The sequence below is a fragment of the Erwinia sorbitola genome (assembly GCF_009738185.1).
Taxonomy (GTDB): domain Bacteria; phylum Pseudomonadota; class Gammaproteobacteria; order Enterobacterales; family Enterobacteriaceae; genus Erwinia; species Erwinia sorbitola.
Map to the genome: position 1 here is coordinate 3,145,006 of NZ_CP046509.1, position 57,671 is coordinate 3,202,676.

General features: G+C 55.3%; 50 protein-coding genes, 1 pseudogene and 1 riboswitch (2 of these 52 only partly in view). Of the genes and pseudogenes, 22 read left to right on the plus strand and 29 right to left on the minus strand.

What is annotated here, in order from left to right:
- The 5 genes from idi to bglX all read right to left on the minus strand — a co-directional run.
- Positions 1 to 432, minus strand: the 5' portion of a protein-coding gene (idi, locus tag GN242_RS14130) for an isopentenyl-diphosphate Delta-isomerase (protein WP_154752031.1). Its footprint begins 102 nt before the window's first position; the window shows 432 of its 534 coding nt (coding positions 1-432); its start codon is at positions 430 to 432; its stop codon lies off the left edge, out of view.
- Between the two features lie 130 nt (positions 433 to 562).
- A complete protein-coding gene (locus GN242_RS14135; protein ID WP_154752032.1) occupies positions 563 to 2,461 on the minus strand; it encodes a methyl-accepting chemotaxis protein in 1,899 nt (632 codons plus the stop codon).
- Positions 2,462 to 2,564: 103 nt separating this feature from the next.
- A complete protein-coding gene (locus GN242_RS14140; RefSeq protein ID WP_156287696.1) occupies positions 2,565 to 3,674 on the minus strand; it encodes a suppressor of fused domain protein in 1,110 nt (369 codons plus the stop codon).
- A gap of 113 nt (positions 3,675 to 3,787) precedes the next feature.
- Entirely contained in the window at positions 3,788 to 4,654 is an 867-nt protein-coding gene (locus GN242_RS14145; protein ID WP_156287697.1) for an oxygenase MpaB family protein, read from the minus strand.
- A gap of 46 nt (positions 4,655 to 4,700) precedes the next feature.
- A complete protein-coding gene (bglX, locus tag GN242_RS14150; protein ID WP_154752035.1) occupies positions 4,701 to 6,998 on the minus strand; it encodes a beta-glucosidase BglX in 2,298 nt (765 codons plus the stop codon).
- A 188-nt stretch (positions 6,999 to 7,186) separates the two neighbouring features.
- On the opposite strand from bglX, the gene dld reads away from it, so the two are divergent.
- A complete protein-coding gene (dld, locus tag GN242_RS14155; RefSeq protein WP_156287698.1) occupies positions 7,187 to 8,911 on the plus strand; it encodes a D-lactate dehydrogenase in 1,725 nt (574 codons plus the stop codon).
- A 60-nt stretch (positions 8,912 to 8,971) separates the two neighbouring features.
- On the opposite strand, the gene GN242_RS14160 is transcribed toward dld, so the two are convergent.
- A complete protein-coding gene (locus GN242_RS14160; protein WP_156287699.1) occupies positions 8,972 to 11,404 on the minus strand; it encodes a DUF3772 domain-containing protein in 2,433 nt (810 codons plus the stop codon).
- Positions 11,405 to 11,593: 189 nt separating this feature from the next.
- On the opposite strand from GN242_RS14160, the gene GN242_RS14165 reads away from it, so the two are divergent.
- Positions 11,594 to 12,109 (plus strand): GNAT family N-acetyltransferase, encoded by a 516-nt coding sequence (locus GN242_RS14165; RefSeq protein WP_156287700.1) that lies wholly within the window; start codon positions 11,594 to 11,596, stop codon positions 12,107 to 12,109.
- Between the two features lie 49 nt (positions 12,110 to 12,158).
- On the opposite strand, the gene pbpG is transcribed toward GN242_RS14165, so the two are convergent.
- Positions 12,159 to 13,112 carry a D-alanyl-D-alanine endopeptidase gene (pbpG, locus tag GN242_RS14170; RefSeq protein ID WP_156287701.1) on the minus strand — a complete coding sequence of 318 codons (954 nt, stop codon included), beginning with the start codon at positions 13,110 to 13,112 and terminating at the stop codon, positions 12,159 to 12,161.
- Between the two features lie 169 nt (positions 13,113 to 13,281).
- The gene (locus GN242_RS14175; protein WP_154752040.1) at positions 13,282 to 13,869 is read right to left on the minus strand and encodes a Yip1 family protein; all 588 of its coding nucleotides are present in this window, start codon (positions 13,867 to 13,869) and stop codon (positions 13,282 to 13,284) included.
- 217 nt (positions 13,870 to 14,086) lie between these two features.
- Here GN242_RS14175 and GN242_RS14180 point away from each other — a divergent pair, with 217 nt between their 5' ends.
- A complete protein-coding gene (locus tag GN242_RS14180; protein WP_154752041.1) occupies positions 14,087 to 14,659 on the plus strand; it encodes a DedA family protein in 573 nt (190 codons plus the stop codon).
- Positions 14,660 to 14,738: 79 nt separating this feature from the next.
- Here GN242_RS14180 and GN242_RS14185 read toward each other — a convergent pair whose 3' ends face one another.
- Positions 14,739 to 15,380, minus strand: a complete 642-nt coding sequence (locus GN242_RS14185; RefSeq protein WP_154752042.1) for a DUF1028 domain-containing protein — start codon at positions 15,378 to 15,380, stop codon at positions 14,739 to 14,741.
- A 148-nt stretch (positions 15,381 to 15,528) separates the two neighbouring features.
- On the opposite strand from GN242_RS14185, the gene GN242_RS14190 reads away from it, so the two are divergent.
- From GN242_RS14190 to GN242_RS14220, 7 genes are all read left to right on the plus strand, one after another.
- Positions 15,529 to 17,100: an ABC transporter substrate-binding protein gene (locus tag GN242_RS14190; protein ID WP_156287702.1), complete on the plus strand. Its 1,572-nt coding sequence runs from the start codon at positions 15,529 to 15,531 to the stop codon at positions 17,098 to 17,100.
- Between the two features lie 15 nt (positions 17,101 to 17,115).
- Complete coding sequence (locus tag GN242_RS14195) at positions 17,116 to 18,063, plus strand: ABC transporter permease (protein ID WP_154752044.1); 948 nt, start codon at positions 17,116 to 17,118, stop codon at positions 18,061 to 18,063.
- On the plus strand, positions 18,060 to 19,829 hold the full coding sequence (locus tag GN242_RS14200) for a dipeptide/oligopeptide/nickel ABC transporter permease/ATP-binding protein (protein WP_156287703.1): 1,770 nt from the start codon (positions 18,060 to 18,062) through the stop codon (positions 19,827 to 19,829). Before GN242_RS14195 ends, GN242_RS14200 begins: the two co-directional genes overlap by 4 nt.
- Positions 19,826 to 20,641, plus strand: coding sequence for an ATP-binding cassette domain-containing protein (locus GN242_RS14205; protein ID WP_156287704.1), 816 nt, complete (start codon positions 19,826 to 19,828; stop codon positions 20,639 to 20,641). Before GN242_RS14200 ends, GN242_RS14205 begins: the two co-directional genes overlap by 4 nt.
- Before the next feature lie 13 nt (positions 20,642 to 20,654).
- Positions 20,655 to 21,422 (plus strand): FadR/GntR family transcriptional regulator, encoded by a 768-nt coding sequence (locus tag GN242_RS14210; RefSeq protein WP_154752047.1) that lies wholly within the window; start codon positions 20,655 to 20,657, stop codon positions 21,420 to 21,422.
- A 124-nt stretch (positions 21,423 to 21,546) separates the two neighbouring features.
- Positions 21,547 to 23,361 carry a glycoside hydrolase family 15 protein gene (locus GN242_RS14215; protein WP_154752048.1) on the plus strand — a complete coding sequence of 605 codons (1,815 nt, stop codon included), beginning with the start codon at positions 21,547 to 21,549 and terminating at the stop codon, positions 23,359 to 23,361.
- Between the two features lie 182 nt (positions 23,362 to 23,543).
- Positions 23,544 to 24,710 carry a L,D-transpeptidase family protein gene (locus GN242_RS14220; protein ID WP_154752049.1) on the plus strand — a complete coding sequence of 389 codons (1,167 nt, stop codon included), beginning with the start codon at positions 23,544 to 23,546 and terminating at the stop codon, positions 24,708 to 24,710.
- A gap of 484 nt (positions 24,711 to 25,194) precedes the next feature.
- Here the strand turns inward: GN242_RS14220 and GN242_RS14225 are convergent, their stop codons facing one another.
- From GN242_RS14225 to rhlE, 3 genes are all read right to left on the minus strand, one after another.
- Complete coding sequence (locus GN242_RS14225; protein WP_156287705.1) at positions 25,195 to 26,376, minus strand: MFS transporter; 1,182 nt, start codon at positions 26,374 to 26,376, stop codon at positions 25,195 to 25,197.
- 240 nt (positions 26,377 to 26,616) lie between these two features.
- On the minus strand, positions 26,617 to 27,561 hold the full coding sequence (gene dusC, locus GN242_RS14230; RefSeq protein WP_154752051.1) for a tRNA dihydrouridine(16) synthase DusC: 945 nt from the start codon (positions 27,559 to 27,561) through the stop codon (positions 26,617 to 26,619).
- Positions 27,562 to 27,619: 58 nt separating this feature from the next.
- Positions 27,620 to 29,056 (minus strand): ATP-dependent RNA helicase RhlE, encoded by a 1,437-nt coding sequence (rhlE, locus tag GN242_RS14235; RefSeq protein WP_154752052.1) that lies wholly within the window; start codon positions 29,054 to 29,056, stop codon positions 27,620 to 27,622.
- 271 nt (positions 29,057 to 29,327) lie between these two features.
- Here rhlE and GN242_RS14240 point away from each other — a divergent pair, with 271 nt between their 5' ends.
- Complete coding sequence (locus tag GN242_RS14240; RefSeq protein WP_154752053.1) at positions 29,328 to 30,470, plus strand: MFS transporter; 1,143 nt, start codon at positions 29,328 to 29,330, stop codon at positions 30,468 to 30,470.
- A gap of 32 nt (positions 30,471 to 30,502) precedes the next feature.
- Here the strand turns inward: GN242_RS14240 and GN242_RS14245 are convergent, their stop codons facing one another.
- On the minus strand, positions 30,503 to 30,892 hold the full coding sequence (locus GN242_RS14245; protein ID WP_156287706.1) for a YbhQ family protein: 390 nt from the start codon (positions 30,890 to 30,892) through the stop codon (positions 30,503 to 30,505).
- Between the two features lie 182 nt (positions 30,893 to 31,074).
- On the opposite strand from GN242_RS14245, the gene GN242_RS14250 reads away from it, so the two are divergent.
- The 3 genes from GN242_RS14250 to GN242_RS14260 are packed head-to-tail and all read left to right on the plus strand — an operon-like array spanning position 31,075 to position 34,027.
- On the plus strand, positions 31,075 to 31,836 hold the full coding sequence (locus GN242_RS14250; RefSeq protein ID WP_154752055.1) for an endonuclease/exonuclease/phosphatase family protein: 762 nt from the start codon (positions 31,075 to 31,077) through the stop codon (positions 31,834 to 31,836).
- Complete coding sequence (gene clsB, locus GN242_RS14255) at positions 31,833 to 33,077, plus strand: cardiolipin synthase ClsB (protein ID WP_156287707.1); 1,245 nt, start codon at positions 31,833 to 31,835, stop codon at positions 33,075 to 33,077. The genes GN242_RS14250 and clsB overlap by 4 nt, the downstream gene beginning before the upstream one ends.
- Positions 33,077 to 34,027: a lysylphosphatidylglycerol synthase domain-containing protein gene (locus tag GN242_RS14260; protein WP_154752057.1), complete on the plus strand. Its 951-nt coding sequence runs from the start codon at positions 33,077 to 33,079 to the stop codon at positions 34,025 to 34,027. Before clsB ends, GN242_RS14260 begins: the two co-directional genes overlap by 1 nt.
- 98 nt (positions 34,028 to 34,125) lie before the next feature.
- Here GN242_RS14260 and GN242_RS14265 read toward each other — a convergent pair whose 3' ends face one another.
- On the minus strand, positions 34,126 to 34,518 hold the full coding sequence (locus GN242_RS14265; protein ID WP_156287708.1) for a hypothetical protein: 393 nt from the start codon (positions 34,516 to 34,518) through the stop codon (positions 34,126 to 34,128).
- Between the two features lie 41 nt (positions 34,519 to 34,559).
- Positions 34,560 to 35,270, minus strand: a complete 711-nt coding sequence (locus GN242_RS14270; RefSeq protein ID WP_154752059.1) for a Bax inhibitor-1/YccA family protein — start codon at positions 35,268 to 35,270, stop codon at positions 34,560 to 34,562.
- A gap of 227 nt (positions 35,271 to 35,497) precedes the next feature.
- Here GN242_RS14270 and GN242_RS14275 point away from each other — a divergent pair, with 227 nt between their 5' ends.
- Positions 35,498 to 37,444, plus strand: coding sequence for a methyl-accepting chemotaxis protein (locus tag GN242_RS14275; RefSeq protein ID WP_154752060.1), 1,947 nt, complete (start codon positions 35,498 to 35,500; stop codon positions 37,442 to 37,444).
- Positions 37,445 to 37,573: 129 nt separating this feature from the next.
- On the opposite strand, the gene GN242_RS14280 is transcribed toward GN242_RS14275, so the two are convergent.
- The 6 genes from GN242_RS14280 to moaA form a co-directional block, all read right to left on the minus strand.
- Entirely contained in the window at positions 37,574 to 38,665 is a 1,092-nt protein-coding gene (locus tag GN242_RS14280) for a DUF1615 domain-containing protein (RefSeq protein ID WP_156287709.1), read from the minus strand.
- Positions 38,666 to 38,701: 36 nt separating this feature from the next.
- Positions 38,702 to 39,154, minus strand: a complete 453-nt coding sequence (gene moaE / locus GN242_RS14285) for a molybdopterin synthase catalytic subunit MoaE (RefSeq protein WP_154752062.1) — start codon at positions 39,152 to 39,154, stop codon at positions 38,702 to 38,704.
- A gap of 1 nt (position 39,155) precedes the next feature.
- Positions 39,156 to 39,401, minus strand: coding sequence for a molybdopterin synthase sulfur carrier subunit (gene moaD / locus GN242_RS14290; RefSeq protein ID WP_154752063.1), 246 nt, complete (start codon positions 39,399 to 39,401; stop codon positions 39,156 to 39,158).
- Positions 39,394 to 39,879 (minus strand): cyclic pyranopterin monophosphate synthase MoaC, encoded by a 486-nt coding sequence (gene moaC, locus GN242_RS14295; protein WP_154752064.1) that lies wholly within the window; start codon positions 39,877 to 39,879, stop codon positions 39,394 to 39,396. The genes moaD and moaC overlap by 8 nt, the downstream gene beginning before the upstream one ends.
- Positions 39,880 to 40,395, minus strand: a complete 516-nt coding sequence (gene moaB, locus GN242_RS14300) for a molybdenum cofactor biosynthesis protein B (RefSeq protein WP_154752065.1) — start codon at positions 40,393 to 40,395, stop codon at positions 39,880 to 39,882.
- Positions 40,396 to 40,406: 11 nt separating this feature from the next.
- Positions 40,407 to 41,393 (minus strand): GTP 3',8-cyclase MoaA, encoded by a 987-nt coding sequence (gene moaA, locus GN242_RS14305; protein WP_156287710.1) that lies wholly within the window; start codon positions 41,391 to 41,393, stop codon positions 40,407 to 40,409.
- Positions 41,384 to 41,519: riboswitch (molybdenum cofactor riboswitch) on the minus strand. (Overlaps the previous gene by 10 nt.)
- 165 nt (positions 41,520 to 41,684) lie before the next feature.
- Between moaA and GN242_RS14310 the strand changes: the two genes are divergently transcribed.
- Positions 41,685 to 42,593: a gluconeogenesis factor YvcK family protein gene (locus GN242_RS14310; protein WP_154752066.1), complete on the plus strand. Its 909-nt coding sequence runs from the start codon at positions 41,685 to 41,687 to the stop codon at positions 42,591 to 42,593.
- A gap of 411 nt (positions 42,594 to 43,004) precedes the next feature.
- Here GN242_RS14310 and uvrB read toward each other — a convergent pair whose 3' ends face one another.
- Positions 43,005 to 45,029 carry an excinuclease ABC subunit UvrB gene (gene uvrB, locus GN242_RS14315; RefSeq protein WP_154752067.1) on the minus strand — a complete coding sequence of 675 codons (2,025 nt, stop codon included), beginning with the start codon at positions 45,027 to 45,029 and terminating at the stop codon, positions 43,005 to 43,007.
- Between the two features lie 909 nt (positions 45,030 to 45,938).
- Here uvrB and GN242_RS14320 point away from each other — a divergent pair.
- Entirely contained in the window at positions 45,939 to 46,655 is a 717-nt protein-coding gene (locus GN242_RS14320) for an ABC transporter ATP-binding protein (RefSeq protein WP_154752068.1), read from the plus strand.
- A 61-nt stretch (positions 46,656 to 46,716) separates the two neighbouring features.
- Here the strand turns inward: GN242_RS14320 and bioD are convergent, their stop codons facing one another.
- From bioD to bioB, 4 genes are read right to left on the minus strand one after another with little or no spacing between them, the layout of a single operon-like run.
- The gene (gene bioD / locus GN242_RS14325) at positions 46,717 to 47,385 is read right to left on the minus strand and encodes a dethiobiotin synthase (RefSeq protein WP_156287711.1); all 669 of its coding nucleotides are present in this window, start codon (positions 47,383 to 47,385) and stop codon (positions 46,717 to 46,719) included.
- Positions 47,378 to 48,136: a malonyl-ACP O-methyltransferase BioC gene (gene bioC, locus GN242_RS14330; RefSeq protein ID WP_154752069.1), complete on the minus strand. Its 759-nt coding sequence runs from the start codon at positions 48,134 to 48,136 to the stop codon at positions 47,378 to 47,380. The genes bioD and bioC overlap by 8 nt, the downstream gene beginning before the upstream one ends.
- Entirely contained in the window at positions 48,120 to 49,271 is a 1,152-nt protein-coding gene (gene bioF / locus GN242_RS14335) for an 8-amino-7-oxononanoate synthase (RefSeq protein WP_156287712.1), read from the minus strand. The genes bioC and bioF overlap by 17 nt, the downstream gene beginning before the upstream one ends.
- Entirely contained in the window at positions 49,271 to 50,302 is a 1,032-nt protein-coding gene (bioB, locus tag GN242_RS14340; RefSeq protein ID WP_154752071.1) for a biotin synthase BioB, read from the minus strand. The genes bioF and bioB overlap by 1 nt, the downstream gene beginning before the upstream one ends.
- 90 nt (positions 50,303 to 50,392) lie before the next feature.
- On the opposite strand from bioB, the gene bioA reads away from it, so the two are divergent.
- The 4 genes from bioA (at position 50,393) to GN242_RS14360 (ending at position 54,555) form a co-directional block, all read left to right on the plus strand.
- Complete coding sequence (bioA, locus tag GN242_RS14345; protein ID WP_154752072.1) at positions 50,393 to 51,682, plus strand: adenosylmethionine--8-amino-7-oxononanoate transaminase; 1,290 nt, start codon at positions 50,393 to 50,395, stop codon at positions 51,680 to 51,682.
- An 87-nt stretch (positions 51,683 to 51,769) separates the two neighbouring features.
- Positions 51,770 to 52,816 carry an NADPH-dependent curcumin/dihydrocurcumin reductase gene (gene curA / locus GN242_RS14350; protein WP_154752073.1) on the plus strand — a complete coding sequence of 349 codons (1,047 nt, stop codon included), beginning with the start codon at positions 51,770 to 51,772 and terminating at the stop codon, positions 52,814 to 52,816.
- Positions 52,813 to 53,493 (plus strand): type 1 glutamine amidotransferase domain-containing protein, encoded by a 681-nt coding sequence (locus GN242_RS14355; protein WP_154752074.1) that lies wholly within the window; start codon positions 52,813 to 52,815, stop codon positions 53,491 to 53,493. The genes curA and GN242_RS14355 overlap by 4 nt, the downstream gene beginning before the upstream one ends.
- Before the next feature lie 585 nt (positions 53,494 to 54,078).
- On the plus strand, positions 54,079 to 54,555 hold the full coding sequence (locus tag GN242_RS14360) for a kinase inhibitor (protein ID WP_154752075.1): 477 nt from the start codon (positions 54,079 to 54,081) through the stop codon (positions 54,553 to 54,555).
- Between the two features lie 53 nt (positions 54,556 to 54,608).
- Here the strand turns inward: GN242_RS14360 and GN242_RS14365 are convergent.
- Together GN242_RS14365 and pgl are read right to left on the minus strand one after the other, a co-directional pair.
- Positions 54,609 to 54,724 (minus strand): annotated as a pseudogene (locus tag GN242_RS14365) (DUF943 family protein); the annotation flags it as partial.
- Between the two features lie 77 nt (positions 54,725 to 54,801).
- The gene (gene pgl / locus GN242_RS14370; protein WP_154752076.1) at positions 54,802 to 55,794 is read right to left on the minus strand and encodes a 6-phosphogluconolactonase; all 993 of its coding nucleotides are present in this window, start codon (positions 55,792 to 55,794) and stop codon (positions 54,802 to 54,804) included.
- Between the two features lie 101 nt (positions 55,795 to 55,895).
- Here pgl and GN242_RS14375 point away from each other — a divergent pair, with 101 nt between their 5' ends.
- On the plus strand, positions 55,896 to 56,726 hold the full coding sequence (locus GN242_RS14375) for a pyridoxal phosphatase (protein WP_156287713.1): 831 nt from the start codon (positions 55,896 to 55,898) through the stop codon (positions 56,724 to 56,726).
- Between the two features lie 372 nt (positions 56,727 to 57,098).
- On the opposite strand, the gene GN242_RS14380 is transcribed toward GN242_RS14375, so the two are convergent.
- Positions 57,099 to 57,671: the 3' portion of a hypothetical protein gene (locus tag GN242_RS14380; protein WP_156287714.1), read on the minus strand. It continues 48 nt past the right edge of the window; 573 of the gene's 621 nt are visible here — the last part of the coding sequence; its start codon lies off the right edge, out of view; the stop codon is at positions 57,099 to 57,101.

Below are 57,671 nucleotides of genomic sequence, written 5' to 3' on the forward strand. Positions count from 1 at the left end.
AATTTCGGCCAGCGAACTGTAGCGCCACTCATCCGCCTCTTCCAGGTTAATCACCGGCTGTTCATCGCTAATAGCAAAGTAGACATGACCGTATTCATGCTCGGTAAGACCATTACTGAGCGGCAGGTTATAGCTGAGTTCAAAGACGGGCTGTAATGTCAGATTCAGTCCCATCTCTTCCGATAAACGACGTTCTGCGGCATCACGTGTAGATTCCTGCGGATAAGGGTGCCCGCAGGTGGTATTACTCCACAATCCGCCACAGTGGTATTTATCACTGGCGCGACGCTGTAACAGCAGCTGATGGCGAGAGTTAAATACGTAAACGGTAATTGCACGATGCAACAGACCTTTTTCGTGAACCTTCATTTTTTCCATCTTACCAGTTGGGCGATCTTGACTATCGACCAGGATAACTTCAATTGCAGACATGCCGACTCCTCAAAAGATAGGCCGACCATTCTTGCATAAGAAGCGACTGGTGATCTGCCTATAATCGTGCTCTGAGTCACTGAGAAGAGAGAATCATGAGTATCCGGCACCGGATGGTGCCGGAAACAGGTCAGAGTTTGAAGCTGCTGACAACTTTTTCTAACTGAACGCTCTGTTCCTCCATCGCCTGAGCGGCGGCAGAAACCTGCTCGACCAGCGCGGCATTTTGCTGCGTGGTGCTGTCAAGCTGAGTGATGGCAGTATTAATCTGGTCAATACCCATACTCTGCTCACGGCTGGCAGACATAATCTCCGCCATCAGCGTATTAACACTGCTGACGCCGCTCATCAGTTCATCCATCGTACTTCCGGCCTGCTGCACCAGCAGACTGCCCTCATCAATATTCGATACCGACTCTTCAATCAGCTTTTTGATTTCCCGCGCCGAATTCGCCGAACGCTGGGCCAGATTGCGTACCTCAGAGGCCACCACGGCAAAACCGCGCCCCTGTTCACCTGCGCGCGCGGCTTCCACCGCTGCGTTTAGCGCCAGGATGTTGGTCTGGAAGGCGATACTGTCGATTACGCTGATAATATCCACCACCTTGCGCGATGAGCTGTTAATCTCGCCCATCGTCGCCACCACCCGCTGCACTACGCTGGATCCGCGTTTTGCCACCTGTGAAGCATCAGCAGCCAGCTGATTTGCATGGGTGGCATTGTCGGCATTTTGCCGCACGGTGCCGGTCAGCTCTTCCATGGATGCCGCAGTTTCAACAATGGAGCTGGATTGCTCTTCAGTGCGCGACGAAAGATCCAGGTTACCGCTGGCAATTTCCCGTGACGCGGCGGTAATCGCCAGCGCACTGTCACCCACCTGCTGCATCAGGCCCTGTAGATAACCGATGAAATTATTGAAACTCTGCGCCACCGCATTGAATTCCGGGCTGTTGCTGGCAGGCAGGCGCTGGGTTAAATCCGCTCCGCCGGTTGAGAGCGCCAGGATATTGTCATTCAATCCTTTCAGGCGATTCATCATCGCGCGGATAAAGCCGAGCAGCACAAGAAGCAGTACGATAGCCAAAGGAATTTGCACCAGACCAAGGCGTGTCAGGATAGAACTGGTCTGCTGCGCTAACAGCGCGCTGGGTACATCGCTGGCAAGGAACCACGGACTGCCGCTAATCTGCTGAATCATCAACGTATGGCTGCCATCATCACCTTCATAGCGGATCTCCTGCGGGCTGCCACCGCTGGCTTTGCTGAGGTTCTCACTCAGCGCTTTTGCCATCGGCGTATCCAGTTCTGTCAGATTGCGCAGTTTCGCTGTCCCATCCACCAGGCTGGCGTCGCCCACTACTTTACCGTCCGCTTCCACAATCAGCGCACTGCCCTGAATCGCCTCACCCATCTGCTTCGCCAGATGATTAAAGAAGCCCAGCGTGACATCAATGGTTGAGACGCCCCAGACGCTGCCGTTGCGATAAATAGCCATAGCGCAGTTGGTTCGCGGCTGCGGACTGGCAGCATCCTGATAGGCTTTCGCCCAGGCACACTGCCCTTTTGGCGCAGCCATACCGTCTTTGTACCAGGACTGCTCGTAGTAATTCGGAGCCTCGGCAGAGTTCCAGAAGGTGTTGACCTGCAAGGTGTTGCTACTGTCACGAGCGAAGAAACTGCTGAATTTATCTTTTTCCGCATCACGCAGGCGCGGTAACGGCCAGACGCCGCCGCCGAAGACATCGACATCCTGATACTGATTCACCAGCGCAGGCAGCACGTGATCTATGCTGTTGCTCTCCAGTACCGCTACCGACTCGGTGATACTGCGCTGTTGAGCCTGCACACGGTTCATCATTTCCGTAATGCTGGCACCAATAGTTTCCACTTCATAGCGCACCAGGCGGCTCTCGTTAGTCGCGAGCTGGGGGGCTACAAATAACTTAATCACCACCACGGTGATCAGCAGCAGTAGTGCAAAAAAGCTGACAATCAGCAGGGTAAATCTGGCCTGGGTTGTTTTAAACATGAGCACACCACTCAACACGAAAAAGCACAATTGCCTGTTCGTGTTAACGGCATGTTATCAAATAACTTGAGTGATCGCGGTCACGCCCCAGGATAACGGGGAGTTATTCCCCCGATTCCACTACCTGCTGACGGGCACGGAAGATATGTCCGCCGCCGTACTGCAACAGACGCGCTACCAGCTCCAGTCCGCCGTTCTCTTCAGCCTGAGCAAACTCCCGCTCAAGCTGGGTGATTGGCGCTGCCCAGAGCAGGTTAACCTTCTCGCCTTCGCGTTTTGGCAGCGGGAATTGCCCGCTTTCGCGAGCCAGTGCGGAAGAGAGAATAAAGCCTTCAAAGCCCATCGGAGCAACTGAAGATTCCAGCGTATGTCCTTCGCCCAGCCAGCTGAGACGCGCCCAGGGCATATGCGCAAATCCGGCCAGCGCACTGGCCATCTGCACCGCGTTCTCTTCTGTCATTACCTCGCCGTCGATAGCCATTGCCAGCTCGGTACGCCGGTATTCCGGGGCCAGATCCTCAAACAGAAAATCGACCCACGGCATGGGCCTGATGCTCATACCCAGCGTAAGGAAGTACCAGCTTCCCTCATGATAATGCTGTGAGATCGCCATCGGCGGCCAGTTGCCCTGATCGATAGAGTAATATTTCAGGGATTCACCGTAGTGAGCTTCATAGCATTGCAGCATCTCCTGCTGAAACGGTTCCCACAGCTGGCCGTCATGCCATTCACGCCAGAACTGGCGGTGCTGATGTGCAGCGGCATAGTTTTTATTTGTCGATGCTGAACCGAGCGGCGAGGTCAGGCGATTCGCCTTGATGCAGCCCGCAGAAAAGCTTACTTGCTGATCCTGATAGAGGCTCCAGCCCGGGATTACCGCCAGCAGCTGCCCGTGATACCACAGAGCGGCACCGTCATCGGTCGGCTCCCAGATCACCTGCAACCCGGCCGGATCCAGCATTGGCTCTGCGGCCAGGGTACGGCAATATTCAGCACTGAGTAGCGGTGGCGTCCCTTGCTGCATTGCTTCCGTATCTTCCTGCAAGGGGGCGGGCAATAGATTACGCAGCCAGCAGCCGCGAACGGCAAACTGCTGACGAAAAACGTCTGTCGGCCAGATATAAAAATAAGCGGTACGCTCATCCTGCTCGACTATTGCGATTAGCGTCTGTTGCTGATTGGTTACTTCAGCAATCTGATAGGGCTGTGTCATAACGCCTCGACGGTATGTGGCGGGATCTATTCACTTGAGAATAGGCCAGAATAGTAAGAGAGGATGGCGCGTTATGCCACGTGGGGGCAAGGGTAAAAGTCTCAAAACGCGGGTTAACGCCCAACCCTGGTCATGGCTCGCTGATATGCACCTCGTGAGATCGCCCAGCGCAGCAGTCGGGCAATAATAACGATATGCAGGCGTATAAAGCGCCGCCGTAAGGGTGAATAGCGCAGGCCAAATGCCTGCTGTGCCCAGTCCGGCAGCAGTTCAATGCCCCCCTGCAACATCGCGTTCATTGCCGGGCGGGCCTGCCAGGTTGGTGCTGGCGCATTCAGCAGCAGCGACAGCACCTCCTGCGTACGCTCATCACAGCGCAGCTGCGGACGCATCGTCTGAATATAAGCATCGACGGCCAGCACGCTGTCGGGCACATCTTTAGCCCCCAGCGCTTCAGCCACTAATGCCGCTTCTGCATAGTAACGATCCTGATCCGCCGGGCTGAGATGAGGATTTTTATAACGCAGATGGGCGGCAAGGAAACAGTAGGTTTCCGCCACATGTACCCATGTCAGCAGCTGGGGATCGCTGGCATCATAGGGCTGCCCCAGCGCATCCACGCCCTTTACACGCAGGTGGATTCGCTTAACGCGTTCAATAAGCGTTTGCGCATCGGCGGTGTTACCAAAGGTAGTGACGGCAATAAACTGGCTGGTCCGGCGCAGCCGACCCATCATATCTTCACGGAAGGAGGAGTGATCCCACACCCCGGCAAGCGCCAGCGGGTGCTGCATTTGCAGTAACAGTGCGGCAATGCCGCCACACAACATTGAGGGGAAATCACCGTGTACGCGCCATATAATGCTATCCGGCCCGTACAGACCGGGGTCACCCGGTGGTTGAGACAGATCGAACTCATTTAACGACAGGCCGTTGATACGAAACACCTGTTGTTGAATTTTATCGCGAAAATTGACCATTACGGCGTCCATTACAACAGGGCGAGGCGTACCCCGCCCCTGCGTATTACAAATATTCAAACTCCGCATCAACAGTACGTGCAGAATCCAGGCCGATCATCACACTAAATTTACCCGGCTCCGCTACCTGCTGCATTTTTGCATTCCAGAACTTCAACGCGCTGACATCAATTGGGAAGGTCACGGTTTGTGATTCACCGGCCTTCAGCATGATACGTTTGAACCCCTTCAACTCTTTTACCGGACGGCTGATACTTGCCACCTGATCGCGCAGATAGAGCTGTACCACCGTGGCACCATCGCGTTTACCGCTGTTGGTCACCGTCACGCTGGCGTTAACCGTACCGTTGCGCGGCATGGTAGCGGCAGACATCTTCACCGGCGACAGCGTAAACTGCGTATAGCTCAGGCCGTAACCAAACGGGAACAACGGACCATTAGCCTCATCGAAGTAGTGCGAAGTATACTTATTCGGATGCTCGAAATTATAAGGACGCCCGCTATTCAGATGGTTGTAATAAATCGGAATCTGCCCTACCGAACGCGGGAAGGACATAGGCAGCTTGCCTGACGGGTTATAGTCACCAAACAGCACATCCGCAATGGCATTCCCGCCCTCGGTACCGCTGTACCAGCTTTCCAGCATCGCATCCGCCTGCTGCGTGGTGTGCGTCAGCGTTAGCGCTCGCGCATTCATCAGCACCATTACCAGCGGTTTACCGGTAGCTTTGAGCGCATCGATAAGCTTCAGCTGGCTCTGCGGCAGAGTCAGGTCGCTACGGCTGGAGGCTTCATGAGCCATCCCGCGTGCTTCACCAATCGCCAGCACCACCACATCAGCTTTTTTCGCGGTAGCTACCGCTTCATCCAGCATCTGCTGCGGCGAACGCGTATCAACGGTCATCGCCTTCTCATACAGGTTGATAAAGTCCTGAATACCTTTATCGTCGGTAACGTTAGCGCCTTTTGCATACAGCAGCGTGGCTTTATCCGCAGTGGCATTTTTCATCCCCTGCAACAGCGTGACGGACTGTGCCGCTACGCCAGCAGCTGACCAGCTCCCCATAATATCGATCTGGCTGTCGGCCAGCGGGCCAATCAGTGCTACTGTGCCGGATTTTTTCAGCGGTAGCGTTTCCAGACGGTTCTTCAGCAACACCATGCTCTTACGCGCAACATCGCGCGCTTCAGCACGGTGCAGGCGGCTTTCTGCGTTGGTATCAGCCGGGTCACTGCCAACCGGGCCAAGATGGCTGTAGGGGTCATTAAACAGCCCCATATCATATTTTACGTTCAGCACGTGACGGGCGGCATCATCGATCTCTTTTTCGCTGACGGCACCTTTTTTCACCAGCCCCGGCAGGTATTTGCTGTAGTACTCGTCGCTCATACTCATATCGATGCCGGATTTCAGCGCGATGCGCACCGCATCTTCAGGATCGCTGGCTACGCCGTGCTTGAGCAGCTCTTTAATCGCACCGTGGTCGCTGATGGTGATACCTTTAAAGCCCCAGTCATCGCGCAGCACGTCCTTCAACAGCCAGCTGTCGGCACTGGCCGGTACGCCGTTGAGTGAGTTCAGGGCGACCATCACGCCGCCGCTACCCGCATCCAGCGCCGCTTTGTACGGCGGCAAATAGTCCTGGAACAGACGCTGTGAACTCATATCAACGGTGTTGTAGTCTCGCCCGCCCTCCACTGCACCGTATGCGGCGAAGTGCTTAACGCTGGTCATTACTGAATAGCGATCTGCCGGGCTTTTACCCTGCATCGCCTGCACCATAGTGCGCCCCATTACCGAGGTCAGATACGTATCTTCACCAAAGCCTTCTGAGCCTCGCCCCCAGCGCGGTTCACGGGTCACATCCACCATCGGTGCCCAGGTCATATTCAGCCCATCATCCGCGGCCTCGTAAGCGGCAATACGCCCGACAGTGGCTATGGCGTCGGTGTCCCAGCTTGATGCCAGCGCCAGCGGGATGGGGAACTGAGTGCGCTGACCGTGAATCACATCATAGGCAAAAAACAGAGGGATCTTCAGGCGGCTGAGTTGCATCACCTGATCCTGCATCTCACGAATATCATGGCGGGTGACAGTGTTAAAAATTGCCCCCACCTGCCCCTGATGGATCATATCGCGTATGGCGGACTTTGGATTTTCCGGCCCGACGCTGATCAGTCGCAGCTGCCCGATTTTCTCATCAAGGGTCATTTTTTTCAGCAGATCGGTGACAAAAGCGTCACGCGCCTGCGGAGTGAGTTGATGTGGGCCGATAAGATCGTCGGCAAAAGCTGGCTGAATCGCCAGAGTAACGGCAAGGCTGACAGAACAAATCCATTTCATCAGATGATTTTCTCTCAAGTGACTGTGGCGTATCTATTATTTTACTGCACGTAACACGTGGATGCAGTGTGTCATACCTTGAGAATAGCAGCTAGTTTTCAGGTGATGAATCACAGAGGCTTATTGCGGGACTTTATTGCCGGGCTGCGAGTGCTACAGTAGTGCGGTGATTCAGACAAGGACATGATATGCACACTTCCCAACTCGCAGGACAAAAACTGATTGCAGAACTGGGCCGCATTGTGGGCCGCAACCATCTGTTAACGGAACCGGAAAAAACAGAACGCTATCGTAAAGGCTTCCGATCGGGCGAAGGTGATGCGCTGGCGGTGGTCTTCCCCGGCAATTTACTTGAGCAGTGGCGTATTTTGCAGGCCTGTGTCGCCGCCGACGTCATTATCCTGCTGCAGGCGGCGAATACCGGGCTGACCGAAGGCTCCACGCCAAACGGAAAGGATTACCCGCGTGATATCGTGATTATCAGCACCCTGCGCATGGATAAAATCCAGCTGCTGGATAACGGCAAGCAGGTACTGGCATTTCCCGGCAGCACCCTTTACCAGCTAGAAAAAGCCCTGAAACCACTGGACCGCGAGCCGCATTCGGTGATCGGTTCTTCCTGTATCGGTGCCTCGGTATTGGGCGGCATCTGTAACAATTCCGGCGGCTCGCTGGTAAAACGCGGCCCGGCCTACACTGAGATGGCGCTGTATGCGCAGATTGATGCCAGCGGTAAATTGCAGCTGGTAAATCATCTTGGCATCAATCTGGGAACCACACCGGAGCAAATTCTTGGCCGGCTGGATGATGACAGCTGGCAGCAGAGCGATGTGCTGCACGACCAGCGCCACGCCTCCGATCCCGATTACGCAGAGCGGGTGCGCGACGTTGATGCCGACACCCCGTCACGCTTTAATGCCGATGCCCGCCGCCTGTTTGAAGCCTCCGGCTGCGCCGGGAAGCTGGCGCTGTTTGCCGTACGCCTTGATACTTTTGCCAGCGAAACTGCCCAGCAGGTGTTCTACATCGGTACTAACGATACTGCGGTGCTCGACCAGCTGCGGCGTCATATGCTGGCCAACTTTGCCAACCTGCCGGTGGCGGGCGAGTATATGCACCGGGATATTTTCGATATTGCCGAAACCTACGGCAAAGACACCTTTGTGATGATCGATAAGCTCGGCACTGACAAAATGCCGCTGTTTTTCACCCTCAAAGGACGCATGGATGCGCTGCTGGCACGGGTGAAATGGCTGAAGCCTCACTTCAGCGACCGCCTGTTGCAGAAAATTTCTGCGCTGCTGCCGTCACATCTTCCGCCGCGTATGAAGCAGTATCGTGACCGTTTCGAACACCACCTGATGCTGAAAATGTCCGGCGAAGGCGTGGCAGAAGCGCGGGCCTGGCTGCAAACCTTCTTTAAAGATGCAGAGGGTGATTTCTTTGAGTGTGAAGGTAAAGAGGGGGCGCACGCTTTTCTGCATCGCTTTGCCGCCGCAGGCGCTGCCGTACGTTACCATGCGGTGCATCACGCAGAGGTGGAAGATATTCTGGCGCTGGATATTGCACTGCGCCGCAACGACCGCGACTGGTTCGAAAAGCTGCCGCCTGAGTTTGACGATGCGCTGATCCACCGGCTCTATTACGGCCATTTCCTCTGCCACGTCTTCCATCAGGATTACATTGTGAAGAAAGGGGTTGATGCCCATGCGCTGAAAGAGAAAATGCTGGAGATCCTGCAAGCCCGCGGTGCGGAGTACCCGGCGGAGCATAACGTCGGACATCTGTATCAGGCCAAACCGCAGCTGAAAGCGTTCTATCAGCAGCTCGATCCGACCAACAGTTTTAATCCGGGAATCGGTAAAACCACCAGAGCGAAACACTGGGGCGAATGCGGTTGCAATAAACCTTAAGAGTCACCTGGATTGTGCAAGGCATGCCGCCCCTGAATCAGGGATGACATGCCTCGTTTTTTACTCTTCCGGCGCGTCCTTCAATACCATCTGACCATGTTTGCGCTCAATGATCATGGTCTGCGGTGCGGAAAGCATCACTCCTTCCTTGCGCAGACGCGTGAGAATATCAAACAGTAAATCACTTTTCGCTCCGCCAACCTGACGCGGACTGGCAACGTTGCCCGTCACCGACATGACAATGCCGGTGGAGGTTAAATCTTTGAAGGCAACCGATGGCTCCGGGTTCTCAAGGATACGTTCGTTATCGTTGTAGACATCCAGCAGCAGCTGGCGCACCTGCTGTGGATCGATATCCAGCGGGAACGTCAGCGTAATAGTAGCCACACCCTGCGCATTGCCCATAGTGGCGTTACGTACGTTTTGCGAAATCAGCTGCGAGTTCGGTACGATCACCGTCGATTTGTCACTCAGCTGGATCTCTGTGGCACGCACGTTGATACGACGGATATCCCCCTCAATACCGCTGATACTCACCAGATCGCCCACTTTTACCGGGCGCTCCGTCAGCAGGATCAGGCCGGAAATAAAGTTCTTCACAATCTCCTGCAAACCAAAACCGATACCTACCGACAAGGCACTGACGATCCACGCCAGCTTGTTCCACTGCAGGCCCATAATCGACAGCGTCATCAGGATCACCAGCACAAAACCAATATTGCTGAACAGGGTAATCAGCGACACGCGCATTCCCTTGTCCATCATTGTTTTGGGCAGGAAGTCATGCTCCAGCCAGCGTTTAACCGAGCGCAGCACCCAGATGCCGACCACCATGCAGATCAGCGCATTGAGCATATGCGCAGGGACGATATTCAGTGATTCGAGGCCCTTCCCTCCCCAGAATTCAATCGCTTTCTGCACCAGCTCAATCGGCGTCGAACTGCCAAAAGTACCGTTAAGCAGAGCCATCGCCGCCGCCAGTACAAGCACCGTTTTCCCTATCGCGCCCAGTACAGCGGCCACCTGACCAAGATGACGCTCATCAATATTCAGTGACGCCTGAATACGCTTACCCGAGGTGTTATTGGTCGAAAACAGACTTTCGCAGCCGTCGGCAACCAGCTGACTGAGAATATAGAATGACCCGAAAACAATTCCCATCCAGATCAGTTCATAGCTGAGGAAACGCGCCAGCGTGATATAGCCGATAACCAGCGCAATCATAATGGCTACGCCAATCAGCGTCAGCGCCATCTGGATCAGACCAACCAGCGTTGATTTCGCCTCCGGCTGATTACCTTCCTGCTGCATACGGCGACGTACGCGATTGGTTCGCATACTGATCGAAAGAGCGGTGGCACCAATCAGCAGCGCCGTCATACCATTAGCGAAAATCGTGGTTCCCACGCTGGTATTCGCGCTGCTGTTGAAGATTTCCAGCGTCTGGAAAATAAACACCAGCGCAGCGGTCAGCGGCGGATAGGGTTTTAACGCCAGAGCGACTTCATTCGAAATATTAGGCAGCCGCCAGGAAGGACGGCGGGTGGAGAGAAAGGCACGGCCTAATCCGGCAATCAGACCACAGAGCACGCTCAGTCCTACCAGCTTATCAGCGAAATTTCGTACTTCGTCGACAACCTCATCGTGGCGGGTAAATGCCAGATCGAGGAAGTTGAAAGCCAGCACAACCGCTGCAAGAGTGGTAACCGCCGTGGCAGCCGCAAGGAAACTGCGGCGCAAACGCCCTTCCGGCAGATGATGGATGCCGACCCAGGCGAGAAACTCCTCCAGATAGCGGCGGCCCAACGTTGCTACCAGCCCGGCACACAGCAGCCAGAGGACGGTACCAAAACGCCAGCCTGGCTCCCAGGAGAGCGCCGCAGTGGTCGCCAGCTCATCAACAAAATCGCTGATTTTACTGCTGTCATCGCTCTGCGTATTAAACATCGGTGACCAGAAGCGAGGCCCGAAAATACTGCCGGCATTGAGCGCCAGCTGAGTTTTCAGTGCATCACGGCGCAGGTTAACAATCTGCGTTGACAGATTTATTGCCCCGCTTTTGATCGCTTCCGCCTGCTTAATCTGGTCATCCATTTTTGCTTTCTGGTTTTCCAGCTTATTACGTTTGCTGGTGACCTCAGCGGTCTCTTTCACCCCACTATCGGGCTTCGGAGCCGGGCCAAGCACCGCCAGCTGCGCCTGTAACTGCGCACGCTGCGGGATAATGCTCTGCATCAGGGCATCGGCATCGCCGGATAACTCCAGCGCCAGGTCGTTGAGCGTATTGAGCTTACTGTCGTTGGTTTCACCAGAAACCTGCTGCTTAATTTTATCCAGCACCTTCTGCATTTTTGGCAGCTCAACGGAAGCATTCACCTTGGGTGGAGCATCATTTTGCTGAGTACTGTCGTTATCCGCTGCCAGAACCCACTGAGGCGATAGCGCCACCAGCGCCAGCAGACAAACACGAAGAAAAGTTAACAAGCCAGACATGTGCAGGTTCCTGTGATACTAAGGGCAGCGCCGGGGCGCCTGTCATTTTCCGGCTAGTTTATGCTTTTGATCTTGCCGGGACTATAGGATTCTTGATGTAAAAATGAGGTCGATATTATAAGAATTTTCTATGACACCACTCTACTGGTGTTATGGCAAATTAGTTAGAAAAAGACGCATGGAGCCGCTATGTCCCTTCCCCAAGCCGATGTGATCGTTCGCGCAGCGACCGCCGCCGATATCGACGCCATTACCCGTATCTATGCCTGGCACGTGCTGCACGGCTGTGGTTCATTTGAAGAAACACCACCCGATGCGGCAGAGATGGCGGCCCGATATCAAAAAGTCAGCTCACTCGACCTGCCCTGGCTGGTTGCCGAGCTGGAGGGAAAAGTCGTGGGCTACTGCTACGCCACACAATATCGCCCGCGTCCTGCCTATCGTTTTACCGTGGAAGATTCAGTCTATATTGATGCAGAAATGGGGGGGCGCGGCATCGGCAGCGCCCTGCTGGAGGCACTTATCAACCGCTGTCAGCAGGGGCCATTCCGGCAAATGCTGGCAATTATCGGCAACGGCGAACGCAACGCTGGCTCACTTAATCTGCATAAAAAGATGGGCTTTGAGATTGTCGGTAACTTCCGCGCAGTCGGTTTTAAACATGGGGAATGGCGCGATACGCTGCTGATGCAGCGGGCACTGTAAAAACGATAAATCGGGGCGCGGCAATGCACGCCCCATAAAAACCAGCGCGCTACTCTGTTGCGCTGTCATCCTCTCGGCCATTGCTGGCCATCTGCGAAGCCTTCTGCTTTTTATAACTCAGCGCCGCCGGAGGAACCGGAGACACCTTGCCGGTTTCCATCCACTTACGCAGGCGGTTAGCATCCGCAAAATGGGTATATTTGCCAAAAGCGTCCAGCACCACCAGCGAAACAGGACGATTATTGATCACCGTACGCATCACCAGACAGTGCCCTGCCTCATCGGTATAGCCGGTTTTCGTCAGCTGAATATTCCAGTCCGGGCGATACACCAGATGATTAGTATTACGGAATGGCAGGGTGTAATTCGGATTACGGAAGGTGGCCATATCTTCATGGGTGGTACTCAGCTCACCCAGCAGCGGATAACGTTTGCTGGCGATCAGCAGCTTGCTCAAATCGCGCGCCGTTGAGACGTTTTTAATCGACAGCCCGGTTGGCTCAACGTAGTGCGTATTGCTCATGCCGAGCGAACGCGCTTTAGCATTCATGGCGCGGATAAACGCATCGTAACCGCCCGGATAATGGTGTGCCAGGCTGGCCGCTGCACGGTTTTCTGACGACATCAGCGCCAGCAGCATCATATTTTTTCGGCTGATTTCGCTGTTCAGTCGCACACGCGAGTAGATACCGCGCATCTCGGGCGTATGGCTGATATCAACCGTCAGCATTTCGTCCATCGGCAGACGGGCATCGAGCGTCACCATTACCGTCATCAGCTTGGTAATGGAGGCAATAGGACGCACCAGATCCGGATGGCTGGCGTAGATTATATTCTGGGTTGTCAGGTCGACAATCATCGCACTGCCTGAGGCAATTTCAGGCTGCGCTGCCGTGCTGGCAACAGCAGGCTGATGAGTACGGGCAGCGGCCTGATTCAGGATACCCTGACCAGAAAACAACAAAACCACACTTAAAAGAGACAAACGAATTTTTGCAGGCATCGATGAAAACTTAACGGCAAATGATCGGGGTGTGGAGGCCACACGCCGCTTCCCGCAGAGTTGCGGGGGCTGGCGCAGGCATAATACGCCGGAAGCTCAGGATTTTCCTACAGGATATTCGTGTCCGGGCGTTACCAGCCTACCGCCGGTTTCCCGACGGTAGCGGGTTTCAGAACAGCTGATAGCCATAGCCCCAGATCAGGACAGTCATCGCCAGTAACACTTCAAATACCAGAATGCCGATGGCAAGGGTTGAGCCGGAGAAGCGTAAACTCTCTTCACGGTCAATATTCAGAAACAGCGGGATACCTACGTAGAGCAGATAGCCGGTGTAGACCAGCGCCAGTGCGCCCACCAAAACACAGAGCCACACCAGAGGATAGAGCGCCACCACCCCGCTAAGAAACAGCGGTGTTGCCACGTAACCGGCAAAGACACGACAGCTGGTTAACGATGGCCGCTGCGGGTAGTCACGTGCCATCCACCAGATAACCCGTCCCATGACTGCCACGCCGAGCAGCATCAGCGCATAGAACATAATAGCCAGAGAAAAGGCGGTATACATTGAGAGAGGGATAGTGCGTTCTATGCCGATATCCCAGCCGATTTGTGTGGTACCGATAAAAGCGCAGACCACCGGGATCAGCGCCATCAGCAGCACGTGGTGAGTGTAATGGTGCGAGAGTGTTTCATTCTCTTGCTTAATGTCGCGCATCTCCCGACCCGGGTGCGCCAGAAGTCCCCAGACATGGTTCATATCTTCACTCCTCTGTACAACGGACCGCCAGCAGGCACGCCAGGGGCGGCATCTCTTCAAGTATATGTGCACCTTGCCTGTTTGTTTTTTATCCAAACGACATTAACGTTAAGCACTTCATTCTTCATATAAAATAAAACCTGATTGCCCTGAGTTCACGGCAAGTTTTGTCAAAAGGAGTAGACTTAACAGCAAAGTAATAATGAGGAGTAGGGTTTTGCATATTGATGTGAATACGCTGATTTCCCAGTATGGTTACTGGGCGCTGTTTATTGGTTGTCTGGCTGAAGGTGAGACATTTACCCTGCTTGGCGGCGTCGCTGCACATGAGGGCCTGCTGCATTATGGCTGGGTGGTTCTGGTTGCCATGTGCGGTGGTGTGCTCGGCGATACCGCGCTGTTCTTTATTGGCCGCCGCTACGGTGAGCCAATACTTCAGCGTTTTAAAAAGCATCAGCAGCAAATTGCTCGAGCTAACCGCTTGATCCGCAAACGCCCGGTACTGTTTGTGATTGGCGTGCGTTTTATGTATGGATTACGCATTGTCGGGCCGATTATTATCGGCGCCAGTAAGCTGTCGCCACGGAAGTTTCTGCTGTTTAATTTTATCGGCGCGGCGCTGTGGGCGGTAATTTTTGTTTCGTTGGGTTATCTGGGCGGTCAGGTAATTGCGCCGTGGCTGCATCAGCTCGATCACCATTTAAAACATCTGTTCTGGCTGGTGCTGGCGGCAGCGCTGGTCTGGGGAATCAGGCTGGCAGTGAAGCACCGGCAGCGGCGTCAGAGATAAGGGGGCCAGGCGAGGCATGCCTCGCCGGTTCGCGCTTGTGTTTGTGTTTGAGAATTTGATTCTGGCATCCGGGCAGCAGTTATCCCCCCGGCAGCTGCCGAAAAAAATCTGCATAGGTGTCTCCCCTCACCTGCTCCAGCACCTCTGCCAGCTGTTCCAGCGGCGCATCAGACCAGTCAACGCGCAGATCAATGTCCGCATACGCACGCCGATCCCACACCTGTAACGCCGCAGAGCGAATGCCGCGCTCATCCCCTCCGGCATCCTGTGCTGCATTCAGGGCAGCCAGCATCCGATCGGCGAGCGGCAAATCAAGTGCATTTTCATAAGCCTGTTGCATCGCCGACAGCACCTGTTCGCTGACCAGCATATTGCCCGCCACCGCCAGCTGCGAACCCGCCAGGCTGCTGAACCAGCGCCCGCACAGGCTACCGCTCCAGTGTGCCGTCTCACCGGCGTTATCGATAATCAGCAGCTGCCGTCGCTCCCGCTCATCATCCTCTTTCAACAGCAGATGCAGGGTCTGCTGCGCAGTCAGCCCCGCCGTCAACAGCTCCAGCCCGCGGCTGCCGTACAGCGGGTTAGTCAGTGCCTGAGTGGCTATCGCGCCAGTGCGGGATCGGCCGTGGATCACCAGCGCACCTACCGCCGGGCCACCCGTAGCAGTCGCCGCCGCCAGCGCCCCACTCTGTATATCTCGTGCCACAATAGAAAAGGTCATCGCGCTCTCCTTCTGCCAGCCAGATCAAATTTATATGGATAAATTATTGCACTTAACCTTATTTATACGCATAAATAACAAACAGGACAAACTTTGTTCATCTGCACGTCACAATGTGCGCTGACCACTCTGCTTAACGAGGATCACCATGCTCAAATCGCTATGCACCGGGTTGCACTCTCTTTCAGTTTGCCTCTGTCTGCTGGCACTGGTACCGCAGGCCCGGGCGGAATCGCCCCCTGGCGTACTGGTGGTGGGGCAGGTTGCCGAACCGCAGTCTCTCGACCCGCAGGTGGCGACAGCGGCGAACGATTCGCGCATTCTGGTGAATATTTACGATGGCCTGGTGCGTAATGCCCCGGGTTCACTTTCGATTGAACCGGCCCTCGCCAGCCGCTGGGAGATCAGTCCTGACGGTCTGCGCTATACCTTCCACCTGCGTGAAGGGGTAACCTTCCACGACGGCACGCCGTTTAACGCTGATGCGGTAAAATTTACCTTTGAACGCATGCTTAATAAGCAAAATCCCTGGTATCACACCGGTCCGTTCCCGCTCAGTTTTTTCTTCTCCTCCATCGACACCATCACCACTCCGGATGCACAAACAGTGGTATTCACGCTAAAACAACCGTTCGCCCCGCTGCTATCGAACCTCGCCACGCCTGCCGGACTGATTGTCTCTCCCGCGGCGGTGAAGAAATATGATAAAGACGTGGGCCGCCATCCGGTCGGCACCGGTGCTTTTCGTTTTTCCGAGTGGCAGGCCAACCAGCGCGTGGTGCTGACCGGCAATAAAAGCTACTGGGATGGCGCACCAAAACTTGAAGCGGTGGTGTTCCGTCCGATTACCGACGGCAACACCCGCACCGCTGAGATGCTCTCTGGCGGTCTTGATGCGATGGTAGAAGTCCCGCCGGATACGGTAAAAACGTTTGCTGATAATCCGCAGTTTCAGATGCATCAGGCGGTGGGGCCGCACGTCTGGTTCCTGCTGCTGAACACCAAAGAGAAACCGTTTAATGATAAGCGCGTACGCCAGGCGGTGAACTACGCGGTTAATAAGCAGGCTCTGGTGGACAACGTTTTACAGGGATCGGCACAGGTGGCGGATGGCCCGATCCCCTCGGCGTTTGCATGGGCAGCCAATAAAGAGGTCAGTCCCTATCCTTATGATCCGGCGAAAGCCCGTGCGCTGTTAAAAGAGGCGGGAGCCGAAGGGGCCACGCTCAACTTCTACGTCACCGAAGGAGGATCCGGCATGCTCGATCCGATCCCGATGGCTACCGCCATACAGGCCGATCTGAAAGCCGTGGGCCTTAAGGTGACCATCCAGACCTGGGAGTGGAATACCTATCTGGCAAAAGTGAACGCCGGACTGACCCCGCAAACCCAGATGGCAGAGATGGCGTGGATGACCAACGATCCCGATACCCTGCCGTTTCTGACGCTGCGGCGCGATGCCTGGCCGGATAAAGGAGGCTTTAACTCCGGCTATTACAGTAATCCCGAGGTGGATAAGCTGCTGGATGAAGCACGCAGCAGCAGCGATCAGCAAAAACGCGGTGCGCTCTATCGTCAGGTGCAGGGAATTGTTCACGACGATGCGCCCTGGCTGTTTGTCGCTAACTGGCAGCAGAACGCGGTTACCACACGTCAGGTGCAGAACTTTGCCCTGCAACCTAACTTCAACCTGATCCTGCATCAGGTCAGCAACCCCTGACGGAGGCCGCCTGCTATGTGGAACTATCTATTGCGGCGACTGCTGGGCATTATCCCGGTGATTGTTGGCCTGTCGCTGATTGTGTTTTTGCTGATGGCGATGATCCCCGGCAATCCGGCTCAGGCGCTGTTGGGTGCCTTTGCCACGCCGGAGAATGTTGCACGCGTCAGCGCCGAACTGGGGCTGGATAAGCCGCTGTGGCAACAATATTTTATCTGGGTGAATAACCTGCTGCACGGCGACTTTGGCCGCTCCTACGTGCTCAATCGTCCGGTTATTGATGAAGTGCTGGAGCGTCTGAGCGCCACGCTGCTGCTGGGAGGCTGCGCACTTCTGCTGAGTGTCATCCTCGGCCTGCTGGCGGGCGTTACCTCGGCAGTACGCCAGTTTGGCTGGGGCGATCGGCTGATCACTCTGCTGGTGCTGATCGGTATTTCCCTGCCCTCATTTCTTATCGGACTGCTGATGATTATGCTGTTCGCCGTCAGCCTGCGCTGGTTTCCTGCTTCAGGTATGTTCGCCATCTACGGCGGCGGTGACGCGCTGGATCTGCTGCACCATCTGACGCTGCCCGCTATTACGCTGGCGATTGTTGCCACCGGAGTCATCGCCCGTCTGACGCGCACCGCAATGCTGGAAGTGCTGCGCCAGGATTATATCCGCACCGCCCGCGCCAAGGGCGTCAGCGAACGCCGGGTCATCTGGCGTCACGCCTTCCGCGTCGCGCTGGTGTCGGTAATACCTGCCATTGGCATTCAGGCCGGATTTGTGCTCGGCGGTGCGGTGTATATCGAAACCGTCTTCCAGTGGCCGGGGCTGGGGGCGATGCTGGTTAAAGCCGTCTCCACCCGCGATCTGCTGCTGGTACAGGGCGGCGTGCTGGTTGCCGCCATTGCCTATGTTTTGATCAACCTGCTGACTGATATCGTTCAGGCCTGCCTCGACCCGAGGGTAAAATCATGACGGCCCCGACTTCTCTCCCTGCGCGCCGCTCCGGCTGGTCGCTGCTGTTACATAACCGTCTGGCCGCACTGGGATTGCTGCTGCTGGCGATCACCCTGACGGCAGCCTGTATTGCCCCACTGCTGCCGCTGCCGGATCCTGATGCCACCGACCTGCTGCAACGTCTGGCACCGCCGCTTACGCCGGGCCATCTGCTGGGTACCGATGCGCTGGGGCGCGATATGCTGTCGCGCCTGCTGTGGGGCTCGCGGGTTTCCGTCGCCGTTGGCCTCAGCGCTACCCTGCTGGCAGCGATTTTCGGCACGCTGATTGGCCTGATAGCCGGATATGCAGCCGGACGCACCGACACCATCCTGATGCGCCTGATCGATATGATTATGGCCTTCCCCTATATTCTGCTGGCGCTGGCGATTGTGGCGGTGCTCGGGCCGGGGCTGCTCAATGCTCTGTATGCTATTGCGCTGGTCAATATTCCTTTCTTTGCGCGCAACGTACGCGGCCTGACGCTGGGCCTGCGCAAGCGAGATTTTATTCAGGCGGCGCAGCTGTCGGGTAAAAACCATACGCAGATTCTGTTAAGTGAAGTCCTGCCTAACGTACTGCCGCTGATTGTAGTGACGCTCTCCACCACGATTGGCTGGATGATCCTCGAAACCGCCGGGCTCTCTTTCCTCGGGCTGGGGACTCAGCCACCGGATGCTGATTTAGGCTCGATGCTCGGCCAGGGACGAAATCAGCTGTTTATCGCTCCGCATGTGGCACTGGTGCCTGGAGTGATGATTTTTCTACTGGTGATCGGCTTTAACCTCCTCGGAGATGGCGTGCGCGACCTGCTAGACCCGCGGCTGAAATCCGGCGCACTGCTGCGCTCGCAGGCGATGACCACGGTCGATCGCAGCCAGATCCCGCCCCGCACTCATCCTGATGCCCTGCTGGAAGTGACCGATCTTCAGGTGGCTTTCAGCCGTGGCGGGCAGCGGGTGCCGACGGTGAAAGGCGTCAGTTTCCATTTACATGCGGGGGAATGCCTCGGGCTGATTGGTGAAAGCGGATCCGGTAAAAGCGTAAGCGCACTGGCTATTATGGGGCTGGTGGCCTCGCCGCCTGGCGTGATCACCGGCGGCAGCGTCTGGCTGGGTGACGAAGAGCTGCTGTCACTCTCCGCCAGCCAGCTCCAGCAACGGCGCGGAGTGCGCGTGGCCTATATCTTCCAGGATCCGCTTACCTCACTACATCCGCAGATGCGCATCGGCCAGCAGCTGGTGGAGGCTATTCAGTGCCACCAGCCGCTGAACGCCGCCGCCGCCCGCGCTAAAGCCATTGCATTGCTGGAAGATACCGGAATTCAGCAGGCGGCAGAACGCTTTGATGCCTGGCCACATCAACTTTCCGGCGGCCAGCGCCAGCGCGTGGGAATTGCTATCGCGCTGGCCAACGATCCCCAGGTGATTATCGCCGATGAACCCACCACCGCGCTGGATGTCACGGTGCAGGCGCGTATTCTTGCTCTGCTGAACGATCTGCGCCACAAACGCGGGCTGGCGTTACTGTTTATCACCCATGATTTTGCCGTCGTCAGCGAAATGTGTGACCGGGTGGCCGTAATGTGTCACGGCGAAATTGTCGAAAGTGGCATCACTGCCGCCGTATTGCAGGCCCCGCAGCATGACTACACCCGGCGGCTGATTGCCAGCGTTCCGCAGCGCGGCCAGGGTCGGGCATTCCTGCAACAGATCCGTCAGCTACACTCGCGGGAGATCTCATGAAAAAAGTGATTGAAGTCCATAACCTGAAAAAAACCTATCAGAGTCAGGGAGGATGGTGGCGACGCAGTACCGCCGTTGAGGCGGTGAAAGGTATCAGCTTCGAGCTGTTCCAGGGAGAAACTCTTGCGGTGGTTGGTGAGAGCGGCAGCGGAAAAAGTACCCTGGCACGGATGCTGGTCGGCCTGGAATCCCCGACCTCTGGCACTCTGAAAATTCAGGGTGAAGAGGCCAGCGTCCTGGCGCAGCGTGGTGTGCAGGCATTGGGTAAAACCATCCAGTATGTATTTCAGGATCCGGTAGCATCATTGAACCCGCGTAAAACCATCGGGCAGATCCTCAGGGTACCGCTGCAGCGGCTGTGCGGATATCGCAGCAGCGACTGCCTGCCACGGATGCAACAATTACTGACAGCGGTGAATATGCCGCACGACGCCCTGAACTGCTATCCTCATGAGTTTTCCGGCGGTCAGGCGCAACGGCTGGCGATTGCCCGTGCACTGGCGGCAGAGGCACAGATCCTGGTGCTGGATGAACCAGTCAGCGCCCTCGACGTTTCGGTACAGGCACAGGTTCTGCTGTTGCTGGAGGATCTGAAACAGCAGTTCGCTCTGTCGTATCTGTTTATCAGCCACGATCTGGCGGTGGTAGAGTCAATTGCTGACCGCGTGGCGGTGATGAATTCTGGTACTATCGTTGAGTGCGCCGCCACACAAACGCTGTTCAGTGCGCCTGAGCATGATTACAGCCGCCAGCTACTGGCCAGCGCCCCGGTCTGGCAGGTCACACCGCCAGTCGTTCAGCCCACTTTCTGACACACAGGTGACCATGTCTTCAGTATCGACGCCCCCCGAGGCGGTAAAGCGTAAACGTACCGACACGATTATCGACGCGATTAAACAGAGCATTGTTGATGATAACCTGCTCCCCGGCGATCGACTGCCGCAGGAGAAAGATTTAATGCTGCGTTTCGCCGCAGGCAAAAGTACGGTGCGTGAAGCCCTGAAAGCGCTGGAAGCCCAGGGACTGATCCGTACGCGCACCGGCCCCGGTGGCGGCGCATTTATCGACAGTATGCCAGAGGCCCGCGCCATGAGCCTGCTGTCGAACTATCTGTTCACCCGTGAACTGAGCATCAGCCATATCTATGCGCTGCGTAAAACCCTCGAGCCGCAGGTGGCAGTCAGCGCCATAGGTCAGATTGATGAGGCGGGTTTTCAACGGCTGCATCAGCTGATTCGTGTATACGATCATCCCCCAGCCAGCGAGCAGGAGCGCTGGGATCAGCGCATGGCCGAGCTGGATTTTCACAGCGTGGTAGCCAGCTACTCAGCTAATCCGCTGCTGGCCTTCTTCTGCCGTTTTCTGCAACGCCTGCTAAAGGATCTGGCCGTGTGCAAAGATATATATCAGCAACCGCAGCCGGTTGACCGTCGTCAGGGGATTGAATATCAGTATCAGCTGATTGATGCGCTGCGCCGCCAGGATCCCACTGCCGTGGAGCGCATTATGCGTGACCATATGCAGCATGCCGAACAGGCGATGCTGGCCTTGCAGGCAACGCTGGAGGATCGTTTTTTGCGCGATGATAGCTGAGTAAAGCGAGGTCGAGGTCAGGAATGCCTGGCCCCTGCTACAACCGCTCACCCTCATCAAAAAACGCGCTACTCCATGCCCTTAGCCCACCCGGGTCACGGAAACAGCGTCTATAGTTAATTCCATGAATACTATAAAACGAAAGATTGAAGACCACGGCGTCATTGGTGATTTGCGTACCTGTGCACTGATTGCTACTGACGGTTCACTCGACTATTTCTGCTGGCCCAACCTCGACAGCCCATCGGTATTCAGCGCCCTGCTTGACAGCGATGATGCCGGGTTGTTCAGCCTCAGCCCGGACTGGCCTGATGCCCGCCGTATGCAGCTCTACCTGCCTGATACCACCCTGCTGCAAACCCGCTGGCTGGACGATCGCGGTGTGGTGGAGGTGACCGATTATATGCCGGTCTGCCAGCGGGAAGATCGCCAGCCACGTATTATCCGCCGTATTAACGTGGTACATGGCCGCGCCACCATTAATCTGCGCTGCGCCCCGGTACACGACTACGCCCGTGCAGAAACCCGCGCCACCCTGCACCCCGGGGCGGTAACGTTTCATGCCGAAGGGCAGCCGACGCTCTGCCTGACGGGTGAGGCGGAGTTTACACTTGAGGGGGCCGCAGCCGTAGCGCGCTTTACTCTGGAGGAAGGGGAATCTCGCGAATTTATCTTCGGTGGCAATGAAGATCCGGAGCGCGAAGAAGATGGCACCGAAAGCTGCTTCGACGCCACTCTGGCATTCTGGCGGCAGTGGAGCGCTCAGAGCAGCTACCAGGGCCGCTGGCGGGAGATGGTGAACCGCTCGGCGCTGACGCTGAAGCTTCTCACCTCCTGGCAGCACGGTTCCATTGCCGCTGCCGCCACTTTTGGCCTGCCGGAAGAGCCGGGCGGCGAGCGCAACTGGGACTATCGCGCCGCGTGGATCCGCGATGCCTCTTTCAGCATGTATGCCCTGATGCGTCTTGGCTATATCGACGAAGCAAAAAACTTCACGCAGTGGGTGGGCCGCTGCGTAGAAAACAGCCATAACGAGGTTGAAAAACTTCAGGTAATGTACCGCATCGACAGTGGAACCGAGCTGCACGAAAGTGAGCTGCTCAACCTTTCTGGCTATGCCGGTTCGACCCCGGTACGCATCGGCAATGACGCCTGGCACCAGTCGCAGCTGGATATCTACGGTGAATTAATGGATGCCATCTATCTCGCTAATAAATATGGTGAGGCGATATCTCAGCGCGGCTGGAACCACGTCAGCAGGATGATTGACTATGTGGTTGAGCACTGGAATGAGACTGATGCAGGTATCTGGGAAATGCGCGGTGAGCCGCAGCATTTTCTTCATTCGCGTCTGATGTGCTGGGTGGCACTGGATCGCGCTTTGCGCCTGGGTGAAAAGCGCTCGCTCTCCATGCCCGCCTCACGCTGGGCCGCCGCGCGCGATGCCATCCGCGCTGATATTTGGGAAAACTTCTGGCATAAAAAAGGGGGGCATTTTGTGGCAACCCGCCACGGCGAATTCGTGGATGCCTCAATGCTGCTGATGCCGCTGGTGCGCTTTGTTGGTGCCACGGATCCTGACTGGCTGGCGACGCTGGATGTCATCAAAGAGAAACTGGTCAGCGACGGTATGGTACGACGTTACAACGTCAGTGAAACGCCAGCCGATGGCCTGCAGGGAGAAGAAGGCGCATTTGCCGCCTGCTCATTTTGGTACGTTGAGTGCCTCGCGCGGGCCGGGCGCATTGATGAAGCGCATTTTGAATTTGAGAAGCTGCTAAATTACGCCAACCACCTCGGCCTCTACGCGGAGGAGTTTGACAGTCATGGTCATCCGTTAGGAAATACCCCCCAGGCGCTGACCCATCTGGCACTGATCAGCGCGGCTTTCTTCCTCGACCGTAAACTGAGCGGTAAAGATCCGCTCTGGCAACCCTGAAAGACCGGACAATGCATCGCCAAAATGATGCCTTTACGGACATTTTATCGTAAAGATAGTTCAACAAGGAAAATCCTGGTTTCATCCGGGGCCATAATGCACATATAATGTGCAGCCGGTCACAGTTGGCCAGTATTGGGTCGTTTATCAACAGTCTACATGGCGCTACACCTGAAATTACTATGAAAAAGAACATCCGTGCGTTAGTCACCTTGATTCTGGCCGTTGCGGCTTTCAGCCACTCTGCCTTCGCAGTGGTTTACTCTCTTCCGGCCGCGAACAGCCGCCTGATTGGGGAAAACCTGGAAATTACCATCCCAGAAGATAGCAAACTTCCGCTGGAAGCTTTTGCTGCGCAGTACAAGATGGGCCTGAGCAACGTTATGGAAGCAAACCCAGGCGTTGACGTTTATCTGCCGAAAGCAGGCAGCAAGCTGATCATTCCTCAGCAGTTGATCCTGCCAGAAGCTCCGCGTGAAGGCATTGTGATCAATAGCGCGGAAATGCGTCTCTATTACTACCCGAAAGGCACCAAAACCGTGGTGGTTCTGCCAATCGGCATCGGTGAGCTGGGCAGAGATACGCCGGTTAACTGGACAACTACCGTTCAGCGTAAAAAAGATGGCCCGACCTGGACGCCAACCAAGAAGATGCATGAAGAGTACGCCGCACGCGGTGAATCTATGCCAGCAGTCTTCCCGGCTGGCCCGGATAACCCGATGGGCCTTTATGCACTGTATATCGGACGTCTGTACGCCATCCACGGTACCAACGCCAACTTTGGTATCGGTCTGCGCGTAAGCCACGGCTGTGTTCGTCTGCGTGCTGACGATATTAAATGGTTGTTCGATAATGTGCCGGTTGGCACGCGTGTTCAGTTTATTGATCAGCCAGTAAAAGCAACGGTAGAGCCGGACGGTTCGCGCTATGTTGAGATCCATAACCCGCTGTCACAGACTGAAGAGCAGTTTGCTTCCCGCGAACCGGTTCCGCTGACGCTGACGGCTGCGGTTAATAAGGTGGTTTCTGATGCCAGCGTGAATACCGCTGTGATGGAAGAAGCACTGAAAGCCCGTTCTGGTATGCCGGTCAAAGTGAACGGCACTGCGGAAAGCCAGCCTTCTGCCCCGGTACTGGTTCAGGAGCAGGAAGGTGCACAGCCACAGGAAACGCCAACAACACCGGCGATTACTGAAGGTGCAAACGCTGCGACGCCAGCGGCAACTGATGCTCCGGCAACCACCGATGCTCAAGCTGCCCCTGAAGCTCCGGCCACTGCCGATACTGCGGCACCTGCGATCCCGGCGCTGACTCAGCCAGGCCCGATCTACAGCACGACGAAGCCTTAATTTCCTGCTGCTGTCTGAGAACCCTCGTGCCATCTGGTGCGGGGGTTTTTATTTTTGGTGAGTTCATGCGATCGAAAAGTGCTGAAAAAAAAGCGAGAAAAGAGTGACTACGGCACTAAGCAACGGAATTATAACCAGTAAGAGTTAAGCCAGGTTCCAGCCAGATAATAAACTGCGAATTACCATACAACACAGCACAAACTGTTTTACCCCCCCCTCTCCATTGGCTTACCTTACCTACGTGTTAGCAGTCGCTTGTTAACACCCTCGACAACAATAGGCCTTAGAGAATAGTTATTGTTCTCACAATTCCTTTACTGGTTGTATTGGCACAGACCAGTATTCCACCCGGAGAAGGCGTTAACCCTTCTCCTATTTTTTTATCCTTTTTCTCGCCGCCGCAATACCAGCCAGGCAGCTGCACAGGTAAAAAGGCGGATCTGCACCAATGCCATTTCGCTGTCACGCGCCAGTGGGCGACCTGCTATCTGTCCCCTCTTGCCAGCAAACCTGACATCACCGCCACCGCCAGCAGTACCACTCCTGCCGCCGCCAGATAGATTGCATCAACACCCCAGCGCCCAATCAGCAGCCCGGCCACCGGCCCGGTAATGCCCAGCCCGCAGTCAAGAAAAGCCGAATATAGCCCCAGCGCCGAACCCTGATTCTGCGGCTGTACACGGCGGATTGCCTCCACCCCGAGGGCCGGGAAAATCAGCGAGAAACCGCTGCCGGTAAGAAATGCACCGAGATCAACCATCCAGATACTACTGGCCTGCCAGATCAGCAGCAGTCCGGCGCACTCGATAGCGAAAGAAACCAGCGAAACGCGGATGGCACCGTAGCGGGCGATGCTATTGTTAAATAGCAGACGCATCAGAATAAAACCGATGCTGAACAGAGTCAGGGAGAACGCCGCTCCCTCCCAGCTATGGCTGGAGAAATAGAGCGTGATAAAGGTGGCAATGGTGCCGAAGCCGACGGTGCCTAATCCCAGGCAGAGGCCATACAGCCAGATTTTGCCAAACACTTTGGTAAAGGGAATGCGCTGCCCCACTTCCACCTGAACCGCCGGGCGACGTGTCGCCAGCCAGTAGCCAAAGGCGGCCATCAGCATAATCAGTACGGCAAAGCCGGGGATACCGAACAGCGTATTGAGCATCACACCAAGCGGTGCACCCATCGCCATCGCGAGATAGGTGGCTACCCCGTTCCACGAAATAACGCGTGCGCTCTGCACGGTGCCCACCACGTTTATGCCCCAGAGAATCGAACCGGTGGCCGTCAGGCTCTCACCAAAGCCCAGCACCACTCGTCCCACCGCCAGCAGCAGCAGGCTGATCAGCGGCGAGGCATCCATCAGTACTGCAAACAGCGTAAACAGGCCGCTGGCACCGCAGAGGATCAGCCCCACCAGCACCACTTTCTTTGGCCCCAGCAGATCGGCATAGCGCCCCGCCTGCGGCCGACTGACCAGGGTGGCAAAATATTGCAAACTGATAATCAGCCCGGCGATAAAGGAGCTGTAGCCCAGCTGGTTATGGACGTAGCCCGGCAGCACAGCCAGCGGCAGGCCGATGGACAGATAACAAAAGAAGGTAAATATTACGACAGAGATAATACGTTTGTTCAGCTGGGCATTGGTTAAAGCAGGAATAGCGGACATAGCGGGGCCAGAAAAAGATGCGATATGTGTTACATCATACCCTTAGCTTGCTAACAGATCTCGTTCCGTTTAGAGACAACTTATTACAATGCTGTTTTTTTCGATGGCAGATAAATTGCCCCGGGGAAACTGAAGCTACGGTTACAGCAATCAATTTAGCCCGCTGATTCAGGCAAGCTTTATGATGGCGATAAGGTATGCGACGAACGGATAACGGATCTGTAATGACCCGCTATACCTTTACGATGCCCTGCCCACTCCATCAATCACTGATGCAATTTCAGCGGAAGTTTTCAACACCCGAACCTGCATAAATAGCGGAGTCGCTTCCTGATACTCTTTGCGTAAGTAACCCAGCCACTGTTTGATACGCGCAACGTGATACAGGCCAGTATCGCCCTGCTTCTCCAGACGGACGTACTTTTGCAGCAGCTGCACGACCTGCGGCCAGGGCATACGCGCCTCGTTATATTTAATCACCCGGCTGAGATTCGGCACATTCAGCGCACCACGGCCAAGCATCACCGCATCACAGCCCGTCGCCTGCATACAGTCCTGTGCACTCTGCCAGTCCCAGATTTCACCGTTGGCGATAACCGGAATTGACAACCGCTGACGAATATCTCCAATCGCCGCCCAGTTGATCGCCTCAGCGCGGTAGCCATCCTCTTTTGTACGACCGTGTACCGCCAGCTCCGTGGCCCCTGCCTGCTGTACCGCATCGGCAATTTCAAACTGCCGCGCGCTGGAATCCCAGCCCAGGCGAATTTTTACCGTCACCGGAAGATGGGCAGGAACGGCTGCCCGGATCGCTTTTGCTCCCTGATAAATCAGCTCAGGATCTTTTAACAACGTTGCGCCACCGCCGCTACCGTTAACGGTTTTTGACGGGCAGCCGCAGTTGAGATCCACCCCCCAGGAGCCAAGATCTGCTGCACGGGCAGCATTTTCTGCCAGCCACTGCGGATACTGACCTAACAGCTGAATACGCACACGGGTGCCTGACGGCGTACGGCTGTCATGATCAAGTTCGGGGCTGAGGCGCTGGAAGCATTTCACCGGCAGCAGTGCATCCACTACTCGAAGAAATTCGGTAATACAGAGATCGTAGTCGTTGACGTCGGTCAGCAGTTCACGCACCAGCGAATCGAGAACGCCTTCCATCGGGGCAAGTAATACGCGCATGGTAAACCTGTGGATGGGAAAAGAGAGGGGGAAGCGAGCGCCTCCCCCCAATTAATAATTAGCCGTTGTTCGCCGGGTTGGAACGACGTGGACGGGTTTTGTTGACGCGTGGTGCGCCACCGTTACCGCCTTCAGGACGGGCACCGCGTGCGGCACCTGTGCTGCTGCCGTTAGCATTGCCCTGACGACGTTCACCGCCGTTGCCGCCGCCATTACCTGTACGACTGCCGCTGGCACTGCGATCGCCTGCGCCATTGCTACGCTGGCCCTGGCCCTGACCTGGACGACCGCGTCCACCGCCTGCTCCACCGCGCTGCTGCTGGCGACCGTTGATGATAGGTTCAGCTTTAATGCTTGGATCAGGCTCATAGCCTTCAATCGCCATACGTGGGATCTCACGCTTAAGCACGCGCTCGATATCACGCAGCAGCTTGAGTTCATCCACACAGACCAGAGACAGCGCTTCACCAACGGCTGCCGCACGACCCGTACGACCGATACGGTGTACGTAATCTTCCGGCACGTTTGGCAGCTCGTAGTTCACCACGTGCGGCAGTTCTTCGATGTCGATACCACGGGCAGCAATATCCGTTGCCACCAGCACGCGGATTTTACCTTCTTTAAAGTCGCTCAGAGCACGAGTACGTGCGCCCTGGCTCTTGTTACCATGGATAGCGGCGGCAGTAATGCCGTCTTTATTCAGCTGCTCGGCCAGATGGTTAGCGCCGTGCTTGGTACGGGTAAAGACCAACACCTGCTGCCAGTTATCACGACCAATCAGGAAGGATAACAGCTCGCGCTTACGTTTTTTATCAACCATATGCACATGCTGCGTCACCTGCTCAGAAGCGGTATTGCGGCGCGCCACGGAAACTTCTTCCGGGTTGTGCAGCAGTTTTTCCGCCAGGGTCTTGATCTCATCAGAGAAAGTGGCAGAGAACAGCAGGTTCTGACGCTTTGCAGGCAGTTTTGCCAGCACGCGACGGATATCGTGAATAAAGCCCATATCGAGCATACGGTCGGCTTCATCCAGCACCAGGATTTCCACCTGAGACAGGTCAAGAGCATTCTGATGCTCCAGATCCAGCAGACGCCCCGGGGTCGCTACCAGTACATCCACACCACCGCGCAGTTTCATCATCTGCGGGTTAATGCTAACGCCGCCGAACACAACCAGCGAGCGTATATCAAGATACTTACTGTATTCCTGCACGTTTTCGCCCACCTGAGCCGCCAGTTCGCGGGTTGGGGTCAAAATCAGTGCGCGCACCGGGCGACGGCCCTTAGGGTGCGGGTTATTGCTGCTTAACAGTTGCAGCAGCGGCAGGGTAAAACCTGCTGTTTTACCGGTACCGGTCTGAGCGCTGGCCATCAGGTCGCGACCAGCCAGTACTACCGGGATAGCCTGGCGCTGAATTGGCGTCGGCTCGTTATAGCCCTGTTCTGCAACAGCGCGCAAAATATCGGCATTAAGGCCGAGAGAATCAAATGACATAAAGTTGACTGACTCCGGATCCGCCCTGACCGCATAACGGTGTAGTTTCCAGGGGGAGAGTTGACGCCAGGATCATTCCTGACGCTTGAAAGAGAGCACAAACCACGGTGCGTAAGACTGGGATTATATCAGATCCCCACCATCAACAGGGAGTTATTCTTTTTGAGTTATCCGAAAATGCGCAACAGCCTGTAACAGCACACAAACGATCACTTGATGTTGACCACAACGCATTAACGTAGCAGCACATTTTGCCGTACAAGGACAGACCATGAGGCTGTTACTTCCCCTGATTGCACTGCTGTTGTTGGGTCTTAACCTGCGGCCAGTGCTGGCGTTACCCGGCCCGCTGCTGGCCTCTATTCAGCATGATACGTCGCTTTCCAGCAGCGCTGCGGGTTTACTCAGCATGTTACCGGTGATGGCGATGGGGCTGTGTGCGCTGGCAGGAGGTTACCTGCAACGCTGGCCCGGAACATTTCGCGGTGTACTGCTCGGGGCGCTGATTATTGCCGCCGCCTGTATGGTACGCGGCATCTGGTGGCAGCCTGCCGGGCTGATTGCCACTGCACTGCTGGCAGGGATAGGCATCGCGCTGGTGCAAGCCCTTTTACCCGGCTGGATCAAACAGCACTACCCGCAACAGAGTAGCCGTTTAATGGGGCTGTATACCACAGCAATCATGGGTGGAGCCGCGCTGGCAGCGGCCAGTGCCGCCCCGCTGGCGACCGCTGCTGGCTGGCAAAATACACTGGCGCTGTGGTCGTTGCCTGCATTGCTTGCTGCGGTGCTGTGGAGCCGCTGCGGCAATCGGGCTACCGATCGGCAGATAACAGCCGTTGATGTACCGCCGCTAAATCGTCGTGCCTGGCTGCTGATGTTCTACTTTGGCATCGGCACCGGGGCTTACACGCTGGTGCTGGCCTGGCTGCCGCCGTTCTTTGTACAGGAGGGATGGTCGCCACAGCAAGGCGGCTATTTGCTGGCCGGGCTGACCCTGACCGAAGTGGTTTCCGGGCTGCTGGTAGCGGCTCTACTCCCCCGCTTCCGTGACCGACGCCGTCTGCTGTTACCTGTACTCGGGCTGTTACTCGCCGGGCTTATCTGCATGACCGCCGCCCCGTCTGTGCTGGCGGTGCCATCAATGTTGCTGATGGGGTTGGGAATTGGCGCTCTGTTCCCGCTGTCGTTAATTGTCACTCTTGAACATGCGGCAACGCCCGCACAGGCAGGCAAGCTGATGGGATTTGTACAGGGTGGCGGGTACATCATTGCCAGCCTGACACCGCTGCTGGCAGGCATTATTCGCCAGGCGCTGGGAAGTTTGCAGCAGGCGTTCAGTTTGATGGCGCTGGGAGTGGTGATATTGCTGATTATGACGCTATGGCTAAAACCACAGCCAGAGAGGCAGTAAGCAAACGGGCCACCGAAGTGGCCCGCAGGGGATTAGCGTGGACGCTGACTCGGCTGCGTCCGCTCTTTCACCAGAAGTGATACCAGCGCAGGGCCGGCTAACATCACGACTCCTGCGGCACACAGCAGCAGGTTGTTGTGGATCACCCGTGACAGCACCAGCAGCACCAGCATCGCGGCGCCAAAATAGTAGGTGGTGGTCACATCTTCAAGAAAATCGCCAATACGCCGCAGGCGTGGCAGACGCTGGGTCAGTAACATCGCGGCAAACACGCTGGCATACATCGCCAGTAAAATAGTGCTGACCTGTAACAGGGCCTGATGTTTCCACCCCCACACCAGTGCGGCGATCAGCAACAGGTGCAGTGCGATATGTATGCAGTTTTGCCCAGTGACAATCTGAATACGATTAGACCATTTCATGCTCTTCTCCTGGCATCCTCGGCTGAGGTTGCCCAAGCGGGTTACTGACACCGGCCAGTAACTAGTTTCCTCAGACTAACGTAGTTTTCGGATTATGCTGCAAATTAACGCGCATCCCGCCACACTTTTGTGACAAAGACTACACTTTATCCTTCATAAGTTATGAAGGTAGTGTCCTAAGTATGTCACAAAAAACGCAAGGATTTTCATTTAAAGTCCTGACGATCAACACTCATATGGGTTTTAACGCCTTTAATCGACGCTTTATCCTGCCAGAACTGCGTGATGCCGTACGTTCTACCGGAGCTGATATCGTGTTGTTACAGGAAGTGATGGGCAGCCATGCCCTGCATAAATTGCAGGTAGCCAACTGGCCTGAAACCCCTCATTACGAATTTTTGGCGGATACCATGTGGAAAAATTTTGCCTATGGGCGCAACGCGGTCTATCCGGAGGGTCATCATGGCAATGCCGTACTGTCGCGCCTGCCGATCGTCGATTACCACAACCGGGACATCTCCGTTGCAGGTACCGAAAAAAGGGGCATTCTGCACTGCCAGCTTCAGGTTCCGGACTCCCCGGTAACGCTACATATTCTTTGCGTTCATCTCGGCCTGCGCGAGGCGCACCGCATGGCGCAACTAAAAATGATGTGCCAGCTGGTTAATGAGCTGCCGCCCGATGCACCGGTGGTGATCGCCGGGGATTTCAACGACTGGCGCCAGCGCGCAAATGCCATTCTGAAACGAGATGCCGGAATGGAGGAGGTATTCAGCCGAAAAAATGGTCGTCCGGCACGCACCTTCCCTGCCCGTTTCCCTCTGCTGCGGCTTGACCGCATCTATGTACGCAATGCCGGAATCAGCCATCCGCAAACTATTCCGCTGCGCCCCTGGTCGCATCTTTCTGACCACGCACCGCTCGCCGTGGAGATCCACCTATGAGTTATAGCTGGCGCGAAGGCAACCAGATAACGCTGCTGGAAAATGGCGAACAGTTTTTTCCCCGGGTCTTCGGTGCGATCCGCCGCGCAGAACACAGCCTGCTGCTGGAAACTTTTATCCTGTTTGAGGATGAAGTCGGCAACGCGCTCCATAAGGAGCTGCTGGCAGCAGCGCAGCGCGGAGTAAAAATTGAAATGATGGTGGATGGTTACGGTTCACCCGATCTCTCTGATGAATTCGTCCATAGCCTTACCTCACTCGGGGTGCGTTTTCTCTATTACGATCCGCGTCCGCTGGTGTTAGGCATGCGAACCAATCTGTTCCGCCGCCTCCATCGTAAAATCGTGGTTATCGACGGGGTAATCGCTTTTGTGGGTGGCATTAATTATTCCGCAGAACATAACGTCAGTTTTGGCCCTGAGGCTAAACAGGATTATGCGGTGGAGGTTAAAGGTCCGATCGTCGGGGATATTGCGCACTATGTGCAGCAAGAGATGGGCAGCGAACAGAAAAACCATCGCTGGTGGGGTCACCGTTCCCATCGTCCGGCACAAAATAGTACGCCCGGCGATGCCCAGGCGCTGCTGGTGTATCGCGATAACGATCAGCATCGCGACGATATCGAACAGCACTATATTGAGATGCTGAAAAATGCCAAACAGGACGTGATTATCGCTAACGCCTATTTTTTCCCCGGCTACCGCCTGCTGCGGGAGATGCGCCAGGCGGCGCGGCGCGGAGTGCGCGTGCGGCTGATTGTTCAGGGCAAGCCGGATATGCCGATTGTGAAAGTTGGCGCGGAGCTGCTGTACAACTATCTGGTGGAAGGCGGTGTTGAAGTCTATGAATACTGTCGCCGCCCGCTGCATGCCAAAATTGCAGTTCAGGACGGCCAGTGGGCTACCGTCGGCTCCAGCAATCTTGATCCGCTTAGTCTGTCGCTGAATCTGGAAGCCAACCTGATGATCCACGACCGTAATTTTAATCAGCAGATGCGTGAAAACCTGGAAGCGTTGCTGTCAGCAGACTGCCAGCGTGTCTATGAGAGTCAGCTTCCAAAGCGCAGCTGGTGGCAGTTAAGCAAAAGCGTGGTGGTATTTCACTTCCTGCGCCATTTCCCGGCTATCGCAGGCTGGCTACCGGCGCATACGCCAAAACTGGCACAGGTATCCGCTCCGGTTCAGCCCGAGATGGAAACTCAGGATCGGGTGGAAACGGAAAATAGCGGAGCAAAACCCTGATGGCAACTTCTTCACTACTCTGGAAACGTACCAGGAAAGTCCTGACCGGCCTGTTCTTTGTCGCGGTAGCTGTGCTGCTGGTGGTTTATGCCCGCCAGGTAAACTGGCACGACGTATGGGATGTGGTGGTCAACTATAACCGGGTGGCGATCTTAGGCTCTGTGGCGCTGGTGATTGTCAGCTATCTGACCTACGGCCTGTATGATCTGATTGGCCGCGCCTACTGCGGACATAAGCTGGAAAAGCGCCAGGTAATGCTGGTCTCTTTTATCTGTTATGCCTTTAACCTGACACTCAGCACCTGGGTTGGCGGCGTCGCGATGCGCTACCGCCTTTACTCCCGACTGGGGCTTGATGGCAGTACTATTACGCGCATCTTTTCGCTCAGTATTGCCACCAACTGGCTGGGCTATGTTCTGGTGGCCGGGGTGGTATTCAGCAGCGGGATGGTCAGCGTGCCTGGGGGCTGGTTTATAGGTGCCGGGGCGCTGCGTATCACGGGCATCGCGCTGCTGGCCTTTGTGGTGGTTTATCTGGCGCTATGTGCCTTTTCTAAAAAACGCCGCTGGACGGTGAGAGGACACAAGCTGGCGCTACCGTCACTGCGTATGGCGCTGATTCAGTTTGCCGTATCCAGCGCTAACTGGCTGGTGATGGGGGCAATTATCTGGCTGCTGCTGATGCAGAAAGTCGATTTCCCTCAGGTACTGGGCGTGCTGCTGATCAGCAGTATTGCCGGGGTGATTATTCATATTCCGGCCGGGATTGGCGTGCTTGAGGCGGTGTTTCTTGCGCTGCTGCGGGGCGAGCCGATTTCACATGGGGCGATTATCGCCGCGCTGCTGGCCTATCGGGTGCTTTACTTTATCGCTCCGCTGCTGCTGGCGCTGGTGCTCTATTTGTGGCTGGAAGGGCGTGCGAAGTCGCTGCGGGAGAAGAATCTTGCGTAAAGATTGAGGCGCTGCGGGTCAGGCATGCCTGACCCCTACGAAAAGCGATGATATTAACGCAGCAGCATCCACGACAGCCTGTACCAGCGCAGGTGCATTCACGACATCCGGTACCAACACAGGGGCGTGGCATGCCGCGCCCGGGGATTGACGCAGCAGCATCCACGACAGCCGGTACCAACGCAGGTGCATGCCATGCCGCGCCCGGGGGTTAACGCAGCAGCATCCACGACAGCCGGTACCAGTGCAGGTGCATGCCATGCCGCGCCCGGGGATTGACGCAGGAGCATCCACGACAGCCGGTACCAGCACAGGTGCATGCCATGCCGCGCCCGGGAGTTAACGCAGCAGCATCCACGACATCCGGTACCAGCACAGGTGCATGCCATGCCGCGCCCGGGGGTTAACGTGGCAGCATCCACGACAGCCAGTACCAACGCAGGGGCGTGGCATGCCGCGCCCGGAACGCAGATAGCAGAAGGGTCAGGCATGCCTGACCCTTACCGAGAATGAAAACTTACGTCAGCAGTAATTAACGGCGGTTGCCGAAGATACGCAGCAGCATCAGGAACAGGTTGATAAAGTCGAGATACAGCGTAAGCGCACCCATAATCGAGTAGCGACGCAGGTTCTCTTTGTCATCAACGTTAATTCCTTCACCGATATTTTTCAGCTTCTGGGTGTCGTAGGCCGTCAGGCCAACAAACACCACCACCCCGATATAGGTAACTGCCCACATCAGCGCCGTGCTCTTCAGCCAGATATTAACCAGCGAAGCCAGCACAATACCGATCAGCGCCATAAACAGCATGCTGCCCATTCCGCTCAGATCGCGTTTTGTGGTGTAGCCCCACAGGCTCATCGCGCCAAACATCCCGCCCGTCACCAGGAAAGTACTGGCAATTGAAGAGTAGGTATAGACCAGGAAGATACTGGCCATCGTCAGCCCGGTCAGCGCTGAGTAGAGCATAAACAGGCCGGTCGCCACGCCGCCACTGAGCTTATGCACCATCCCCGACAGCACAAACACCAGCCCCAGCTGCACAATAATCAGACCAAAGAAAGTGATGCGGTTGGCAAAGACCAGTTCCATCACCTGCGGTGTATTCGCCGCATACCAGGAAATAAAGGCGGTCAGTAGCAGTCCGCAGGTCATCCAGCCGTAGACCTGCGCCATATACACAGACAGCCCGGTACTGGCACGCTGTACGATTGAATCACTGGAACGTGGATATCGATCCATGATGCTCCCCTTATAAGGTGAATTAAATTATGGACAGTCTGGCACAGAGTGCCCTCTCTCCGCCACTCTGCTCCAGGCCCCGATTGAATACTCGTTAAGTTTAATTACAGCACGTAACAAATAGTGGATAAAGATCGCTCAACTTCTGCCGATAGATCGCTCACAGGGAATTTTAATCACAGGAAGTCACATAACGATCACCTTTTTGCTACATCGGGGGAAGTCAGATGCAAAGTCAGCCGGTTTCAAAAAAGAAAATGAGTACCCGTACGCTAATGCTGCTGACCGGGGTGCTCACTATTACCCTCGGTTTCAGTGTGACAATTGGCCTGTTGAGCTGGCAGTCCAGCCAGCAACAGAAAAAACTGTCTGAAGATTATCTGGGGGAAATTGCCCAGAGCCAGGCGCTGTCAGTACAAAATGAGCTGGATTACGCCCGTACCGTGGCCGCCACAATGGGGCAGAGCCTGGTAGGACTTCGTGCTGCCGGTATCAGCGACCGCGCCATCGCTGAACAGCAGATGATCTACTCACTGAAACTCAACCCAAGTTACCTGTCGATGTCGGTAGTGTTTGAACCCAATGCCTTTGATGGTCGCGATGCTGAGTTTGCCAGCCAGCCAGGTTCCCCACCGGAAGGCCGCTTTTCGCGTTATGTGGATCGTGACAAAACGGGCAGTTATAAATCACACCTGATGGGCTCATTTCTTACTCCTGGTGCCGGGGATTACTATCTGGTGCCGCGTAAGCTTGAGCGCGATACACTGTCAGAACCCTACAGCTACGCCTATGATGGTGTCCCTACCCTGCTGACCTCAGTCGCTGCGGTTATTTTTGATAATGGCAAAGTACAGGCCGTTACCACCTCTGATATTTCACTGGCGTCACTGCAACAGCGCCTCAGTAAAATCAAACCCTGGGAAGGAAGCGGTTATGCCATGCTGCTCTCGACTGGCGGTAAGGTGGTATCCAGCCCGGTGAAAGATGATGCCGGGAAACCGTACAAAGGCGAAACAAACGGGTTTACCAGCAAAATAGTGCAGCATTTCGATCCGGTACTGGGTGAGGAGGTACTGCAAACCTGGCGTCCTGTGACGGTCGGTAACAGTAAGAATCCGTGGTATCTGAGCGTGGTCGCGCCAGTTGATCTGGTGATGGCCGCCGCGAACCGCCAGCTGATGTATGCGCTGATCATGATGGTCATCAGTATTGTGGTGGTGTGCGGCGTGCTCGGACTGGTCTTTAGCCGCAAGGTGGCTAAACCAATCGGGGGTGAACCCCGCGAGGCGGCCGATATCGCACTGGCGGTCTCAGAAGGCGATCTCAGCGCCAACATTCCGGTAAAAGAGAACGATCAGCAGAGTATCTTCTTCGCCATGCAGACCATGCAACATCAGCTGCGCAATATGGTGGGTGAAATTATTCTCGCCAGCGACTCTGTGCGCCAGGGTGCAGAGGAGATTGCCAGCGGTAACCTTGACCTCGCCTCGCGTACCGAACAGCAGGCGGCGGCGCTGGAAGAGACGGCAGCCAGTATGGAGCAGCTAACGGCAACGGTGAAACACAATGCCGATAACGCCCATCAGGCCACAGCGCTGACCGATAATGCCACTGATATTGCCCAACGTGGTGAGCAGCTGGTCGCACAGGTGGTGCAGATCATGCAGCAGATTGACGAAAGCTCACAAAAAATTGGTGCCATCACCAGCATTATCAACAGCATTGCCTTCCAGACCAATATCCTGGCGCTGAACGCGGCGGTAGAAGCAGCCCGCGCGGGCGAACAGGGCCGTGGCTTTGCCGTAGTGGCGGCAGAGGTGCGCAGTCTGGCGCAGCGCAGTGCGAATGCGGTTAAGGATATTTCTGCCCTGATTAGCGAGTCGACCGAGCGTGTTGATCATGGCGTAACACTGGTGCAGAGCGCCGGGAAAACCATGCAGGAGATGACGCAGGCGGTAAACTCAGTGAAAACGATTATCGGCGAGATTGTTCACGCTTCCGATGAGCAGTCACAGGGAATTGGTCAGGTCACCGTGGCGGTAAATCAGATGGACGGTGCAACGCAGCAGAACTCCGCGCTGGTACAGCAGATGTCTGCCGCCGCCGCATCGCTGGAAGACCAGGCGAAAACGCTGGCGCAGACAGTGCAGATTTTCAAGCTGGAATCAGTATAAGCACTGAGGATGACGGGCTGACCGAAAAATTGGTCAGCCCCTCGACAAATGTCAGATATTTAACGGTAGGGGCCGATCATTTTTTTCGATCGCCCCATCCACTTTTCCGATCTACCCACTCTCAGGTTTTTATTTTTGACTGATACAGCGCTGATAGCGGCTGTTCACGCGTTGAGCAAACCAGGCTGTGGTGAGGTTACGCGTAATCTTTGGACTTGAAAGCTTGATCCCCGGTAACACTTCACGCGGCAGTTTTTTCCCGGCATCTTTCTCAGCCAGGGCAAAGACTGTTTTCCACAGATCGGTTTTCTCGAAGTCGATACTCTCCCCTTTCTCCAGCGCCCGGCGAATCTCCCGATCGCTGTAATCCAGCCGTTTACCGATGGAACGCACCGCTTTCTCGGTTGCTCCCGCACTGTCCGAACCGTAGTTAATCAGATCGCCATCCAGCGCCAGCTGAATTCCGCTCAGACGGGATACCGCAGCCTGGAATGCAGCATTCCTGCTGGCATACCAGCCCGCGTTGAAGTCGGCAAAACGGTAGAGCGGCGAAGGATAGTTAACCGGATAGCCAAGCAGATGCCGGGTACCAAACCACATGCCGCCACGGCGGGAAAACACTTCGCGACGGATAGAGCCATCAACCTGATACGGATAACCTTTGGCGTTGGCTTCGGCAAATGCAATGCTGACCTGCATCGGCCCGCCGGTGTGGATCGGGTTCAGATTACCAAACAGTTTCTGCCCCATCGGCACCATATTGATAAAATCATCAAACACCTCGCTCAACTCTTTTTCACTTTTCACATGATCCAGTCGCCAGGCATAGCTTTTGCCCGTCGGGGAGTTGATCATCAGCGCGGTGCGCACCAGGAATGACGGAATATGCAGCTGTCCGGCGCGACGATCGATTTCAGCCCACGCAATTTTCGGCAGGCCCGGCACCGTAGCATCGGCGCTGAAGTTCGACTCCTGAGCGGTCACCGCGATAACTGCGCAAATGTTGCTGACATCAGGGGTGATATTCTGGCTGTTGAACGCCACAAAGATATCCTGCGTCCAACCCTGGCGATCGCTGACGCCTGCGGGGAGCAGGCGGGCAATATCGGCTTTAACATCGGTCGGGCGCTGGGCTGGTGAAGTCTCCGATGGCTGATGGCTACAGCCTGCCAGCACCAGCAGAGCCAGCGGCAAAAGAGTGTGCAGGGAAAAGCGGGGCATGAAATTCCTTAAGCCAGAGTGAAAATAAAAATTGTGCTATTTCCAGCGTTCTGCGGCCTGATGGTCGCTGTCGCGGGCGGCAACCCAGCGGTCACCCCCGGCGGTGGCTTCCTGTTTCCAGAACGGTGCACGAGTTTTTAGCTGATCCATAATAAATTCAGCGGCGGCAAAGGCCGCTCCCCGGTGTGCGCCGCTGACGCCCACCAGAACAATTTCATCGCCGGGAAACAGCTCACCAATGCGGTGGACTACCGTGACACGCTGCATCGGCCAGCGCTGACGCGCTTCATCGACGATCTCCGCCAGAGCCTTTTCGGTCATGCCGGGATAGTGTTCCAGCCTGAGTGCGCTGACGTTATCACCAAGATTATGGTTACGCACCTTGCCGGTAAAGGTCACCACGGCACCGTCAAGATCGGATGCCGCCAGCCACTGATACTCATCGCTCATGCTGAAGGGGGCACTGCCTACGCGAATTCGGGTTTCCATTTTAACCTCCGGTGACCGGCGGGAAAAAGGCCACTTCATCCCCGGCTTTTACCGGATGCTGCATCGATACCAGCGTCTGATTGACCGCCGCCAGCAGCTTGCCGGATTCCAGCGCCAGCGCCCAGCGGTCACCCTTACGGGCTAACTGGCTGCGCAGCGCTTCAACATCGGCAAATTCCGCAGGCAGTTCGAGACTTTCGGTACCAACCAGCTCACGTACCTGAGCGAAAAAAAGCACATTAATCATGAGTCACCGCCTGAAAATCGCCAGATTTACCGCCGCTTTTGCTTATCAGACGGCACTGTTCAATGGTGATATCTTTCTGTACGGCTTTGCACATGTCGTAAATAGTCAACGCGGCTACCGAGGCCGCAGTCAGCGCCTCCATCTCCACGCCGGTTTTACCCGTCAGACGGCAGAGTGATTCAATGCGTACCCGGTGGTGCTCAGGTTCAGCAGTCAGCGAAACTTCCACCTTACTCAGCAACAGCGGATGGCACAGCGGGATCAGCTCCCAGGTTCGTTTGGCCGCCTGAATACCGGCAATACGTGCCGTGGCGAATACATCACCTTTATGGTGGCTGCCATCAATAATCATTTGCAGCGTCTCCGGAAGCATCACCACATAGGCTTCTGCCCGCGCTTCGCGCACGGTTTCCTGCTTGGCGGAGACATCCACCATATGCGCCTCTCCGGCGGCATTAATATGAGTTAACTGAGACATTTACGGCTTCTTCACATGCGAGACAAAATTACAGGGACGGGTACGGGCATCAAGCTGATCCTGAATGATGCGCTCCCAGGCAAGCTGACAGGCTCCGGTCGAACCGGGTATAGCCATTACCAGCGTTCCATTGGCCATACCCGCCACCGCACGGGATTGCAGGGTCGAAGTACCGATATCTTCAAATGAGATCATGCGGAACAGCTCGCCAAACCCTTCGATTTCACGGTCAAACAGCGGCAGCAGCGCCTCTGGCGTACAGTTTTTTTCATTAAAACCTGTGCCGCCGTTGATCAGCACCACCTGCACATCGCTGCTGGCAATCCAGCGAGAAACCGCAGCGCGGATGGCGTAGCGGTTATCCGTCACAATGCCACTCTCAAAAGTGTGGTGCCCGGCTTCCGTCAACGCTGCGCGCAGGTAGTCGCCTGAGCTGTCAGTCTCTGCGGTATGGCGATCGGAAACGGTCAACACCGCCACGTTAAGGGGAATAAAATCCGTGGTACCTTTGCTCATATAAACTCCTTTTAACCACCGATAAATGAAAGATTCTGTGTAATGCCGGTATTGCCCTGATGGAGAAAATGCGTCTCTTTTTTCGTGGTCAGGCTGCCGGCAATACGCGCCTGAAGTTCCGTCTGCTGGCTGTCATCCGCCAGCAGATCGCGCAGCGGTACCCCGCCATCGCCAAACAGGCAGAGATGAAGATTGCCTGTGGCAGAGACGCGCAGACGGTTGCAGCTGGCGCAGAAATCTTTTTCATAAGGCATGATCAGGCCAATTTCGCCCTGATAGTCGGCATGGCAGAACACCTGCGCCGGGCCGTCACTGCGTGCACGCAGCTGCTGTACCCAGCCCTGTTGCAGCAGCTGATCGCGGATCACCTGGCCGGAAATATGGTGCTTACGGAATAGCGAACCGCCATCCCCGGTCTCCATCAGCTCAATAAAGCGCAGCTGGATGGGACGGGTACGCACCCATTCAAGGAAGGTCGTGAGGCTGTGATGGTTAACATCGCGCATCAGCACGGTATTCACTTTCACTTTGCTGAACCCGGCATCAAACGCAGCGTCAATGCCGCGCATCACTTCATGAAATTTATCCTGCCCGGTAATGGCGTGAAACTGGCGGGCATCCAGACTGTCAACGCTGACGTTAAGCGCCGTCAAACCGGCAGCACGCCACTGCGCGATATCGCGTTGCAGGCGATATCCGTTGGTGGTGAGTGCTATCTGGCGAATTGAGGGGTTGTCGCGGACTGCGGCGATAATCTCGGTGAAATCACGGCGCATCGAAGGTTCGCCGCCGGTCAGGCGCACTTTTTCCGTGCCCGCAGCAGCAAAGGCCCGGGTAACGCGGCGGATTTCATCCAGCGAAAGGAAGCTTTTATTCTGCGCCCCCTGCGGTTTATAGCCGTCAGGCAGGCAGTAATTACAACGGAAGTTGCATACGTCAGTAATCGACAGGCGCAGGTAATAAAACCTGCGCGCAAAGTTATCAGTAAATTGTGGCACCTGTGACACCTTTCCAAATAGGGAGATGCAGTCATTTCTTTCTGCACCCTGGCAACTCAACGGTTGCGGCCAGGACACCATATCCTCAAGGACACAGGTATCAGGGCTTAAGTGTGATCTACCGAACATCGGTAAAGCGTGATGGTTGAAATGTTAACGCTAATGCCCCAGGGTTACCAGCACGATATTTCGTTGTATATAATGATATATAACGTATTTTCCCGGCACTTTCGTTGTCGTTTAGCGTAAAATAGCGCTTATAAATAATTAGTATTGATGATGATGGATACGATGCGAAATCGCACTTTAGCTGACCTCGACCGCGTGGTCGCATTAGGGGGAGGACACGGTCTTGGCCGTGTGATGTCTGCCCTTTCACCTCTTGGCTCACGCCTGACCGGAATTGTTACCACCACCGATAACGGTGGCTCCACCGGGCGCATCCGCCGCTCGGAAGGGGGCATCGCCTGGGGCGATATGCGTAACTGCCTGAATCAACTGATTGCCGAACCCAGCGTGGCCTCAGCTATGTTTGAGTATCGTTTTGCCGGGAACGGCGAACTGGCGGGACATAACCTGGGCAATCTGATGCTGAAAGCGCTCGATCACCTCAGCGTCAGGCCTTTTGAAGCTATTAACCTGATCCGTAATTTGCTGAAAGTGGATGCTTTTCTCATCCCGATGTCTGAGCAGCCGGTCGATCTGGTGGCGCTGGATGGTGATGGCCATTTAATTTACGGCGAAACGGAGATTGACCAGATGGCGCAGCCACCGCAGGAGCTGATGCTCTCCCCGGCAGTGAGCGCCACGCGTGAAGCCGTGGAGGCGATTGGCGAAGCGGATCTGATTCTGATTGGGCCAGGCAGTTTTTACACCAGCCTGATGCCGGTGCTGCTGCTGCCGGAAATAGCTCAGGCCCTGCGGCGTACTCCAGCCACCATGGTGTTTATTGGCAATCTCGGTAAAGAACTTAGCCCGGCTGCGGCAAAGCTGACGGTGGCGGATAAGCTGGTGATGATGGAAAAAGCGATAGGCAAGCGGGTCATTGATGCGCTGGTGCTGGGGCCAAAGGTCGACAGCAGCCAGCTGGACGGGCGCCTGGTGATTCAGGAGCCATTGGAGGCCGGTGATATTCCGTATCGCCATGACCGCCAGCTGTTGCGTCAGGCGCTGGAGCATGCGGTGCAGGCGATGGTGTAAGTGTGCAGCAACGGGTCAGGCGTGCCTGACCCCTACGGAAACGATATCCGGCAGCATAATTGCGGGGGGCGATTCATACCACGCAACGGGTCAGGCGTGCCTGACCCCTACCAGAAACGATATCCGGCGGCATAATTGCGGGGGCGATTCATACCACGCAACGGGTCAGGCGTGCCTGACCCCTACCGGAAACGATATCCGGCGGCATAATTGCGGGGGGCGATTCATACCACGCAACGGGTCAGGCGTGCCTGCCCCCTACCAGAAACGATATCCGGCGGCATAATTGCGGGGGCGATTCATACCACGCAACGGGTCAGGCGTGCCTGACCCCTACGGAAACGATATCCGGCAGCATAATTGCGGGGGTGCGATTCTACGTAGGGGCGAGGCATGCCTCGTCCGGCCTTGTTACGATGCCGCGATAAACAGCTCGCGCACCTGATGCAGCTGATCGCGCACCTGAGCAGCCTCTTCAAACTCCAGATTCTGCGCATGTTTCTGCATCTGAGCCTCCAGCTGGTGGATACGTTTTTGCAGCCCCTGCGGTGACAGGTCGATATGTTCTGCATCATCTTCCACAATGCTGCGCCCTTTCATGCTGCGCACCTTCGCTTTGTTTTTCGCCAGCCCCTGGCCCAGCTCCAGAATATCGGCAATTTTCTTATTCAGGCCCTGCGGAACAATACCGTGCTCCAGGTTGTACTGCTCCTGCTTTTCACGGCGGCGTTCAGTTTCACCAATTGCGCGCGCCATGGAAGGGGTGATCTTATCGCCGTAAAGAATCGCCTTACCGTTAAGGTTACGCGCCGCACGTCCAATGGTCTGGATCAGCGAGCGTTCAGAACGCAGGAAGCCCTCTTTATCCGCATCAAGGATCGCCACCAGCGACACTTCCGGCATATCCAGCCCCTCACGCAGCAGGTTGATGCCTACCAGCACATCAAACTTACCGAGGCGCAGGTCGCGGATAATTTCCACGCGTTCCACGGTATCGATATCTGAGTGCAGGTAACGCACCCGCTCGCCGTGCTCTTCCAGATATTCGGTAAGATCCTCGGCCATACGCTTGGTCAGTACCGTCACCAGCACACGTTCGTTTATCACCACGCGTTTGCGAATTTCAGACAGCAAATCGTCCACCTGCGTACCGACAGGACGTACTTCAATGGTCGGATCCAGCAGGCCGGTCGGACGCACCACCTGATCCACCACGTCACCGCCCGATTTCTCCAGCTCATAGTTACCCGGAGTAGCCGAAACATAGATCGTCTGCGGTGCCAGCGCTTCGAACTCTTCAAACTTCATCGGGCGGTTATCCAGCGCCGACGGCAGACGGAAACCGTACTCGACCAGCGTCTCTTTACGCGCCCTGTCACCCCGGTACATACCGCCGATCTGCGGAATGGTAACGTGGGATTCATCGATCACCAGCAGGCCATCGGCCGGCAGGTAATCAAACAGCGTCGGCGGCGCCTCGCCCGGGCCACGGCCAGAAAGATAGCGTGAATAGTTTTCAATGCCGGAGCAGTAACCCAGCTCGTTCATCATCTCCAGGTCAAACTGGGTGCGCTGGCTGAGGCGCTGCTCTTCCAGCAGTTTATTGTTCGCCAGCAGCACCTGCTTACGCTCGGCCAGTTCGACTTTAATCTCTTCCATCGCCTGTAAAATACGCTCACGCGGTGTGACGTAGTGGGTTTTCGGGTAGATGGTATAACGCGGGATCACCGACTCAATCTGCCCGGTCAGCGGGTCAAAAATCGACAGGCGCTCAACCTCTTCATCAAACAGTTCAACGCGCAGCGCGTAGTCATCAGATTCTGCCGGGAAAATATCAATCACTTCGCCACGTACGCGGAATGTACCGCGCTGGAAAGCCTGATCGTTACGGGTATATTGCAGCTCCGCCAGACGACGCAGAATCGCGCGCTGGTCAATAACCATTCCACGCGTAAGATGCAGCATCATCTTGAGATAGAGATCGGGATCGCCCAGGCCGTAAATCGCTGAAACCGAGGCCACCACGATCACATCGCGCCGTTCGAGCAGCGCCTTGGTAGCAGAAAGACGCATCTGCTCAATATGTTCGTTTACCGACGCGTCTTTTTCGATAAAGGTATCAGAACTGGGAACATAAGCCTCAGGCTGATAATAATCGTAGTAAGAGACAAAATACTCGACCGCATTATCGGGAAAAAACTCTTTCATCTCGCCGTAGAGCTGCGCCGCCAGCGTCTTATTCGGTGCCAGCACCATCGTTGGCCGGTTGAGATCGGCAATCACATTGGCAACGGTAAAGGTTTTTCCCGATCCGGTTACCCCGAGCAGCGTCTGATGCGCCAGTCCATCTTCCAGCCCCTCTTCCAGACGGCGAATTGCTTCCGGCTGATCGCCAGAGGGTTTGAAATCGGAGTTGAGTTTAAAAGCTTTGGTCATGAAGGCTACCTGATGAAGATGTGCGCGAACCGGACTCTAATTCTACTCCGACATGACGATTTTGCCAGAAAAAAAGACTGGATAAAATTACAGTTGTTTTTCATACTGTTCCAACTAATAGCAGAGCTGCACTTTTGCACCCCGTTGCGCAAACGTATGCGAAAAGTTCCTTAAAGGCTTATCCCCAGATCCTTTGGGTTTTTAACATTTGTCAAGCGCCCCCCGGTAAAACCTCCGGCAGATCAAGTCTGGATATTCCTCCGTATTGATTTTAACTAACATATTGATTTAAATTAATATTAACAACAAGCCGAGTTTCGCACCAACCCGTACGTAAGCCGCGCCCCGTCTCGCCTGGCGTAAGTTTTCAGACGTTAATGCACAAGGTTATCCACAGGAATGGTGGATAACTGTTTTCAGCGCCTGACCTGTCTGATGTGTATAAATCGTCCCCACGCTCACTTCCCGCTGCCAAATATTTTTTTTTGCTTTTTTTTCGTGGCGAAAAGCCCCCGGTTACGCCCCACAAAGGGTGAGTTATGCACCGTTTGTACACGTTTCTAACCTGCCATCCTGCCGGGAAATTTTTAGCGCTGCCATTTTACATGGCAGCTGCACCATGGATGATTCACCTGCGGCACTGGCCCGGTGCAGCCTGCTATTTGCCATCGGCAACTGTTTAGCGGCGCTGACCAATAGAAGGCACAGATGTTATGAGTTTGTGGATTTCTGGCCTTTTTCCGAACTGGCCTGCTATTTGCAAGATAACTACCACTGCCTCACGCTTTCATAACACCAGAGCAAGAAGCACAAAAACGAGGGTGCTTTACAGCGCCGGACTGTTTGCCAGACGACATAGAGCGTAAGCAATACAGATGCGATCGATAACTGTCTGGAGGAGTGTGTCAGATGCTTAGTTTACGTTCTATTAATCAATTTTATGGGCAAAACCACATTCTGTGGGATGTCGACCTGGATTTACCGCCCGGCACCTGCACCGGCATCATCGGCCAGCCAGGGATGGGGAAGACCACGCTGGTAAACTGCATTATGGGGCACCTGCCTATTAACAGTGGATCAATGGTTTGGCAGGAAGATAACGGCCCGCCGCAGGATTTGCTATTGCAGCCGGTGGAAAAACGCGCATCGCTGGGTATTGGCTATGTACCGCAGGGCCGCCATATATTCTCGCAGATGAGCGTCGAGGAAAACCTGCAAATCGCCCTGCTGGCGGGAGCCGGAATGGAACGCCATCGCGCCATACCTGCGATGGTTTACGATCTGTTTCCGGCGCTCTACTCCCTGCGTCATCAGCGCAGCGGCGAGCTGCCAATCAGTCAGCAGCAACAGCTGGCGCTGGCGCGTGCTCTGGTTCTGCAACCAAAGCTGCTGATTCTGGATGAACCGACGGAGGGAATGTCACCCTGGCTGGAAGAGGAGATGGGGAATCTGATTCATCGTCTGAATCATGACTTCGGCATGACCATTTTGCTGCTGGAACAGCGCCTGTCATTTATACGCCGCGTGGCGGACTATTTCCTGCTGCTGCACCGCGGGCGCAATGTCGCCCATGGCAAAGTTGCTCAGTTGGATGAAAGCATGGTGAATACATGGTTAACGGTGTGAAAACAGCTACGCCTGCTCTCTACAAGCTTTTAGTGCAAGTAGAGAGCAGGCGCTGTGCCGGTCATGGCAGGGTGATATACCGCCCTGAATCATCTCTATCTTTGCTGGTCAGATGTGGGATCTCCCCCAGCAACGGTGCATTAATACGCTGTGTCAGCGTCGTCAGATATTCCTGATGTCGTTTGCCCGGCGGTTGAACGCCGTTAGCAATCCATCCCGCCAGCGGTAAACCGGCAGACTCTATCGCCAGCGCAGTCAGCAGCGCGTGGTTGATGCATCCCAGTTTGATTCCCACCACCAGAATGACCGGCAGCTGCTCCTGCTGTACCCAGTCGGCAAAGGTCAGCACCTCTGAGAGCGGCGTAAACCAGCCACCCGCACCTTCTGTTAACACCCATTCAGCCTGTTGCGACACCGCTTCCAGCCCGGCAGAGAGCTGCTGTGCCGTTATGGGCCGCTGTTCAGCTGCGCTGATAATATGCGGCGAAGTCGGCTCGACAAATGCCAGTGGATTCACTGTCTCGTAAGGCAGCCTGACCGCGCTGTAGCGCTGTAGCGCCAGCGCATCTTCATTGCGGATACCGTCCGGGGTGATCTCACAGCCGGAGGCCACTGGCTTATAACCCGCGCAGCGATATCCCGCTGCCTGTGCCGCCTGTAACAGCGCGCAGCTGGCGACGGTTTTTCCCACTTCAGTATCCGTTCCGGTCACAAACCAGCGCTTAGTCACTCTCTATTACTCCTGAAACCAGTTGATAACTGAGCAGGCAGCCACGCGCATCGCGTTGCCACATCTGTTCCAGCCGTTGCAGCTCACCGCGGCTCAGTGCCCGCGCTTCGCGCCCCTGATGCAGATGGGTAGCACCTATGCCTTTTAACGATCGCAGCAGCGTAAGCACATCCGGAAATGCCAGCGTCAGCGTATAAGGCGTCAGCGTCAGAGCGATCCCTGCCGCCGCCTGTTCGATCATCTCCAGGCTGGCGAATCGATTGAGCGGCGCAGTTCGCCCGAGCGACTGCCAGGCTTGCTCAACCTCAACCAGGGAGCCGGCCAGCAGCGTGGAAAACAGCACCTGTCCGCCCGGCTTTGTCACCCGCCGCAGCTCGCGCAGCGCCTGGGGTAAATCACTGCACCACTGAATCGCCAGATTGCTCCAGCAGCGGTCGAAGCTGGCATCGGCAAATGGCAGAGCCTCAATATCTCCCGCCTGGTAATAGTCAGCAACCTGACCGCTGGCCGCCTGCTGAAGCATTTTCTCCGACAGATCGAGCGCGGTCACCTCGTGCCCGGCGGTACGCCAGCGCTGGCTGAACCAGCCGGTGCCGCATCCCGCATCCAGTACCCGCAGCCCATGACCGGGGCGTGCCAGCGCCATCAGCCGCTCCCCGCACTGACGCTGTAGCCGGGCGTGCTGGTTATAGCTCTGTGCGGCGCGACCAAAGGCTGCCGCCACCGCCTGTTTGTCAACGGTTTGCAGCATGTAACGCCTCCAGAAGCCGATCAATATCGCTGATACGATGAGCCGCGCTCAGGGTGATGCGCAGCCGTGAGGTGCCCGGCGGCACGGTCGGGGGGCGAATAGCCGTTACCCAGCAGCCCTGCTCCCGCAGCCGCTGCGACAGCATCAGCGCCGCCTGTTCGTCACCAACCATCAGGGGTTGAATGGCGCTGTCCGACGCCCCCAGCGACCAGGGCAGGGTTTCCGCCTGCTGACGGAAGTAGTGAATATTGGCTGTCAGCTGCTCCCGCAGGCCATCGCCCTGGCGGATACAGTCCAGAGCAGCCCGGATAGCACAGGCCTGCGCCGGTGGCATGGCGGTGCTGTAGATCAGATGGCGGGCAAACTGCAACAGATACTCTGCGGTGTCGTCGTTACACAGTAGCGCCGCGCCGCTGACGCCAAACGCTTTGCCAAAGGTGACGATCAGCAGTTCCGGCTTAACCCGTTGCTGCCAGCAGCTGCCCCGCCCCTGTTCACCGCAAACGCCCACCCCATGGGCATCATCCACCAGCAGCCAGCCGCCCTGTAACTGTGAGAGCCTGTGCAGCTCCGCCAGCGGTGCCCGATCGCCATCCATGCTGAAGATACCTTCGGTGACCACCAGCGTTTCGCCACTCTTGTTTCCGGCCAGTAGCGTCGCCAGCGACGCAGGCTGATTATGCGCAAAACGGCGCAGCGTTGCCGGACTAAGAGTGGCGGCTTCCAGCAGTGAAGCGTGGCACAGTTTATCGGCGAGAATACGGTCATCTTTCGCCATCATCGCGGCAATAACCGCCTGATTTGCCGCAAACCCGGAGATAAACAACAGACTGCGGTCGTAGCCCAGCCAGTCCGCCAGCTCGCTTTCCAGCTCTGCCTGCGGCGTACGATAACCGGTAACATGCGCCGATCCACCCGCGCCAACGCCGTAGTGCGCTGCGCCCTGCTGCCAGGCATCGATAATGCGGGCATCGTGACTCAGCCCGAGGTAATCATTGCCAGAGAAATGAGTAAAATCCTGCCCCGCCACGCGCAGGCTGCGCGCGTCACCCTGCTCGCTGAGATGGCGCTGGCGATACTGCCCGCTGGTGCGGCGAGCGATGAGCGCCTGTGCGATTCGTTGTGACCAGCTCATTACACCGCCGCGTTGTAGAACAGGTCGGTATCGGCACTCATCAACTGAGCTGTCAGCGCCTGCTGCTGTTCATTATCGCCCGCTTCCGTTTCGCTATGCTGCGGGTTCAGCCCCAGCTTGCGGAACAGGATGCGATCGGTGTCCTCTTCCGGGTTTGGTGTGGTCAGCAGCTTGCAGCCGTAGAAAATGGAGTTAGCCCCGGCCATAAAACACATCGCCTGAGTCTGTTCGCTCATCTGCTCACGTCCGGCGGAGAGGCGCACATGGGAACGCGGCATCATAATGCGCGCAACCGCAATGGTGCGGACAAAGTCGAAAGGATCAACATCATCGTTATCCGCCAGCGGCGTGCCTTTGACTTTGACCAGCATATTGATCGGCACACTTTCCGGCGGCGTCGGCAAATTAGCTAACTGCACCAGCAGCCCGGCACGGTCGCTGACCGTTTCCCCCAGCCCGACTATGCCGCCGGAACAGACTTTGATACCGGCATCGCGCACTTTACCCAGCGTATCCAGCCGCTCCTGATAGCTGCGAGTGGTGATGATGCTGCCGTAAAATTCCGGCGAGGTATCCAGGTTGTGATTATAAAAATCCAGCCCGGCATGGGCCAGTCGCTGCGCCTGTTGATCGTTGAGCGTACCAAGGGTCATGCAGGTTTCCATTCCCATGGCTTTCACCCCCTGCACCATCTGTTCAAGATAAGGCATATCGCGTTCATGGGGATTTTTCCACGCGGCTCCCATGCAGAAACGTCCGGATCCGGCTGCTTTCGCTTTGCGTGCTGAACTCAGCACCTCCTCCACCTCCATCAGACGCTCGGATGCCAGCCCGGTCTTATAGCGTGAGCTTTGTGGACAGTATTTGCAGTCTTCCGGGCAGGCCCCGGTTTTGATCGACAGCAGCGTACTGACCTGCACCTGACGCGGGTCGAAATGCTGGCGATGTATCTGCTGCGCCTCAAACATCAGTTCGAGAAAAGGCTTATCAAACAGCGCCTGCGCCTGAGAGAGTGTCCAACGTGTTGCCATTGCTTGCTCCAAAAAAAGTCTGTCATTTGTCTTTACGGCCTGGTTATACTTGTAAACTAAATTTTTTATTTTTGGTTTACAAGTGATTTTATGACACCTGACGATCTCGCTTTTGACCGTGACCATATCTGGCACCCTTACACCTCCATGAGTCAGCCGCTTCCCTGCTATCCAGTGGTGGCTGCGGCGGGTACCTCCCTTCAGCTGGCGGATAGCCGTCAGCTGGTAGACGGTATGTCCTCATGGTGGGCTGCGATCCACGGCTACAATCATCCGCGCCTGAATCAGGCGTTACAGGCGCAGATGGCGGAGATGTCCCATGTGATGTTTGGCGGCATCACTCACCCGGCGGCAGTAGCGCTGTGCCGCCGCCTGGTGGCGATGACCCCATCGCAGCTGGAATGTGTATTCCTCGCCGATTCAGGATCGGTAGCCGTTGAAGTGTCGATGAAAATGGCATTGCAGTACTGGCAGGCGAAAGGTGAAAAGCGTCAACGTTTCCTCACCCTGCGCAATGGCTATCACGGTGATACTTTTGCCGCGATGTCAGTGTGCGACCCGCAAAACTCGATGCACAGCCTGTATCAGGGCTATTTGCCGGAGCATCTGTTCGCTCCTGCCCCACCGCGTTTCGATCAGCCCTGGCAAGAACAGGACGCCGACGCGCTCGAACAGCTGATCGTTGAGCATCATCAGCAGCTGGCGGCGGTGATCCTCGAACCAATCGTGCAGGGGGCTGGCGGGATGCGCTTTTACCATCCGCGCTATCTGCACCGGGTACGCGAACTGTGTGACCGTTATCAGCTACTGCTGATTGCCGATGAGATCGCCACCGGGTTTGGTCGCACCGGCAGACTGTTTGCCTGCGAACATGCGGCTATCAGCCCGGATATTCTCTGCGTGGGTAAAGCTCTGACCGGTGGCACCATGACACTATCTGCCACCCTGACTACCCGCACGGTGGCTGACACTATCAGTAACGGCGCGGCGGGGTGTTTTATGCATGGCCCAACGTTTATGGGTAATCCGCTGGCCTGCGCCGTCGCGGCGGAGAGCCTCGCCATCCTGCAAGAGAACCACTGGCAGACACAGGTGATGGACATTGAGCGACAGCTGCATACGGCATTAATGCCGTTGAGCTCACAGCCTGAAGTAGCTGACGTACGGGTACTGGGGGCGATTGGGGTGGTGGAGACGCACAGGCCGGTGAATATGGCGGCGATGCAGGCGTTCTTTGTTGAACAGGGCGTGTGGATACGCCCCTTCGGGCGGCTGATTTATCTGATGCCCCCCTATGTCATTAGCCCACAGGCGCTGGCAAGGTTAACCGATGCAGTAAGTGCAGCCGTAGCACATCCAGCCCTGTTTAATTCTCAGTAATGAAGGCTGTCTCCAGGCAGCGGCAGGCTTGATGGGCTACGCTTTTACCAGGTTTTGCGCGGCTTACTGCCGCAAAAAGGAGCTAATATGCCACAAGACAAACATACCAATCGTCGGCTGCTGCTGGCATCCCGCCCGCACGGCGCGCCAACTGAAGCGAATTTCCGCCTGGAATCACAGCACGTTCCTGAACCTGCCGCCGGACAGGTGCTGCTGCGTACCGTCTGGCTGTCTCTTGATCCTTACATGCGCGGGCGTATGAGCGATGCCCCTTCCTATGTCCCTCCGGTCGCCATCAATGAGGTGATGTGTGGCGGAACGGTGTCGGTGGTCGAGCGTTCTGAACACGCAGATTTTGCCGCCGGTGACTGGGTTCTCGGCTACAGCGGCTGGCAGGACTTTGCTCTCTCAAACGGCGAAGAGCTGGTTAAACTCAGCGGCCCGGTACTGAAGCATCCATCCTGGGCGCTGGGGATGCTGGGGATGCCTGGCTTCACCGCCTATATGGGGCTGCTGGATATCGGTAACCCGCAGGCGGGTGAAACCGTGGTGGTTGCCGCAGCAACCGGGGCAGTCGGCTCCCTCGTCGGTCAGATTGCCAAACTCAAGGGCTGCCATGTGGTGGGGATTGCGGGCGGTGCGGAGAAATGCCGCTATGCCGAAGAGGTGCTGGGCTTTGACCGTTGTCTTGATCACCGCGATGACAACCTGGCCGAACAACTTAGCCGCCACTGTGCCGATGGGATTGACGTCTATTTCGAAAGCGTTGGCGGCAAAGTATTTAATGCCGTGCTGCCGCTGATGAATACCAAAGGCCGTATTCCGGTTTGTGGTTTGATTGCCGATTACAACAGCACCGGAGAGCGTTCCGGCCCTGACCGCCTGCCGCAGTTGCAAAGTGCGATTTTGCGTAAACGCCTGCGCGTTCAGGGTTTTATTATCACCCAGGATTATGGCCATCGTTTTGAAGAGTTCTTTACTCAGATGAGCAAATGGGTAGCTGAAGGGCGGCTGGTATTCCGTGAAGATATTATCGACGGGCTGGATAATGCGCCGGAAGCATTCATCGGCATGCTTGAAGGTAAAAACTTCGGCAAGGTCGTGGTTCGTGTAGCAGGAGACAAACCGTCATGAAGATATTAATGGTCTTAACTTCACACGACAAGCTGGGTGACACCGGGCGTAAAACCGGTTTCTGGCTGGAAGAGTTTGTCGCGCCCTATTATGTGTTTCGTGATGCTGGCATAAACGTGGTGGTGGCTTCTCCCGCTGGTGGTCAGCCGCCACTCGATCCGGTGAGTGACGAGCCGGATGCGCAGACCCGTGACACGGAGCGCTTTCGTAGCGATCTGGTGGCACAACAGGCGCTGGCACATACCCAGCGCCTGGACGCGATTGACGCCAGCCAGTTTGATGCGGTGTTTTATCCCGGCGGTCATGGCCCGCTATGGGATCTGGCCGAGGATGCCAACAGCATTCAGCTGATTGAAACGCTGTTTGCCAATGGTAAGCCTGTCGGTACCGTCTGCCATGCGCCTGGGGTTTTGCGTCATGCCAAAAAGCCCGACGGTACGCCGATTGTGGCGGGTAAACGGGTGACAGGTTTTACCAACAGTGAAGAAGCCGCCGTTGGCCTGACGGATGTGGTACCTTTTCTGGTTGAGGATGAGCTGAAAAAGCTGGGCGGTCAGTTTGAGCATACCGATGACTGGGGTGTGTACGTGCTGACCGATGGCCATCTGGTCACCGGGCAAAATCCGGCTTCGTCCGCAGCGGCAGCTGAAGAGCTGCTGAAGCTTTTGCATGAATAATACGATGTTAAATATAAAGAATTGAGATTAGAAAGATGCAGCCTCCCGGGCCAGGTGAATCGTCACAGGTTTAACCAAAATCATTGGGGTTGCATCAAGGCGACAAGAGAACAGGTCCCGGTGAGCTTACTCAGGTAAGTGATTCGGGCGCGTGAGCGCAGTCAACACAGATGCAGCCTCAGGGTTGAAGGTGAATCGTCACAGGTTTAACCAAAATCATTGGGGTTGCATCAAGGCGACAAGAGAACATGTCCCGGTGAGCTTACTCAGGTAAATGATTCGGGCGCGTGAGCGCAGTCAACACAGATGCAGCCTCCTGGGTGAAGGTTTAACCAAAATCATTGGGGTTGCATCAAGGCGACAAGAGAACAAGTCCCGATGAGCTTACTCAGGTAAGTGATTCGGGCGCGTGAGCGCAGTCAACACAGATGCAGCCTCCTGGGTGAAGGTTTAACCAAAATCATTGGGGTTGCATCAAGGCGACAAGAGAACAAGTCCCGATGAGCTTACTCAGGTAAGTGATTCGGGCGCGTGAGCGCAGTCAACACAGATGCAGCCTCAAGGATGAAGGTTAAAGGAGAGTAAATGAAACTAGTAAGTGACAACTTCAACAACGGCGATAAATTGCCGGAGCGCCAGGTACTGAATGCCATGGGTTACCATGGTGACAATTTGTCGCCGCATCTGGCCTGGGACGATGTGCCCGCTGGAACGAAAAGTTTTGTGGTGACCTGTTATGACCCTGATGCTCCTACCGGTTCTGGCTGGTGGCACTGGGTGGTGGCTAACTTACCTGCGGATACCCGAGAGCTTGCAGAGGGTGCCGGCTCCGGTAAGGCTGACCTGCCAGCAGGATCGTTACAGACGCGTACTGACTTTGGCAGTGCTGGCTATGGCGGCGCTGCGCCACCTGAAGGCGAATCACACCGCTACATCTTCACGGTGCATGCTCTTGACGTTGAAACACTGGACGTTGATGAGAATGCCAGCGGTGCACTGGTTGGTTTTAACGTGCATTTCCATTCGCTGGGCAATGCATCAATTACGGCGATGTACTCTTAATTCGCCTGGTATACTGCGTTTTCACGGGCAGGGCACAATCAGCGCCCTGCTCTTTTATCGGGGCAGTTGCTGGGTGTGGTTTCATATCATCAAAACAGAGACGATCGTATTTCCCTTCTGATTTATACCCATCATCGCAATCCCATACTATTACCGTATAGCTGCCGTTTTCATTAAGGCTGGTAAAAAAAAGGTCGACCTGATTTCAGGCCAACCTTGTTATTAATCTCTATTATTCAGGCAAGATTAATCCAGCTGATGTACCACCACCCACATCGGGCCCTGGCCTACCGCATAGCGCGCCAGCGGCTGAAGCAGACCACGTTCGGCGGTGATTTTATACACCTCGATATGGTGGGACTTCTGCCCGGCTGCGATCAGATACTGACCGCTGTTATCGATATTAAAGCCGCGTGGCTGGGTTTCCGTTGGCTGATGGCCTTCAACGGTCAAGGTTGCACCATCGGCGCTGATGCTGAACGCGGTAATGATACTGGCAGTGCGGTCGCAGCTATAGAGATGACGCCCATCCGGAGTGATATGAATATCGGCCGCCCAGCGAGTATCGCTGAAACCTTCCGGCATCATATCCACGCTTTGTACTTTCTCAACATCGCCGGTGGTTAAATCCCACACGTCCACGGTACTGTCCAGCTCATTCACGCAGTAAACATAACGCTGGTTCGGGTGGAATGCCATATGGCGCGGCCCGGCACCCGCAGTGGTTTTCAGCTCCGGCTGCGCACATGGCGTCAGTTCACCGCTGTCCGACAGGCTGAACAGTGCAATACGATCCTGCTTAAGGGCAGGAACAAACAGCGTCTGATTGGTCAGGTCAATATTAGCGGAGTGGCAGCCATCCAGACCTTTTACAATCTGTGTTGGCGCACCCGGCAGGCCATCAGCACCAATCGGGCTGACGCTGACGAAAGCATCGTTGTAAGAACCAACAAAGATAAAACGACCCAGACGGTCGGTAGAGATATGTGTCGGGCTACCGGTAAGAGGCGCATGACCCGCTTCTTTCAGTTTACCTTCAGCATCAATGCGGTAAGCAACTACGCGGAAATCCGGGCGCACCCCCACATACAGAAACTTTTTGTCCGGGCTAACCACCATGGGCTGCACCTGGCCAGGCGCATCCACTACCTGTAGCAGTGTCAGTGCGCCGTCATGATTCAGCTGCCAGGCGTGAATCTGATGGCTCTCAGGGCTGGCGGTATAAACAACTTGTTTCATGAATGCTCCTTGTTCTGAACGGGAAATCGGTTGACGTGCATATTGTGGCTGGCGTCACAGGGTGTACACTTACTGGCTTCTTTTAAGCCATGGGAATTGTTATGAGCTATCGCATTATCGCCCTCGATCTGGACGGCACGCTGTTAACCCCTACCAAAACCATACTGCCAGAATCACTGGACGCGCTTCAAAAAGCGCAGCAGGCAGGCATAAAGATTCTGATTGTGACCGGTCGCCATCATGTAGCCATCCATCCTTTTTATCAGGCACTGGCGCTGGATACACCTGCAATTTGCTGTAACGGCACTTACTTGTATGATTATCAGGCAAAAAAAGTCTTACAGAGTGATCCCTTGCCTAAAGAGCAGGCGCTGCGCGTAATTGAGATGCTCGACACAGCAGGAATTCACGGCCTGCTTTACGTCGATGATGCAATGCTGTACCAGGCCGAAACAGGCCATGTGACGCGCACCATCAACTGGGGTCTGACGCTGCCAGAAGCCCAGCGCCCAACATTTCTACATGTTGACAGCCTGGCAGACGCAGCAAGAAATGCGCACTCCATCTGGAAATTTGCTCTGTCTCATGCAGACACCGCTGCGCTGCAACAGTTCGCAGAAAAAGTCGAAGCGGAGATGGGACTGGCCTGTGAATGGTCCTGGCATGACCAGGTTGATATTGCTAAAGCGGGCAATAGCAAAGGCAAACGTCTGGCCGAGTGGGTTGAATCACAAGGTTTTTCTATGGAGCAGGTTATCGCGTTTGGTGATAATTTTAACGATCTAAGCATGTTGAAAAGTGCTGGATTAGGTGTGGCTATGGGAAATGCCGTTGAGGAAGTGAAAGCTTGTGCCGATTTGGTTATAAGTAATAATACCGAATCGGGAATTGCTGAAATAGTAAATAAATATTGCGTCAGCATTCCCACATAAAAAACGGACTATTCCAGGTTAAGTTATAACGGCTCAACTCGTTGATCTGAGCCGATATTAATTAACCATCATAAACTCGCATTAGAAAGATTTTTCTTCTAATCTGATAATTCCCAAGCCATTGAATAATTTCTAAAGAGATGTATATCCCCACAAGGTTTAATAAGAAAAACCCACGTGGGGCTTCCTTCGCTTTCAGCAGCCATAACCAATTGTATTTACACGCCTCTTCACACATGGCTAATATACGTTTCAGGCCATCTGATTAAGTTAGAAAAACCCCAGTAAAATTTAATTAAAGCATGCGATTATAAAGCTATTAAAAAAGCCGCTTTCGCGACGTCTGTGAAGTTGTTGTTATATATCAGAGGATTAAAGAAGATCTATTGGTTCAAGTCCTCTTTTAACTCGGTCTTGGTTATATAAGTCCCCTCGATGTAAATTTGCACTTCTGTAAATATCATCGACAGATAACCATATATCATCAACAGATTCAGAGAGGCGGAATCCGACTGAAATAAGTAACTTTCTATTCTTTGAAAATTCGTCATAATCACATGAAACAGCAATGTAATCAGGGATAGAGTTTGCAACAATAGAATACTGCCCCTCCGTATCTAATCGCACTATTGGTGCTTGGCTTAATGTAGTATTTTCAGGCCCACGCCATAGCCCAACATATCCTTCAACGTCTCGACCAATCCAGCTAATTAAATCATTAGTTTCTTTCATCGCTTTAATATTTGCTAATATATCAGGATCAGCCAAATCTCGTTCATTAAGATAACTAAAATCAGAAGGTTCATCCCAAACAGGATCATCAACAAACTCCAGATCCAAATAATTGATCAATTCTTTTAACTTATCCATGTTGTTACGTAAACGATTTATATCCGGTGTCATTTTCTTCTCTCTGATTATTAATATTTCCAAATCAATCTTAAA

Coding starts and splice junctions, on each gene's coding strand:
- dusC (WP_154752051.1), bottom strand. CDS start 27,561: ATGCGCGTATTACTTGCCCCGATGGAAGGCGTTCTCGATTCGCTGGTG.
- moaD (WP_154752063.1), bottom strand. CDS start 39,401: ATGATTAATGTGCTTTTTTTCGCTCAGGTACGTGAGCTGGTTGGTACC.
- GN242_RS14140 (WP_156287696.1), bottom strand. CDS start 3,674: ATGACACAGCCCTATCAGATTGCTGAAGTAACCAATCAGCAACAGACG.
- GN242_RS14165 (WP_156287700.1), top strand. CDS start 11,594: ATGTCCCTTCCCCAAGCCGATGTGATCGTTCGCGCAGCGACCGCCGCC.
- GN242_RS14225 (WP_156287705.1), bottom strand. CDS start 26,376: ATGTCCGCTATTCCTGCTTTAACCAATGCCCAGCTGAACAAACGTATT.
- GN242_RS14210 (WP_154752047.1), top strand. CDS start 20,655: ATGTCTTCAGTATCGACGCCCCCCGAGGCGGTAAAGCGTAAACGTACC.
- GN242_RS14215 (WP_154752048.1), top strand. CDS start 21,547: ATGAATACTATAAAACGAAAGATTGAAGACCACGGCGTCATTGGTGAT.
- GN242_RS14320 (WP_154752068.1), top strand. CDS start 45,939: ATGCTTAGTTTACGTTCTATTAATCAATTTTATGGGCAAAACCACATT.
- GN242_RS14280 (WP_156287709.1), bottom strand. CDS start 38,665: ATGCCCCGCTTTTCCCTGCACACTCTTTTGCCGCTGGCTCTGCTGGTG.
- dld (WP_156287698.1), top strand. CDS start 7,187: ATGCACACTTCCCAACTCGCAGGACAAAAACTGATTGCAGAACTGGGC.
- rhlE (WP_154752052.1), bottom strand. CDS start 29,056: ATGTCATTTGATTCTCTCGGCCTTAATGCCGATATTTTGCGCGCTGTT.
- pgl (WP_154752076.1), bottom strand. CDS start 55,794: ATGAAACAAGTTGTTTATACCGCCAGCCCTGAGAGCCATCAGATTCAC.
- GN242_RS14135 (WP_154752032.1), bottom strand. CDS start 2,461: ATGTTTAAAACAACCCAGGCCAGATTTACCCTGCTGATTGTCAGCTTT.
- GN242_RS14205 (WP_156287704.1), top strand. CDS start 19,826: ATGAAAAAAGTGATTGAAGTCCATAACCTGAAAAAAACCTATCAGAGT.
- GN242_RS14185 (WP_154752042.1), bottom strand. CDS start 15,380: ATGACCTTTTCTATTGTGGCACGAGATATACAGAGTGGGGCGCTGGCG.
- bglX (WP_154752035.1), bottom strand. CDS start 6,998: ATGAAATGGATTTGTTCTGTCAGCCTTGCCGTTACTCTGGCGATTCAG.
- GN242_RS14265 (WP_156287708.1), bottom strand. CDS start 34,518: ATGCCTGACCCTTCTGCTATCTGCGTTCCGGGCGCGGCATGCCACGCC.
- moaC (WP_154752064.1), bottom strand. CDS start 39,879: ATGTCTCAGTTAACTCATATTAATGCCGCCGGAGAGGCGCATATGGTG.
- bioA (WP_154752072.1), top strand. CDS start 50,393: ATGACACCTGACGATCTCGCTTTTGACCGTGACCATATCTGGCACCCT.
- clsB (WP_156287707.1), top strand. CDS start 31,833: ATGAGTTATAGCTGGCGCGAAGGCAACCAGATAACGCTGCTGGAAAAT.
- pbpG (WP_156287701.1), bottom strand. CDS start 13,112: ATGCCTGCAAAAATTCGTTTGTCTCTTTTAAGTGTGGTTTTGTTGTTT.
- GN242_RS14250 (WP_154752055.1), top strand. CDS start 31,075: ATGTCACAAAAAACGCAAGGATTTTCATTTAAAGTCCTGACGATCAAC.
- bioC (WP_154752069.1), bottom strand. CDS start 48,136: ATGCTGCAAACCGTTGACAAACAGGCGGTGGCGGCAGCCTTTGGTCGC.
- GN242_RS14220 (WP_154752049.1), top strand. CDS start 23,544: ATGAAAAAGAACATCCGTGCGTTAGTCACCTTGATTCTGGCCGTTGCG.
- bioF (WP_156287712.1), bottom strand. CDS start 49,271: ATGAGCTGGTCACAACGAATCGCACAGGCGCTCATCGCTCGCCGCACC.
- moaB (WP_154752065.1), bottom strand. CDS start 40,395: ATGAGCAAAGGTACCACGGATTTTATTCCCCTTAACGTGGCGGTGTTG.
- GN242_RS14310 (WP_154752066.1), top strand. CDS start 41,685: ATGCGAAATCGCACTTTAGCTGACCTCGACCGCGTGGTCGCATTAGGG.
- GN242_RS14240 (WP_154752053.1), top strand. CDS start 29,328: ATGAGGCTGTTACTTCCCCTGATTGCACTGCTGTTGTTGGGTCTTAAC.
- GN242_RS14375 (WP_156287713.1), top strand. CDS start 55,896: ATGAGCTATCGCATTATCGCCCTCGATCTGGACGGCACGCTGTTAACC.
- GN242_RS14195 (WP_154752044.1), top strand. CDS start 17,116: ATGTGGAACTATCTATTGCGGCGACTGCTGGGCATTATCCCGGTGATT.
- GN242_RS14190 (WP_156287702.1), top strand. CDS start 15,529: ATGCTCAAATCGCTATGCACCGGGTTGCACTCTCTTTCAGTTTGCCTC.
- GN242_RS14200 (WP_156287703.1), top strand. CDS start 18,060: ATGACGGCCCCGACTTCTCTCCCTGCGCGCCGCTCCGGCTGGTCGCTG.
- GN242_RS14145 (WP_156287697.1), bottom strand. CDS start 4,654: ATGGTCAATTTTCGCGATAAAATTCAACAACAGGTGTTTCGTATCAAC.
- bioB (WP_154752071.1), bottom strand. CDS start 50,302: ATGGCAACACGTTGGACACTCTCTCAGGCGCAGGCGCTGTTTGATAAG.
- GN242_RS14360 (WP_154752075.1), top strand. CDS start 54,079: ATGAAACTAGTAAGTGACAACTTCAACAACGGCGATAAATTGCCGGAG.
- GN242_RS14355 (WP_154752074.1), top strand. CDS start 52,813: ATGAAGATATTAATGGTCTTAACTTCACACGACAAGCTGGGTGACACC.
- GN242_RS14270 (WP_154752059.1), bottom strand. CDS start 35,270: ATGGATCGATATCCACGTTCCAGTGATTCAATCGTACAGCGTGCCAGT.
- GN242_RS14260 (WP_154752057.1), top strand. CDS start 33,077: ATGGCAACTTCTTCACTACTCTGGAAACGTACCAGGAAAGTCCTGACC.
- GN242_RS14160 (WP_156287699.1), bottom strand. CDS start 11,404: ATGTCTGGCTTGTTAACTTTTCTTCGTGTTTGTCTGCTGGCGCTGGTG.
- GN242_RS14275 (WP_154752060.1), top strand. CDS start 35,498: ATGCAAAGTCAGCCGGTTTCAAAAAAGAAAATGAGTACCCGTACGCTA.
- moaE (WP_154752062.1), bottom strand. CDS start 39,154: ATGGAAACCCGAATTCGCGTAGGCAGTGCCCCCTTCAGCATGAGCGAT.
- GN242_RS14245 (WP_156287706.1), bottom strand. CDS start 30,892: ATGAAATGGTCTAATCGTATTCAGATTGTCACTGGGCAAAACTGCATA.
- GN242_RS14175 (WP_154752040.1), bottom strand. CDS start 13,869: ATGAACCATGTCTGGGGACTTCTGGCGCACCCGGGTCGGGAGATGCGC.
- curA (WP_154752073.1), top strand. CDS start 51,770: ATGCCACAAGACAAACATACCAATCGTCGGCTGCTGCTGGCATCCCGC.
- uvrB (WP_154752067.1), bottom strand. CDS start 45,029: ATGACCAAAGCTTTTAAACTCAACTCCGATTTCAAACCCTCTGGCGAT.